Raw genomic sequence first — 55,579 nt, forward strand, 5'->3', positions numbered from 1 at the left:
GAGCGGCACGTGACCACCGACCAGATCGGTCAGCGCCTGCGAGGTGCCCTTGTACGGCACATGCACCAGCGGAAGGCCCGCCATCTCGCCCAGGTAGATGCCTGCCAGATGGTGCGGCGAGGCGGTCCCGGGCGAGGCATAGGCCAGCGGTTGCGCCCCCTTTGCGCGCCCGGCGGCGAGCAGCTCCTGCAGGGTCTTGGCAGGAATGCTCGGACCGGCAGCCAGCACGATGGGCACCGTCGCCAGCGTGGCCACGAACGTCAGGTCGGCCGAGGGATTGAACGCCAGCCTGTCGTACAGAAGGGGCAGCAGCGGGTCGCTGGTGCCGCCGACGCCGACGGTGTAGCCATCGGGGCGGGACCGCGCCAGCTCGCCCAGGCCGATGGTGGTGCCGGCGCCGGCCTTGTTGTCCACCACGAAGGGCTGCCCCATGAGCGTGGCGACACGCTCGAACACGGCGCGGGCGACGGTGTCGGTGCCACCACCGGGCGGATACGGCACGATCAGGCGCACGGGCTTCGACGGATAGTTGTCTGCCCGCACGGACGCTGCCGGTGCCAGCAGCGCGGCGGCGGCTGCCAACGTGAACTCTCTTCTTTTCATGTTGTCTCCTTTCCTTGTGAGGCCGGTGTCAGACCGATGCGCTGCTCAGGCTGCGCCCGCCGCACACGTACAACACCTGCCCCGTCACATAGCTGGACGCTGGCGAAGCGAAGAAGCGCACCGCGTTGGCGACATCCTCGGCCTGGCCGATGCGCTGCATGGGAACGGTGCGCTTGAGGTCTTCCTGGGCCTGGGCCGCGAGCGTGCCGAACAGCGGGGTTTCCACGATCCCCGGCGCAATGGCATTGGCCGTGACGCCGCTGCGCGCGAACTCCAGCGCCAGGCTGCGGGTCAGGCTGACGACACCGCCCTTCGACGCCGAGTAGCTGGCTTGGCCGCGGTTGCCCAGCCAGGCGCGCGAAGACAGATTGATGATTCGGCCGAACTTCTGCGCGACCATCGTCGGAAGCACCGCCTTGCAGCAGATGAATTGCGAGGTCAGGTTGGTCTCGATGACACGCTGCCAGAAGTCGAGCTCCATCTTCGTGACGAGCTTGTCGCCGCCGATGCCCGCGTTGTTGACAAGCACGTCGATGCGGCCATTGCGCTCCAGGAGCTCGGCGGTGGCGGCCTGGACATCTTCCGGCGACGTCACGCTCACGCGGCGCGCAGACACCTCGGCACCTTCCGCTCTGAGCGCTGCAGTCGCGGCATGGAGCGCGTCCGCGTCGATGTCCCAGAGGGCAATGCGGCATCCGACCTCGGCCAGGCTTCGGGCGATGCCCAGGCCGATGCCCCGGGCGCCGCCCGTCACGATGGCGGTCAGGCCGGCCAACTCGTTGGGGATGATGTGGTCTGTCATGACGGGCTCCTTCTTCACGCAGCGAGGATGTGAATGGAACACGCGGCATGGTCCACGCCCCAGATGCCGCCGCCCGTCACCTGGCTCAGGCCCAGGCGGGCGCCTTGCACCTGCCGCTTGCCGGCGCGCTGCTGCAGCTGCTCGCACAGCTCGACGATCTGCGCGACACCCGTGGCGCCCGGCGGATGCCCCTTGGCCAGCAAACCGCCGCTCGCGTTCACGGGAATGCGCCCGCCGAGCGCCGTGGCGCCGCTGGCCAGCAATCCCGGCCCTTCCCCAGGCTCACACAGGCCGAGTGCCTCGTAGTACAGCAGCTCGGAAATGGTGAAGGCATCGTGCAGCTCAATCAGGCTGAGATCGCCAGCGCCGACACCGGCCTGCTCGTACGCCAGCCGCGCCGCGCGCCGCGTGATTTCCGCCTCGGTCATGTCCACCTGGTTGATCTCGAACAGGCCCGACTGCACCACCGAGGCCAGCACGCGCACCGGCTTCGCCGTGCCTCGGGAAGGACGTGTGCTGAGCACCAGCGCGGCAGCGCCGTCCACCACACCCGGGCAGCACTGCAGCAGCGTCAGCGGATCGGCCACCATGCGTGAAGCCAACACCTCTTCGCGCGTCACGGGGCGGCAGAAGGTCGCGATGGGGTTGAGCATGCCGTGGCGTCGGTTCTTCACCGCCACATCCGCCAGCACCTCGGCCGGAACGCCGCGCTCGTGCATGTAGCGCTTCGCGCGCATCGCGTAGAGCGCGGGCATGATCATGCCGCGCCGGTTGTTCCAGTCGCGTTCGTTCATGGGCAGCGCGCCGCCGCCGAGACCGCTCAGGTGGTCCATGCCGAAGACCAGCACCGTCTCGTACTGCCCCGCGCGAAGCGCCTGCAACGCCAGGTGAAACGCGGTGGCCCCGCTCGAGCAGGCGTTGTCGATGTTGTAGACGGCTTCGCCGCCGGTGCCCAGCTCTCGCAGCGCGCGCTGGCCGGGCAGGTGGCCGCCGAGCGCGTTGCCGCAGTAAAAGGCCTGCACATCGCGCATGCCCACCCCTGCGTCCTTCAACGCGGACAGGATGGCGGCCTGCGCGAGCGCCTCTTCGTTGAGATGCGCAAAGCGGCCGAAGTCGGAGATGCCGACACCGGTGATCAACGGCTCGTTCATGCTGCGGCTCCCTTCAGCGGCGCAAAGGCGTAATCCGGCGTGCCGTCCGGGAGTTCGAACGCGACGGCATGCACCAGGTCACCGATGGCGGGCTCGCTGCCCTCGGGCCAGACCAGGCGGCCAAACACCCGCAGGCCGTTGTCGAAGTCGACCATGCCCAGCGCGTACGCGGCCGCCTTGGCGGGATGAACCGTGGTGAAGGTGTACAGACGCCCGCTGGCGCCCATGGAAACCGGCTCCGCGGCCTCTCCGGCCTGGAGAAACTCGGGGGGTGGGAAGCGCAACTCGCCGGTGTCGCGGTAGCGCGCCCCCAGCAGCGTCATGCCGTCCGCATCATTGCGGAAGTGCGGTTCAGGGTACTTGGTGATTTCCATGTCTTGCCTCGTCGTTTTAGATTGGCTAGATTTCAGTTTATGTAGCTGCCCATCCTCAAACAAGGCAGTTTTTCCCCCTGAACCTTTTAGAAGTACTAAATCAAATGAACCGTAGCCGCCTGCCCCTTCTCGGCCTGCGAGCCTTTGAAGCCACCGCGCGCCATCAAAGCGTCTCGAATGCTGCGGCGGAGTTGTGCGTCACACCCGGCGCGGTGAGCCAGCAAGTCAAACTGCTCGAGGAAGTCGTGGGCGTGCCGCTGCTGCGGCGCAAGGGCCGCTCGGTCGAACTGACGGACGCGGGCCAAGTGCTGCGGCCCGCGCTCACGCAGGCATTTCAGACGATCGAACTGACGCTGAACGCCATCGCGCGCGGACCGCGTCACGACACGCTCAAGCTGTGCCTGCTGCCCACGCTCGCAGAGAAGTGGCTGGTGCCCCGCCTGTCCCGTTTCCACGGGGCGCATCCCGAGCTGGACATCCAGCTCATGACGAGCTTTCGCGAAATCCGCTTTGAAGCCGAGGACGTGGACATGGCCTCCTTCATGGGAACCGATGTACCTCCAGGCCTTGACGGTCTGAGGTTGTTCGACGACGCCTTCCAACCCGTCTGCAGCCCCGCGTTCCTGCGCGACACATGCCCGCTCGCGACACCCGCCGACCTGTCGAAGGCGACGCTCCTGCATTCCGTGCGTCGCATGGACGACTGGCAACGCTGGCTCGACCACGCCGGGTTGGCGAAGCTCAAGCCCAAGCGCCGCTTGTCGTTCGAGAACTCCTCGCTCGCGATCCAGGGGGCTGTCGATGGGCTGGGCGTCGCCATCGTCCAGCGCGCCTACGCTGTGGAGTTGCTCAAGGTCGGCACACTCGTCGCCCCCTTCGACCTGGTCGCGCGCAGCGACAACGGCTACTACCTCGTGTGGTCCACCGCGCGCGCGGCAACACCGGCCTTCGGATCCTTTCTTCAATGGATCCGGCAGGAGGTGCGAAACAGCACCACCTGAGCGCTAGGGAGCGATCGTCCTGGTGATGGCGGCGAGCATCGCCTCGCGATGGCGATCCAGCAGCCGGTCGTGATTGGCGTTGAAGTTGCGCAGTGCGAGCGCGAGCAGCCGGGGCGCATCGGCGGCGGGGATTCCACAATCGTGCAAGTCAGTCCGCCACCCTTGCGCCTGGAAGTTGCGTGCCACTTGCGCCGCGACCTGCGCGGCCGTCTCGGTGCCGTTGCCGCTCGATGGCAGTTCCGTGCCCAGTGCCTCGCCCATCGCGTGCGCCACCTCGGGCACTGCCGCGCCCAGTTCACGGATCATGGCCGGTGCAAAGGCCGCATAGCCGCGCGATTGCGTCACCCCTTCGTAGTGGTTGAAGACGCCGACGGCGCACGCGTAGGCCGCGCGCGCCAGCAGCTGGCATGACCAGGGCCGCCCGCCATCTTCCTCGTCGCGGTTTTGCAGCAACGCAGCGGCGCACAGGTCGATCCGGGCAGCCGCATCGTCCGCTTCGCCCAGCTTCGGATAGGCGTGTCGTGCCAGTTCCCACGCGTGCCGTCGACTGGCCTGGACCAGCGGGTTGGCTGTGCGCACGGCCCCCATGCACATCAAGGCCCACCAGTAGACCTCGAAGCTCGTGGAGCGCGCGAGCGCCGCCGGCGCAGTGGCCAGCGCCCTCGTGTCCCAGAACACCGCGCGTGGCCGGGTCTTGGGATCGAAAAATTCCAGGTGATGCGCGGAACCGCGATAGCGCGCAGCCGAACCGCCACGATTTTGTGCCGAGGTTGGCGAAGTCAGCACATTGAAGATCGGCATCTTCGGCGCATTCAGACGCTGGCTCACCGGCGGCTCGTCATCGCGATGGACCGTTGCCATTTCCAGCAGGGAACGGTTCTCCCCGAGCAACATGGCAACGATGCGCACGCCCTTGATCACGCTGCCTGCACCGACAGCAATGAGCGCGTCGGCCTGCACCTCGCGCGCCTTCGCAGCAGCCTCCTCGAGGCACTCCGCAGGCGCGCCTTCGGAGATGCCCGAGAAGATGCCGACGATGCGGCCACCCGCCAAGGTCTCGATCACTTGCGTGAGCCCGGTGCGCTCACGGACGCTGCGCCCGCACAGGATCAGCGCACGGGAGGCGCCGGCGCGCTGGAGTTCCCGGGGGAGTTCGATCAGCGCATCCGTCCCCGAGTAAATTCTCAGCGGATAGGTTCGGGCGTGAAAGTCGTGAATGGCCGGTTCGTCAAAAGACATGTCGAAGCTTTGGGCGGTGGAGGATGTCGCCCAAGGTTAGAGATGGTCATGCCGGTCCACAATGCATATTCCATCGCTTGATCATTGAGTTCGCCTAAGGATTGCCTGTCGGACGACTGCCGTAGAAGCGAATTGAACCGGGGCTTCATCGTGCCGACTACGGGGCCCATCCGATGCAACGCACCAAGGCTTCGCTGATCTATCGGTGCACGAAGAATCCGTACGCGGTGCAGCTGCTGCTCGGGTATTCGACACTCGAGTCCACCGTGCGATATCTCGGCATTGAGGTCGACGACGCGTTGGAGATTTCAGAGCAGACCGAGATCTGAAGCGCACGGTCGCTGGCAGCCAACGAATGACTGCTTCCGAGGCAGGCAATCATTTGGACTCAAGATCTGAGCGGCTGCAATCAGTCTGGAGCGGCCGTACGCGAAGGACTGCCATGCAACGAATACCCACGTCGGACTTGCAGCCACCGACGTCAAGCTCGAGAGCCTGATTGCTTACTGGGAGCATCGCGCCGTCAGTCCCACGTCCGATTCCCTCCTCGCTGAAATTGCCGCCGGTACGCAGAAGGCGTCGCCCCCACGATCTGCCCGAAACGGCGCGCGAACTGCGTCGGCTCTCCGAAACCGGTGCTTTCGCCGATCTCCGCCGCAGAGGCGCCGGTAAAGACCAGCAGCGTCTTGGCGCGCTCGATCCGGCGTTCGGTCACCAGCGCCAGGAAGGTCTTGCCCGTTTCGCTCTTCAGCAGGTGGGCCAGATGCGTGGGCGACACATGGCTCGCATGCGCCGCGTCGCCCAACGTCAGCTCCTGCGCGAGGTTGCGGCTGATGTAGCGGATGCAGCGCAGCACCGCCGGCCGGTACGACTGCAGGGCCATCCCCTGCGCCTCGCAGTTGCGAAACTCCTCGCCGTAGCGCCGCCACACCATGCCGATCAGGTGAAGCAGATGGCTGCGAATCAGCAGGTGGCTGGCGGTGTCTTCGCCCGGCGGCCGCTGCGCTTCCTGCGCCATGTGTTCGCACAGCGCTTGGAGCTGGTGGGTCTCGGTTTCATCGAAGCGGAAATCCAGGCAATGCTGGAACCGGAAAGGCGCGAGCTCGGGCGCGCGTGACAACGGCACCTCCGACAGCTCGAACACGTCGAGGTCCAGCGACGGCAGCAGGTAATCCTTGCTGATATTGATCACATGGAACACGCCGTCGGCCGCGTTCGGGATGTAGTGAACCAGGAAGGGCAGCACGAAGCTCACCGTGCCGGCGCCGATGGCGCGCTGGTTGCCGCCGATGTAGTGCGTGGTCTCGCCCCGCGTGTTGACGTAGATCTGGAAGTACTCATGCCGGTGCGGCACCGGATTCGGCAGGCAGTTGCTCTGGTCGTGAATGCCGAAATAGGCGCGCTGTGCCCGCGCCGCCATCGTGTAGTTGCTGATGGCGGCACGCGCGGCACCGGCGCGGGGCGGCGGCACGAATTCGTCGGGGGAAGGCGTGGGTGGCATGAAGAGCTGATCTCAAGATCGCAAGGATTGCATATCTTTGCGCAAGCCTGCGCGTTGAGGTGAGAAGGCCTCGTTCCTAGACTCTAGCCACTCCTTTCCAAACCTTCCAGAGAGACAAACCCATGTCCCCCCACCCGACGGCCGAGCTCGCGCAAGCGACCGATGTCCCCGCAAATACCGACGCCCTGCAGGTCCCGCCCGTTTCCATCGACATCGTGGACAGCGACCAACGCTTTCCGGTGCGCCGCGTCTACTGCGTGGGCCGCAACTACCTGGCCCACATCCGGGAGATGAAGGAAGGCGACGAGCGCGATCCGCCGTTCTTCTTCCAGAAGCCGTCCGACTCGGTGGTGACCGACGGGCGCGTGCCCTACCCCACGCTGACGGACGACTTCCAGTTCGAGTTCGAACTCGTCGTGGCCATCGGCACTCATGCGTCGAACGTGACGCCGGAGGAGGCGCTGGATCACGTCTTTGGCTACGCTGCGGGCCTGGACATGACCCGACGTGACCGCCAGCGCGAATGCAACAAGCGCGGCCTGCCGTGGGAACAGGGCAAGTCTTTCGACCACTCGGCGCCCTGCGGCCCGATCCATCCGGTGGCGAAGGTCGGGCACATCCGCTCGGGAACACTCAATCTCTCGGTGAACGGCGCGGTGCGGCAAGACTCGGTGCTCGAAAAGATGATCTGGAACGTCCACGAGATCGTCAGCGAGCTGTCCAAGCAATACCGCCTGCTGCCCGGCGACCTGATCTTCACCGGCACGCCGGAAGGGGTCGGCCCGGTGCAGCGCGGCGACAAGCTCACCGGCCGCATCGACGGGCTCGCGCCCCTGCAGGTCGAGATCGTCTGAGCCCGCAACAGCACACGGAGACACCATGAAACCACTCGAACGCATCTCGTACTCGTCCATCGCGGATCGCCCCGCACTGAAGTTGCCCGGCGGCAAACGACTGGCAGTCTGGGTGATTGTCAACGTCGAGGAATGGAACATCGACGAGACCATGCCCCGCACCGTGCTCACACCACCGGCCGGCGGTTCGCCGATGCCCGACATCCCGAACTGGGCCTGGCACGAGTACGGCAACCGCGTCGGCTTCTGGCGCATGCTCGAAGTGATCGACGCACTCGGCATCAACGCCACGCTCGCCATCAACGGTTCGGCCATCGGCGCCTACGAGCCCATCGCCAAGGCGGCGAAGGAACGCCAGTGGGAGTTCATCGGCCACGGCTTCGGGCAGCGCAACATGCAAAAGGTCCCCGACGAGGTCGAGGACATCGCCAAGACCACCGAGGCCATTCGCGCCTACACCGGCAAGCGCCCGCGCGGCTGGCTCGGCCCGGGGCTCACCGAGACCTGGCACACGCCCGACATCCTGGCCGAGCAGGGCTACGAGTACGTGTGCGACTGGGTGCTCGACGATCAGCCGGTGCGGCTGAAGACGCGCGACGGCGGCACGATCGTGAACGTGCCCTACACGCAGGAATGCAACGACGTGGCAATGATGCTGATCCAGCACCACAAGGCCAGCGAGTACCGTGACCGCGCCATCGACCAGTTCGAACAGCTCTATGCCGACGCGAAAGACTCGGCCCGTGTCATGGCGCTGGTGGTGCACCCGTACATCATGGGCGCGCCGCACCGCCTGCGCTACTTCCGAGAAGCGCTGGCGCACATCCAGACGCATGACGGCGTGGCCTTCATGACCGGCGAGCAGATCCTCGACTGGTACGGCGCGGCAAGCCCCGCTGCGTGAACCCTCGCCGGCACAGCGCCGGCGACCCCGTGCAACGAACGAACAACAAACAGATTTCTCGCTCGGCGAGAAGGAGACAACACGTGCATTCCTCAACCTCCGTCATTTCACCGGCGGTCGGTGGCGCGCGCCGCGAGGCGCCCATCACCGCACTGGAGATCGGCATGTTCCTGGTGCTGCTCGCCTCGTATGCGCTCAACGCGATGGACCGACAGATCTTTCCACTCATCGCCGCGGACGTGCGCAAGGAGTTCGGCTTCAGTCTGGCAGACACCGGTTTGCTGTCCACCATCTTCACGCTGGGCATGGCCGTGGCCGGCGTCCCGACGGGCTACCTGCTGGCGCGGCTGTCGCGCAAGACGGTGTTGCAGATCGGCATTGCGATCTTCTCGCTGGGTACGCTGCTGGCGGCCTACTCGTACGGCTTCGCCGACATGATCGTCTACCGGGCCGTCACCGGCATCGGCGAAGCGATGCAACTGACGGTGGTGATCGCCATCGCCGCGAGCTACTTCGCGCGCTACCGGGCCACCGCCGTGGGCGCCATCAATTTCTCCTTCGGCATCGGCGCGATCCTGGGGCCGCTGCTCGGCGGCTACCTGATCGGCGTCGAGCGCGATTGGCGCCTGCCGCTCATCGTGTTCGGCGTCGCGGGCTTCGCAGCCATGGTGGTGATCGCGCTCACCGTGAGCAAGCGCATGACCGAGAACGTGGCGGCCACCGGCGGGCGCACTGACCAGCGCGGTGCCACAACCCTATGGAACCGCAACACAGCCCTGCTGACCGGCATGAGCGTCATCGGCGGGCTCTGCATCTACGGCTACCTGGGCATGTACCCGACCTTCCTGCGCGAGCACCTGCACTACACGCCGTCGGACACCGGCCGCGTGATGAGCACCTTCGGCTTCGGCGTGTTCGCGTCGATCTTCGGCGGCTGGCTCGGCGACCGCTTCCATCCCAAGCTCGTGCTCTCGGCGAGCTTCGTGGGCACCGGCCTGCTGGGCTTCCTGATGTTCTCGGGCCCCACCGACATCGTGGTGCAGTCGGCGCTGTCTTTCGCGTGGGGTTTCGTGGTGAGCGGCGTGCTGTACGTGAACCTGGCGGGGTATCACATCAAGGCGGTGCATGCCTCGCTCACGAGCCGCGCCACGGGCGTGTTCGTCACCACGCTGTACGGCGCGGGTGCAGTCGCGGGCTTCGTCATCGGCGGCATCGCCTCGCGCTTCGGCTGGAGCACGGCCGGGCTGGTGCAGATCACGCTGCTGGCGGCGGTCGGTGTGGTGCTCACGCTGCTGCTGCACACCGACCGCATGTCGCTGCCGGCGCGCAAGCCGTGATGCTGCTCGATTGGGCGCTGCTCGGCGGCGCCGCGGCCCTGGCCGGTGCGCTCAACGCCGTGGCGGGCGGCGGCAGCTTTCTGACCCTGCCGGCACTGGCGATGGTCGGCGTGCCGCTGGTGTCGGCCAACGCCACTGGGACCGCCGCGTTGCTGCCGGGCTACCTGGCCGGTGCCTGGGCCTTGCGTAAGGAACTGTCTGGGCCGATGTCGCCTTCGCTCCTGCGGTTGGGCGTGCTGTCGGTGCTCGGCGGCGCGGCCGGTGCGGCGCTGCTGCTGTCGACGTCGAACCATGCCTTTGCCCGCATCGTGCCGTGGCTTCTGCTGGCCGCGACGCTGCTCTTCGCGATCGGGCCCGGCCTGGTGCGCCGAAGGCTCGCCGCCGCCGACAACAACCACAAGCCACGAGGCCGGTGGCTCGCCGACCTGGGCATCGCCGCGGTCGCCGTCTATGGCGGCTACTTCAACGGTGGCCTCGGCATCCTGCTGCTCGCCGTGCTTGGTGCGCTGGGGCACACGGACATGGGCCGCATGAACGGCATCAAGAACTTCGTCTCCGCGATCCTGACGCTGATCGCCGTGGCGATCTACGCGGCCAGCGGCGCGATCGTCTGGACGCACGCGCTGTGGATGGCCCTCGGTGCCACGGTGGGGGGCTATGCCGGCGGCATGGCGGCACGGCGGCTGAAGCCCGAGGTGGTGCGCGGCTTCGTCGTGCTGACGGGGCTGGCGATGACGGCGGCCTTTCTTCTCAAGGCGTATTGAGCGGGCTTTCCTCTTTCTTCTTTCCGTCACTTCAATCACTCGGTCGACCCATGAAAACAACCAAGAGAGACTTCACCCGTTTTGTCGGCGCCTTGATGGTCGCAGCCACCGGTGCGCCGGCGCTCGTCGGCTCGGCATCGGTGTCGGCCCGCACAACGCGCGCGCCCGCATCGCCCGGCATCCGCCGCGGCAGCTACCTGATCCGCAACGGCGCGGTCATCACGGTCGACCGCGCCAAGGGCGTGCTGCCGCGTGCCGACGTGTGGGTCCGCAACGGCGTGATCGAGAAGATCGGGCGGGGCCTGAGCGCACCAGCCGGCGCGGAGATCATCGATGCGACCGACATGATCGTCATGCCGGGCTTCGTCAATTCGCACTATCACATGTGGAGCGCCATTGGCCGCAGCTTCACCGCGCGCGACGGCGGCTTCTCGTACTACCCCGCCAAGAACGCGACCTCGACCCTGTACACGCCCGACGATTTCTACAACAGCGTGATGCTGGGCTGCGCCGAGCTGGCGAACGGCGGCACGACCACCGTGCACAACTGGTCGCACAACACACGCTCCCCGGCCCATGCCGATGCCGAGCTGCGTGCGCACCAGCACGCGCTGCTGCGCGCCCGCTACGCCTACGGCCACGTCGACAAGATGCCCGCCGACGAACTCAACCGCTACGACGACCTGGCGCGCGTGCGGCGCGAGTGGTTCGGCGAGCGTTCGCCGTTCGACGGGCTGGTGCACCTGGGGCTGAACCTGCGCGGCCCGCAGCAGAGCACAGACGCCGTGTTCCACGAAGAGATGAAGGCCGCCAAGGCCAGCGGATTGCCCGTCGCAATTCACGCACCGCAGGAGGCACCGAACAACGTCGATGCGGTCGACTACGAACGGCGCGGCTACCTGGGCCCGGATTTCATGCTCGCGCACTACGTGCCCGCCAGCACGGCCGACCTCGCGGCCATGGCGCGCACGAAAACGCCGCTGTCCTTTGCCACGCACTCCGAACTGCGGCTCAGCGGTACCGGCGACGCGCGTGCCGCGCTCTTCGCGATGCGCAACGCGGGCCTGGCCATTACGTTGTCGAGCGACGCGACCTCCATCGCACCGCCGGACATGTTCGAGGCCATGCGCTTCACCTGGAACCTGGGCGTGCCGTGGGCCGGCACGCCCAGCGCGCAATCGAAGGCGGTCGGCGTGCCCGAGGCGATCGAGATGGCGACCCTCAACGGCGCCATCGCCATGGGGCTGGGCGACGTCACCGGCTCGATCACCGAAGGCAAGCGCGCCGACATCATCCTGGTGCGCACGCAAGACCTGAACATGGGCCCGGTCGGCAATGTCGAGACCGCCATCGTGCAAAGCGGCAGTGCTGCCAACGTCGACACCGTGATGGTCGACGGGCGGATCGTGAAGCGCAACGGCCGGCTGCTGGCCTACGACACACGCGGCATCATGCGGCGCGCGCGGCAATCGGCGGACCGGATTCGCGCCGCGGCGAGTGAAGCCCTGAAGTCCTGAAACTCTTGCTGCCATTCGCACGCGGCGTAAAAGCCGGTGGTCGAGCGGTTGGCCGGCCGACACCGGGAAAACCGAGTCACAGGGTCACAAAGGCCTGCAGCAGACGGCGACGCGCCCGCCGCAGGCACTCAATGCCCGGCGCCGAGCCTCAGCACCTGCCCGGTCAGAAACTGCGCGCGCGGGCCAGCCACGTAGTCGAGCAGCGGCAGGCAGGCCTGCGGCGCCAGGCCGTGCGTCAGCTCCAGCGCGTTGATCCGCAGCCCGTGCGCGCCCCATTCGGCGGCCAGCGTGGCCACCAGCATCCGGGCCGCGTCGGCGTCGCCGGCCAGTGACCAATCGAGCCCCGCTTCGGGCGCGGGCAGCAGCAGCGTGAGGCTGGCCCGCGCGGCGTGGCTCGAACGGAAGCTGCGCGCCGCATCGAGCACGGCATCGAGCCGCGTGCCGGGCGGCGCCTCCAGCGCGCGGGCGTCGATGACCGCCGAATAGCCCGCGCGGTCGAGATGACCTGCATGCGCACGCACCCACACGCCCAGCGCGGCATGCCAGGCCGGCTCGCGCACGGACTCGGCATGCGGACGCAAGGGCGCATCGAACGGAAGCAGCGGATGTGCGCAGGCCGGCAGCGGCTGGCTTCCTCCGCACACGGACGAGCCACCGTCGAGCACCAGCAGTTGTCCGGTGAGCACGCGCGCACCCGGGCTGACCAGGAAGCACAAGGCTTGCGCCATGTCTTCGGGCTCGGCCATCCGGCCCATGGGGATCTTCGACACCGCCTGCGCCGGGTTCAGCCGACCGCCCTCGATCAGGCGCTGCACGAGTTCGGTGCGCACGAAGCCCGGCGCCAGCGAGGTCACCGTCCAGTCGGGCCGGGCTTGCGCCAACGCGCGGCTCTGCGCGATCAGTCCGGCCTTGCTGGGGCTGTAGAGACCGCGCCACGGAATGGCGCGCAGGCCTGCACCAGACGCCACGTTGACGATGCGCGCCCCGGGCCGCAGGTGCGGCGCACAGGCCTGCACCATGCGCGCCGGCGCGGCCAGGTTGAGCGCAAGAAGGCGGGCCGCCGAGCCGTCGTCATGGCCCGACGTGGCCTCAGCGCCACCGACCGACAGGCCCGCGTTGTTGATCAATGCATCGAGCGGCGGAATCTCGTGCCCCAGGCGCTCGATCCGCGCCGCATCCGTCAGGTCGGCCACGAGGCTCATCGGTGGCGCGGCGTCGGCCGGCCACGCGGCTTCGAGGCGCTGCAGCGCCTGCGCATCGGCGTCGACCAGAACGCAGCGCCATCCTGCGCGCGCCAGGCCCAAGGCCGTGGCGCGGCCGATGCCCGCAGCGGCGCCGGTGAGCAAAACGGTGGGCATCAGGTGCCGCACACGTCCCGCAACAGCGCGTACACGGCGTCGTGCGGCGCTGCCCTGCCGACCGGCTGGCGCACGCCGAACAGGGCAGCGTCGTCCTGCGTCAGCTCGGGCCGTGTGCGCTCCTCGATCCAGTCGTAGACCACGGTCCGCGCGGCCACGCGCCACTCGCCGCCGCGACGTTCGAAACGGTCCACGTAGCGGCCGCAAAGAAAGGTCTCGCGATCGGGCTGCGTGGCCGTGGCCTGCAGCGCGAAGAAGCTGCTTTCCACTCCGGCAACGTCACCATGCAGCTCGATCAGCACGTTGGTGATCTGATGGACGCGGCGTCCGCCTTGCCGCAACCTGGGCAGCGCCTGCGCGATGAAGCCGGCGGCGCTGCCGTTCCACGCGCCGTGGCAGTCCGTGGCGTCCTCCCAGTAAGCCGAACGCAAGGCGGCCTCGTCGCACCGGTCGATGCCGCGGCAATAGCGCAGCAGGCAGTCGCGGATCGCCTCGCGGTCCAGCAGCGACTGCAAGGCCGCCGGCATCGGCTCGGGTGTACTCATGCAGCAGTGAGCGCGGCGCGCCGAAAGAGCTGCACCAGGTTGCCCTCGGGATCGCGCAGCGACAGCACGGCCCCGTGGTCGCCCATGTCGCGCAGGCCCAAGACCTGCCCGCCGGCGGCAACGATGCGCTCCTGCGCGCCCTCGAAGTCGTCCACCTCCAGCACCATCACCAGCCCGCCGGTCGCGGGTGCGGCCTCTTCAAGACAGGCCAGGGCCACGTTGGTGTTGCCCACGCCGTACTGGATCCAGCGGTCGCCATCGCGAAACTTCATCGGCAGGCCGAGCGCACCTTCGTAGAAGGCATGCAGGCTGGCGGGCTCCTTCGCCACGACGAACACGTTCTGCACGCGCTTGGGCGATGCGACGGCGCCGCTCACAGCGAGGTCTCCGAAGCGCCGCCGTCCAGGCGCAGCACGTCCGCATTGAAGAAGCGCGAGCCGTCGCCGGCCAGGAAGCAGATGGCATCGGCGATGTCCTCCACCGTGCCCAGACGGCCCAGCGGCGTGCGCCCGATGCGCCGGGCGTCGAGCTCGGCGTTGCGATGCTTGGCCGTGCCCTCGGTGGGCACGGCACCGGGCGCGACCGCGTTCACGCGAATGTTGCGTGCGCCCAGGTCGGCCGCCGATGCCCGGGTGATGCCCAGCACGCCGGCCTTGATGCCGCTGTAGACCACCGATCGCATCGGCGACTTGAAGGCCGCGATGGACGCCACGTTGATGATCGAGCCGCCGCGCTCCGGGTCCATGACTTCCGCCGCGGCCTGGATGCCCCAGATCACCGACTTGAAGCCGATCTCCACCATGCGGTCCATGACCTCGGGCGTGATCTCGGCGAGCGGCTGGTAGCGCACCCAGGCGGCGTTGTTGACCATGATGTCCAGCCGCCCTGCATCGCGCGTGAACTGCGCGACGGCCTCGCGCATGCCTTCGCGCGTCGACACATCGCAGGGCAGCCCGATGGCCTGGCCGCCGAGCGCGCGGATCTCGGCCACGGCCTCCTCCACGAATTCGGGCTTGAGGTCGTTGATGCCGACCGTCGCGCCCAGGCGCGCCATGGCGCGTGCGGTGGCGCGACCGATGCCGTGGCCGGCGCCGCTGATGAAGGCCGCTCGGCCTGAAAGAGACATCGTCATGGGTGAGCTTTCGTGAGGGGTGGCTCGGGCACCAGCAGGGCGTCCAGCGCATGCGCGCCGCGCCCCTGGTCCAGCACCATCAAGGGGTTGATATCGATCTCCGACACGCTGTCGGCATGGCGCACGGCAAATCGCGACAGCGCCACGATGGCCTTCGCCGCCGCCGGCACATCGGCCTTCGGCCGGCCGCGCGTGCCGTCGAGCAGCGGGAAGGCCTTGAGCGACTGCAGCATGGCGGCGGCCTGCGCCTCGTCGACAGGCGCCGGCTGCAGCGCCACGTCCTTGAAGATCTCGGCAAAGATGCCGCCCAGGCCGACCATCACCATCGGTCCGAACATCGGGTCCTTCTTGGTGCCGAGGATCAGCTCGACGCCGCCCTGCACCATCTGCGCGACGAGCACGCCGGCGATGCGGGCCGCGGGTGCCTTCTGCGCCACGCGCGCGAGCAGGTTTTCGTACTCCTCGAGCAGTTGCGCTTCGGAACGCACGCCGACGAACACGCCGCCGACCTCGGTCTTGTGGGCGATGTCGGGCGAGACAATCTTGAGCACCAGCGGAAAGCCCATTGCGCGCGCCGCGGCGAGCGCCTCGTCACGGTTGGCGGCAATCGCCTCCCGCGGCACGGGCAGGCCGGCTTCGGCCAGCACGGCCTTGGCGCTCGCCTCGGTGGCGAAGGCCTGCGCAGCCAACGGCACGCGCTCGATGGCCGGCGCTGCTGCCCGTGCGACGTCGCGCGCACCGAAGCGCAGCAGCGCAGCCACCGTCGCGCAGGCCGCATCGATGCCTTCGACCACGGGAAAGCCCATGGCGTTGAGCGTGGCCCGCACCTCCTGCGGCGCGCGGGCGCACAGGAGGATCAGGCGCGAAGGATGGTCCTTGCGCACCTGTTCCAGAGCAGCAAGAAACACATCGCGCAGCCGGGGCACATGGAAGGCGTTGGCCGACTGCAGGATCAACGCATCGCAGCTGGCATCGCGCGCCACCGCATCGAGCATCGCCGCCAGCACCTCGGGCCGGCTCGACACCTGCGCCGTCATGTCGACCGGGTTGGAGGGCGCGGCGAAGGGCACGACCGACAAGATGCGCTCCTGCGTCTGCGCCGCGAGCTTGGGCAGCGCCAGGCCTTGCGCGCTGGCCGCGTCGGCCAGCAGCACGCCGAAGCCGCCGGAAGCCGTGAGCACGGCCACGCGGTGGCCGCCGGGCACGCGCGCCGGACCGACGACGGACAGCGCATGGCCGACTTCGAGCAGTTGCTCGATGCTGGGCACGCGAATGGCGCCGCCGCTTCGCAGCACGGCGTCGAACACGGCGTCGGAACAGGCCAGCGCACCGGTGTGCGAGGCGGCGGCCTCGCTGCCGGCCTCCGAGACGCCGACCTTCAACACCACCAGCGGCTTGCCCGCCTCGCGGGTCATCGCCATGGCTTGCGTCAGCTTCGCGCCGTCGCGGCAGGTTTCCATGCAACAAAGGATCACGCGCGTGCCGGGGTCGGCCGCCAGCGAGGCGATGGCATCGGCGATGTCCACGTCGCATTCGTTGCCCGTGGTCAGCATGCGGCTGACGCCCAGGCCGCGCTCGCCCGCCAGGCGCAGGGTGAAGCTGCCCAGGTTGCCGCTCTGCGAGACGATGCCCACCGGGCCGGCGACGGGAAAGGACGACTCCAGCGCCACCGAGAAGGTGGCGATGCTCTTGTCGGGCACGCCGATCGCGCCCAGGCAGTTGGGGCCGACCACGCGCAGGCCGGTGGCGCGGGCGACGTCGCCGATCTGGGCCTGCAGGCGGCCGCCCTCCTCGCCCATTTCGGAAAAACCGGCCGACAGGATGACCGCGGCTTTCACACCGCGCCGGGCGCAGTCTTTCACCGCATCGAGCACGCCCGCAGGCGGCACGGCGACCACGGCCAGCTCGGGCACTTCGGGCACGTCGTCCAGGGTTGCGTAGGCCGGCAGCGACTGCACGAGGCCCGCCTTGCGGTTGATCGGATAGATGCCGCCCGCGTAGCCGTACTTCTGCAGGAACTGCAAGGGCCGGCCGCCGATCTTGGTGACGTCGTCCGACGCGCCGAAGATGGCGATCGAGCGCGGCTCGAACAGCGCGTCCATGCCGCGCCCCACTTCCACGACCGGCATCTCAGCGCCCCTTGTAGACGGGTTTGCGCTTCTCGAGGAAGGCCGTGCGGGCTTCCTGCGCGTCTTCGGTGCGGGCCAGCGCCATGGTGAAGTTCTGCTCGAAGCGGTAGCCGTCGCGCTGCGGCATCAGGTCCATCATGTTGGCGGCCTGCTTGGCATAGGCGATGGCCAGCGGTGCCTTGGAGGCGATCTCCTGCGCGATCTCCATCGCCAGCGGCATCAACTGCTCGGCGGGCACCACCTCGTCGATCACGCCGCGGCGGTACAGCTCGGCGGCAGGCACCTTCATGCCGGTGAAGAACATGCGGCGCGTGAACGAGCGCCCGACCATGGTCCGCAGCATCGAGACACCGCCCGCGAGCCCGACGTTGATCTCGGGCATGGCGAAGGTGGCGTCCTCGCTCGCCAGGAAGATGTCGCACGCGGCCATGAGGCCGAAGCCCGCGCCCAGCGCGGGGCCGTTGACGGCCGCGATAACGGGCTTGGCGCATTCGCGGATGGCATTGCCCGTCTCGCGCGTCCAGCGGTTGTGGTCGAGGAAGTCGCCGGCCTTGTCTGCATTGGGGCGGTCCTTCAGGTCGGCACCGGAGCAGAAGAACTTGCCCGTGCCCGTGAGAATCGCCACGCGCACGTCGGAGCGCTCGGAGACCTCATCGAAGATTTCGATCAGGCGGCGACGCGTGGCGCGGTCCAGCGCGTTGACCGGCGGCTTGTCGAGCCGGACGACGGCGATGTGGTCGGAAACTTCCAGATTGATGCTCATCGCACACTCCCGGTTTGGTTGGAAAAAGAAACGTGTGGTGCGCTCGCCTGTGGCGCCAGCGCCAACAGGTGGGCGACGTGCAACAGCCGGTCGCCGTAGCGGAACTCGGAGGCAATGAGGCGCTGCGCCGTGCGCGTGGCCAGCACCTCTTCGCTCACGCCCATGCCGCCGTGCATCTGGATCGCCGCTTCCGCGCAGGCGCGTGCCGACTCGGCCATCGACACCTTGGCCAGGCGCAAGGTGCGGCGCAGGTCGGGCGCGTCCTGCTCGTATTCGTTGAAGCAATGGATCACCAGGCCCTTGGCGCCCAGGTACTTCACGTACATGTCGGCCACGCGATGGCGCAGCACCTGGAAGCTCGAGAGCGCCACGCCGAACTGGCGCCGCTCCTTCAGGTGGGTGACGGTCTGGCGGATGAGGGTGGCCAGCGCGGCCACCGTGTCGGCGGCCGTGAGCAGCAAGGCGGCATCGGTCGCCTTGGCGCGCGCATCGCGTGCAGCAGCGCCGCGCGCGATGCACGCGCTCTCGGGCACGGCAAGCTGCTCCAACACGAAGTCCGCGCCCAGGCGGCCCTCCATCGTCCGGTATCGGGCCTTCGGTGCGCCGATGCGTTCGGCATCGACCAGGAAGATGGCGTCTTCGCCATCGACCTGCGCAGGCACGAGGTAACGCGTGGCAGGCAGCGTCGCATCGACGCCCTGCACGGTGCCGCTCAACTCGTAGCCGATGTCGAGGTGCCTCGCCGTCACGGCATGGACGTCGGGCGTGGCAGACAAGGCGGTCAAGGGTGCCATCTGCACGCTGCCCTCGGCCACGGCCTCCAGCCAGCGATGGGCCGTGTCGGCCCCCGCGGCCTGCAGCAACAGCGGCACCACGGCGCAGGTCTCGACCACCGGCAGTTGAAGGCCATGCGTGGCGAGCCCCTCCACGATGGACGCCAGATCGCTCAGGCTGCCGCCGACGCCACCGGTGTCCTCGGGCACGAGGGTGGCCGTCCAGCCCAGTTCGCGCACGGGGTCGCCCTGGACCTCGAGGGCGATGTGGTCCTCGGCATAGCGGCTCGCCGCGTCCAGCAGCATGCCGGGAAAGAGCGACGGGAAAGATGTGGACATGGCTCAGGCTCCCAGGAGTTCGTTGGCGACCACGTTGCGCTGCACCTCGGAGGTGCCGCCGGCGATGGTGCGGGCGCGCGTGAACATGTAGTTCTGGATCCAGGTGGCATCGGGCACGTCGTCCCCCGCCTCGGCAAGAAAACGATGCGCGGCATCGGGGCCGACCGCGTCGAGGGCGATGGTCGTCAGGCGCTGCGCGACGTCGGCGCAGGTCATCTTGATGACCGAGGGCTGCACGCCCAGCGGGCGCTGGTGGATCAGGTCGTCGGTGGCCTGCGCCATCATCACGCGCGCGCCCTTCACGTCGGCCTCGCACAGCAGCAGCTTGTGGTGCAGGCCGCTGAAGTCGCGCAGCCCCGCGGCGGCGCGGCTCGCCACGTCCACCAGCTGCGTGACCTGGCGGCGCATGAGCTCCAGCCGCGCCACGTTGGCCGGCGGAAGACGTTCACGCTCGAGCAGGAACTTGGCGCAGGTCCAGCCCTTGCCGACCTCGCCGACGAGGTTGTCGGCGCGCACGCGCACCTCGTCGAAGAACACCTCGTTCAGGTGGTGCCAACCATCGATGGTCTTGATGGGACGCACAGTGATGCCCGGGGTGTCCATGGGCACCAGCAGCAGCGAGATGCCTTCCTGCTTCTTCGCTTCCTTCGACGTGCGCACCAGCATGTAGATCATGCTGGCCTCGTGGGCATGCGAGGTCCAGATCTTCTGGCCGTTGACGACCCACTCGTCGCCGTCCAGGCGCGCACTGGTGGACAGCGAGGCCAGGTCGGAACCCGAGCCGGGCTCCGAATAGCCCTGGCACCACCAGTCCGAGCCGTCCAGGATGCGCGGCAGGAACCGCGCCTTCTGCTCGGGCGTGCCGAAGCGGATGATCACCGGCCCGATGTGGCCCAGCCCATGGTGATACAGGGGCGGACAGTCGTTCTCGGCCATCACCTCCTCGAAGATGAGGCGCTGGCGGATGTCCCAGCCCGTGCCGCCGGCTTCGCGCGGCCAGCTCGGCGCACCCCAGCCCTGGGCGTTGAGGATCTTCTGCCAGGCCTGGTATTCGCGCTTCGTGATCTTCTGGCCGGCCGCGACGACGGCGCGGATCTCTGGCGGGCAGGCGCTGCGCACGAACGATTCGAGTTCGCGCCGGAAGCCGGCGTAGTCGATGGACATCTTGTCTCCTGTGGAATTTCGGAAAGGCTCAACCCTTGCGCAGCTGCGTGATCAGCTCGTCCAGGGCGGCGGTGGCACCGGCGGCGTCGCGCCGGCGCAGGTTGTGCGCCACCTTGCGGCGCAACGGAAACAGGTCGGGACGCGGGCGCACCGACAGCACATGCGTCATGCGCTCGCGCAGCACGCTGGTCATGGTCTGCGCCATCAGCGTGAGCGCTTCGTTGTGGCCGGCCGCGGCGATCGAGGAGAAGAACGCACTGGCGGAGGCGATGCGCTCCTTGAGCGGCGCGTCGTCGGGGTGCGCCTCAATGGCACCGGCGGCTTCATGCACGGCGTCGAGCTCGGCCTCGGTGGCGCGTTCGCTGGCCAGGCGCAGCAACGTGCCATAGAGCGTGCGATAGGCCTCGTCGATGTCGGCGTCTCCCAGCCGCCCTTCCACGACCAGCTTGCGCAGCGACTCGGCCAGCTTCATGTAGGCGCCCTTGTAGAACACCAGCGCCTGGTCGGCCGCTCCGGCGCTCAGGTGCCGGACCTCGCCGATGAAGATGGTGTGGTCGCCGGCTTCGTGGGCCGCATGCACGCGGCATTCGAAACTCGCCAGGCAATCGTCGATCAGTGGCATGCCCAGCGCGCCGGCACGCCACGGCACGCCCTCGAACTTGTCCTCGATCTTGCTCGATGCGAACCGGCCCGACAGCGCATCCTGCTGCTCGGAGAGGATGTTGATGACAAAGCCGTCCGCCGCCTGAAACGTTCCCAGCAATCGGCTCGCATTGCGCAGGCTGAACAGCACCAGCGGCGGGTCCAGCGAGACCGAACTGAAGGAGTTGCAGGTCAGGCCGGCCGGCTGGCCGTCCGGCGTGCAGGTGGTGATGACCGCCACGCCGGTCGGAAAGCACCCGAGCAGCTGACGGAACTGGGCAGGCTCGATGGTGCCGCGGGTGCTTTCTTCAGCGACTTCGGACATGGCGTCTCCTGGCGCTCGGCCTCAGGCCGCAGCGAGTTCGCTCTGGACCACGGGCCGATGCGGCGGATCGTTGGCGATCTCCTGCTGCACCGTCGGAATGATGACCTTGCCCCAGACCTCGAGCTGGCGCAGCATCGTGGCGTGATCGAAATCGCCCATCTGCGTCTGGAAGCAGTAGTGCACCGGCTTGAGCGTGCGGATTTCGTTGACCACGCGCTCGATCACGGTGTCGATGTCGCCCACGGGCAGCAGCGCGCGCATCTCGTCCAGCGTGGGCTCGCCCTCGACGATGCCTTCCTCGACCTGGTAGTCGTCGGCGATCTGCGCGGTGCGGCGCTTCAAGCTGACGGCGATGCGACGCTGGTAGCGGGCGCACTCGAGGTAGCTCTCGACCTCGTCCTTGTTGTTGCTGGCATAGGCCGCGCGCAACAGGCCGACCTGCACGCCGGCCGGGTCCTTGCCCTCCGCCACAGCCACCTTGTCGATGAGGGCCCGAGTGCTGGCCAGTTTCTCCAGGCCGCCGTCGCCGCCGGAGACGAACACGTGGTGGTCGGACTTCACGGCGCGCGACAGGAAGGCCGGGTCGACGCTGGTGATCCACATCGGTGGCATGGGTCGCTGCACCGCGCGCTGGCTGATGGCGCTCATCGGCTGCTGGTAGTACGCGCCGTCGTAGCTGAACTTGGGCTCCTTCAGGCCCGCCTCGAGCATGTCGAGCATCTCGAAGGTGCGGCCCTTGGCGGATTCGAGCGACACGCCGAAGCGCTCGAACTCGAACTGCTGGTAGCCCGAGCCGATGCCCAGGTTCAGGCGGCCGTTCGACAACTGGTCGACCATCGCCACATCGGCGATCAGGCGGGCCGGCGTGTACAGCGGAGCGACGACAATGCCGGTTCCCAGCCGGATGTTGCGGGTGACCGCGGCGCAGTGCGCGATCATGGTCAGCGGCGACGAGCACATGCCGTAGTTGCTGAAGTGGTGCTCGGCGTACCACGCGGCCCCGAAACCCAATTCGTCCGCCAGTCGTGTCTGCTCGATGGCGTCGCGCAGGATCTGGTGGGAGGTCTTATGCTTGTTCCGCTGCTGCATCAAAATGAAGATTCCGAAATCCATCGCTGTTGCTCCTGGTTGGCTGGTGTTGATCGAGGTCCATCGTAGGAACTCAACGCCTGCGTGGATCACCAGCGAACGCACAGCTTCTTTGCGTCTTTCGAAATGAAGGCCCTCGACTCGCTGCGCATCTTTGTGGCCACCCAGCGCAAAGGCAGCCTCTCGGCCGCGGCCCGCAGCCTCAGCCTCTCGCCCGCGACCATCTCGCGGCGCATCAGCGCACTGGAAGAAGAACTGGGCGTGCAACTGGTGGACCGCACCAGCCGCAACCTCAAGGTGACGGAAGCAGGCCAGGCCTTCCTGGAGCGGGCCGAGGCGATGCTGGAACTCATGAGCGAGGCCGAGCAGGCCGTGCACAACGCGCGCCAGCGACCAGAAGGCCGCCTGCGCGTGCATTCGCGCACGCACATCGGCCTGCGCGTGCTGGCACCGCTGCTGCCGCGCTTCGCGGAGCTCTACCCCGACATCCGGGTCGAGCTCGAACTCTCCGAGCATCCGATCAACCTGGTGGAACACGACTTCGACGTCGACATCCGCACCGGAGAGTCCAACGATTCGGGCTTCGTCATCAAGCGGCTGCAGTCCAGCGACGAAGTGCTGGTGGCCAGCCCGGCCTTCGTGAAGACCTACTCGCGCATCCGGCATCCCAGCGACCTGCCGCAGGTGCGCTGCCTCACCTACCGGCGTGAGCGCGAGGTCATCACCTGGAAGTACATCGATCCGGCAGGTGAACAGCAGGAACTGGCCATCCAGGGCGTGCTCAGCGCCAACAACGGCGAACTGCTGCGGCTGGCTGCCATCGGCGGCATGGGCGTGGCGCTGCTGTCCGAGGCCACCGTGCGCGACGACCTGCGCGACGGCACCCTGGTGCGGCTGCTGCCCGAGTACCGCTTTGCCGTGCGGGCGTTTTCCAACGGCGTCTTCGCCGTCTTCCGGCAGAGCCGCGTGCTGCCGCTGAAGGTGCGTGCCTTCGTGGACTACGTGGCGGACGCACTCCGAAGCGAGACCCGCTAGACGTCGGCGAAGTGATGGGGCAGACGCCCCGTGGCGGGCAGGCCGGTGATCACGAACAGCCCGCCATCCTGCGCCTGGTTGCCCTCCAGCCGCGCGCTGCGTGAAATGCTGGTCAGGTACATGTGCTCCAGGCGGGGCCCGCCGAAGCAGATGCTCGTGGGATAGCTCACCGGCAACTCGACAAGGCGCTCCAGCGTGCCGTCCGGGGCATAGCGCGCCAGCTTGGCGGCGCGGGTCAGTACTGTCCAGAGGAACCCTTGTGTATCGACCGTCGCGCCATCAGGCCCGGAGTCGAAGGCGTGCGTCTTTGCAAACAGGCGCTTGTTGCGCAAGGGGCCATCCGGGTCGTAGTCATAAACCCAAATGGTTCGCTCCAGGCTGTCGGCCAGGTACAGCACGCGGCCGTCGGGGCTGAAGCAAGGCCCGTTGGCAAAACCGATGTCGTCGGCCAGGTGCTCCACGCGAAGGTCGGGGCGCAGCCGGTAGAGCCCGCCCTTCACCGCCTCGCCGGCCCGGCGATCGACGTGCATGGTGCCCGCCAGGAAGTTGCCCGCCGGATCGCACTTGCCATCGTTGAAGCGGACGTTCGGATGGTCCACGGGAATGCGGGCCAAGTGCGCCAGCGTGCGCGTGACGAAGTCATAGCGCGCAAAGGTGTGGCGCAGCGCCACCACGACAGCCTCGCTGCGGCACGGCGCGATCGACCCCACGGGCGCAGGCAACGGGTGCGGCTCGGGCAACCCGGCCTCGGGCTTCAAGCGCCACAGCGTGCCGGCCAGCGCGTCGATCCAGTTCAGCGCCTGTGCATCGGCATCCCAGCAGGGGCTCTCGCCCAGTTGATCTTTGGTCGTCCCGACCCGGGTGATCTTCACGGTCATCGGGCAAGTGTGCGGGCGCGCTGGCGCCCCTGTCGGCGCATCCCGCAAAGCTGCTTTTCATTCCTTGCAGATCACTGCTGGGAGCTGCGCCCTAGACTGAATCCAGCGTTCGATTCGAACCAGAACAGGAGACAAGAATGAGCTATCGAAAACTCGTCATGGGGTTGGCGCTGGGTGCCTGCGCCCTCGCCCCGGCCCTCGCCCTTGCCCAACAGGTGACCCGCCTCGTCGTGCCCTTTGCGGCCGGCGGTGGCACCGACCAGTACTGCCGCATCCTGGCCCAGGAACTCGGCAAGCAAGGGCTGAACGTCATCATCGAGAACAAGCCCGGCGCCAGCGGCATCCTGGCCGCCGACTACGTGGCGCGCGCCAAGCCGGACGGCCAGACCGTGCTCGTGTCGTCGCTGGGCACGCTCGCGAACAACAGCGTGCTCTACGAGAAGCTGCCCTACGACCCCGTGAAGGACTTCGCGCCGGTCACTCAGATCGCTTACCAGCCCGCCATCGTCGTGGGTCGCACCGACCTGCCCTACAAGAACATCAAGGAAATGGTGGCCTACGCCAAGCAGAACCCCGGCAAGATCAACCGCGGTTCGCCCGGCGCAGCCATCCTGACCAACCTGGCACCCATCGCTTTCGAAAAGGAACAGGGCATCAGCACATTGCACATTCCTTTCAACGGCGACGCCCCAGCGCTGCAGGCCCTGCTGGGCAACCAGATCGACATCCACGGCACGTCCATCACGGGATCGCTGCCCTACGTGAAATCGGGCAAGTTGCGCGTGCTCGGCGTGATGGATTCGCGGCGCCTGCCGCAGGTGCCCGACGCCCCCACGTTCAAGGAACAGGGCTTCGACATGGAAGCCACGCTCTGGTACTCCCTCTCGGTGCCTACCGGCACGCCCAAGCCGGCGATCGACCGGCTGAACCAGGCCGTGAACCAGGTGATCGCAGACCCCGACTTCGTGGCCCGCGCCCGCGCCATCGGCATGGAGCCCCGCGGCGGCACGCCCGAAGAGCTGGCCCGGTTCATCAAGGTCGAGGCGGACCGCTGGCTTCCGATCTTGCGCAGTTTGAATCTGCCGAAGCAATCGCACTGATCCTCGGGGCCCCATGCACAACGCCCCGGAACTCAAGCCTCAAAGGGCTTCGGGTTCCGGGGCGTTGTTGCGAGGGCGCCGGCACTCGAGGGTGCCAACCCAAAATCAGATCGAGATGTCCTTCTCCGACGCCACCTTGTTCCAGCGCTCGAACTCGCTGGCCATCCGGCGCTTCATGACTTCCGGCGGCTGGTAGGCACTGAGCGCGCCGATGGTTTCGAGCCCGCGCTTCGTGTCCGCTTCGGCCAGGATGCGGCGCAGTTCCGAGTCGAGCCGGGTCACCACGGCGGCGGGCGTGCCGTTGGGCACGATCAGGCCGCTCCAGCTGCTCACATTGAAGCCGGCGAAGCCTTGCTGCGCGATGGACGGCACCTCGGGCAGGAAGGCCCGGGCATCGGCAGAGCCGAGCGCCAGTGCCTTGAGCCGCCCGCTGCGGATGTGCGGCATGGCCGCAACCAGGTCCACGAACATGGCGCCGATCTGCCCACCCAGCAGATCGGTGATGGCCGGCGCACTGCCCTTGTAGCCCACGTGCTGCATGGGAAAGCCGCCCATGTCCTTGAGCTGCTCCATCGCCAGGTGGCCGATGCTGCCCGACCCCGCGGTGGAGTAGTTGACCGGCTGCGCCTTGGCGGCCGCGATGAAGCCCTTGAGATCGTTCACGCCCGGCAGCACCAGCGGGTTGATCATCAAGACCAGCGGCAGGTCGTAGACCGACGCCACGCAGGTGAAATCCTTGCGCACGTCGTACTGGTTGTTCCTGTAGACGATCGGTGCCACCAGCGCGGGCATGCCGAACATCGACACCGTGTAGCCGTCGGGCGCCGACTTGATCAGCGACGTGGTGCCGATGGACCCCGAGGCGCCGGGACGGTTGTCCACGATGACGGGCTGACCGAGCGCGCCGGTCAGCTTCTGCGCGACCAGCCGCGCGGTCGCATCGGTCGGGCCGCCGGCCGGAAAGGCCACGACCATGCGAACGGTTTTTTCGGGCCAGCGGCTCGCCGCGTTGGCGCCGCCGGACAGCGACGCCAGCCAGGGCGCCGCGCCGGCCGCGAGGCACGACTTCAGCAGGAGCCGGCGCGGGGCGGCGGGTTCGGTTTCTCGCATGCGATGCAATTTCATTTGATGACGCTTCTTTGGCTCAGGGATTCAAGTTGGCCGTCGCCCATGTCGAGCAGCTCACGCAGCACTTCGGCCGTGTGCTCCCCCAGGTGCGGCGGGTGGTGGCGCACGCCCGCGCGTGCGCCGTCGATGATGTAAGGCGGCGCGTGGACGGCCTGCGCCCCCGCCTGCGTGTCTTCGAAGCGGTGCCAGACCTGCGTCTGCGCCGTGCGGTCCGACTGCAGCGCGTCATAGAGGCCGAGCACCTCCCCGCAGGGAATGCCCGCCGTGTTCATGCGTTCGATGAGAACGGCGCGCGAGAACTGCCCGATCTTCGCGAGCAGCAGCGGCAGCAACTCGTGCCGGTGCTTCGAACGTGCGGTGTTGGTGGCGAACTTCGGATCGACCGGCAGCTCGGGGCAAAAAATCACCTCGTCGCAGAACTTCCTGAACTGGCCGTTGTTGCCGACGGCGATCACCACCGGGCCATCAGCAGCCTCGAACACGCCGTAGGGCACGATCGACGGGTGCGAGTTGCCGAACTTGGCGGGGTCGCCCTTGTTGAGCCACGCCGTGAGCCCGTAGTACGAGGTGATCATCATCCCGCTGTCGTACAGCGACATCTGGATGTGGCGGCCCTCGCCGGTGCGCGTGCGTTCGTAGAGCACGGCGAGGATGGCCTGGGCCGAATACATGCCGGTGAACATGTCGACCGCGGCAATGCCGAACTTCAGCGGGCCCTGGCCTTCTTCGCCGTTCATGGCCATCAGGCCCGTCTCGCCCTGGATCACGAGGTCGTAGCCCGGCCGCGCTTTTTCCTCGCTCAGCACCGAGTAGCCCGAGATCGAGCAGTAGATGAGCTTCGGGTTGAGCTTGCGCAGGTCGTCGTAGCCCAGGCCCATCTTCTGCGCGCCGCCGTACTTGAAGTTCTGGATGACCACGTCGCACTGCGCGGCGAGCTGGCGCACGATGTCCTGGCCCTCCTTGTCCTGCAGGTCCACGCAGATGGAGCGCTTGTTGCGGTTGCAGCTGTTGAAGTAGGACGTGTTGTGGCTGCCGATGCGCACGCCCCAGTCGCGCGTGTCATCGCCGCGCTCGGGATGTTCGACCTTGATCACGTCGGCGCCCAGGTCGGCCAGCGCCATGCCGCACAGAGGGCCTGCCATGACCCGCGACAGGTCCAGCACGCGCACGCCGGCAAGGGGTTGCATGAAAGTTGGGTTCATTCGATGGTTCTCGGGTCTTGTCTTCGATGCGGTTCGCCTGTTCGCCCAGGCGATCGCCGGACGACCGCGCACGGCGCAGCCGCGCGGCCTCCATCAGTTGGCGGTGTAGCCGCCGTCGACCGGCAGGATGGTTCCGGTGACGTAACGCGCCTGCTCCGAGGCCAGGAACACCACGGGGCCCGCGATGTCCTGCGGATCGCCCACGCGACGCAGGAACGTGCGGCGCACCATCCGCTCGTGACGCTCGGCGTCATCCGCGATGTGGGCGGTCATCGGCGTCATGACCAGTCCGGGGGCGACGGCATTCACGCGCACGCCGTGCGGACCGAAGTCGCGCGCCAGGAATTTCGTGAGCTGACCGACCGCCCCTTTTGAAGCGCCATAGGCCATGTGGGCCGAGGTCGCCACGAGCGAAGTGATGGACGCCACATTGACGATGGCACCGCGCGACTTGCGCAGGCCTTCGGTGCATGCCAGCGTCAGGTTGAGCACGCCCTTGACGTTCACCGCCATCACGTGGTCGATGTCATCCGAGAGCGACTGCGCCTCGAACGCCGCGCTGCGGCCGCCGACGCCCGCGTTGTTCACGAGCACACCCACGGGGCCCCAGGCTTGCTGCAGGTCGGCGACCACGGCCTCGCATTGCGCGGCGTCGCGCACGTCCAGCGCATAGGGCCGGACGCGGTCGGCGGCATGGCCCGTGCGGCCTGCGGCTTCATGGGTCCTGTCAGCATCGATGTCCGTCAACGCGACACGACAGCCCGCCTCCAGCAAACGGGTTGCAATGGCGAAGCCGATGCCCTGGCTCGCTCCGCTGACCAGGGCCACCGTGTCATTGAACAACCGATGCATTCAATGCCCCTGCTTGGGCAGGTCCAGGCGCTGGAGCAATGGAACCCAGCGCTCGGTCTCGGCCTTCACATAGGCGGCCAGCGCCTGCGGCGTTCCGCCTCGCGGCTCCATGCCGATCGCCTGGGAACGCGCGATGAAGTCCGGATCGACCAGCACCTGGTTGACGGCGCGATTGAGCTTGTCGATGGTGTCCGTGGGCGTGGCGGCTGGCGCGGACAGCGCGTACCACAGCAGTGCCTCGATGTCGTAGCCCTGCTCCTTGAACGTGGGCGCATCGGGCACCTGAGGCAGGCGCTTGGCGTCCATGACGCCCAGCACACGCATCTTGCCCGCCTTGACGTGCAGCAGCGGGCCGGTGATGGAGGTCCCCTGAATGTCGATCTGGCTGCCCAGCAGCGCCTGCAAGCCGGGCGAATCGCCATTGAACGGAATGTGCGTCGTGCGAATGCCGGCCATGCCCTCGAAGGCCAGCGGCGCCAGGTTGGTCAGGATGGACGCGCCCGGCGAACCGCGGTTGATCTTGTCCGGATGGGCCTTGGCATAGGCCACCATTTCCTTGATGTTCTTGTAGGGCAGGTCCGAACGCCCCACGATGATGGTCGGCTGGTAGGCGATCTGCGTGACGGGCGCGAAGCTCTTCACCGGGTCGTAGGGCAGCTTGTCGTACATCACGGTGTTGCTGGCCAGAATGCTCAGCGAGCTCATGAGCACGGTGGTGCCATCCGGCTTGGAACGCGCGACGTTGTCGGCGGCCACGATGCCGCTGGCGCCGGGCTTGTTGTCGACGATGGTCTGGATGCCGCGCTTGGTGAGTTCAGCGGCCAGCAGCCGCGCGTACTGGTCGGTGCCGCCGCCGGCCGCAAAGGGCACGACGATGCGAAGGGGTTGCTGGGCCTGCGCCGTGCCGACGGCGAGGACGAGGCCGAGCAGAAAGCCGCCGAGGCGCTTCCGGGATTGCATGGCGATGTCTCCTGAATGGGGTGCCGAGATGGCTTTCCTCAGTTTAGGAGCGCGGGCTCGGCGGCATGCATCAAGGGATGAAAAGGTGCTTTGTAGTTTCGGGAGGAACGTCCGAGAGGTGTCCACCTACAGTGAACCGCCCTCGGAGGAAGCCACCGGCGCTGCACGGGGAGGAAACGCAGCTTCATCTTCGCAAGATTTCACAACCTCACATCCATCAGAAGGAAAAGCGACATCGTGAACGTCCTGAAACCACTCCTGTGTGCAGCGGCAATCGGCATTCAAATGGCCACCGCTTGCGCGGCGACGCCGCAGCCCTTGCTTGTGCGCGCGCTCGCCTTGTCCGATGCAGCCGAGCCGGACGTCATCGCGTGGCGTCGTCATCTTCATCAGCATCCAGAACTTGCGTATGCCGAAGTCGAAACGGCCAAGTACATTGCTGCCGCGTTGGGCAAGATCCCAGGTGTCGAAGTCCAGACCGGCATCGCCAGGACCGGCATCAAGGCCGTACTGCGTGGCGGCAAGCCCGGCCCGGTGGTTGCGTTGCGCGCCGACATGGACGCCCTGCCTGTCGAGGAGCGCAACGACCTGCCGTTCCGTTCAACGGCCAAGGCTCTGTGGCGTGGCCAGGAAGTTTCGGTGTCGCATGTCTGCGGCCACGACGCACACGTAGCCATGTTGCTGGGCGCGGCTCAAGCCCTTTCGGCCATGCGAGAGGATCTGCCCGGCACGGTGGTCTTCCTATTCCAACCGGCCGAAGAGATCGGCCCCGGCGCCGAAAACCCCAGCGGCGCGCTGGCAATGGTCAAGGCCGGCGTTCTGGACAATCCCAAGGTCGATGTCGTATTGGGCCAGCACATCGGCGCACAAGCGCCCAAGGGCTCCATCTCCTATCGACCTGGTGCCATGCTGGCCAGCATCGACGTGTTCAACATCAAGCTCAACGGCGCTGGTGGGCACGGTGCCGCGCCATGGGCGGCCAACTCTCCCATGTTGGCGGCGGCGGAAATTGCCCTGGGCTTGCAGAACATCGTCAGCCACCGCACCAACCCGACGATCGATGGAGGTGCCACCGTGGTGACGGTAGGCATGCTGCAAAGTGGCAACCGCTTCAACATCCTGCCCGAGACCGCAGAACTCTCGGGCACGGTACGCGCGCTGTCGGCGCAGAACCAGAAGGTCGCCCACGAGCAGATTCGCATGAAAGCCGAGCACATCGCGGCCAGCTACGGCGTCAAGGCCAATGTGCGCATCGATACCGGCGAGGGCTACGGCGTGCTTGTCAACGATGCGCCGACCACGATGGCGCTCGTCGATGCATTGAAGGCTGCAGCAGGAAAAGACAAGGTCGCGGAGATCTTGCCGTCAATGGGATCGGAAGACTTTGGCGCCTTCGGCGGCACGGGCGTGCCGGTGGTGTTCTGGATTCTGAACGCCTCGCCGTACCCCGATCGGGCCGGCCCGACCAATCATTCGCCGTTGTTCACCGTCGATGAATCCGCGATGCGCATCGGGGTGAGAGCCTTGACCAGTGCGACCCTGGCGCAAATGACACGTGCAAGGACAGGCACGCCCTGATGAATCGGATGGTGCAAGCCGCGCGGCACATGCCCTTGGAACTTCGCCCACAACTCGCTGAAGGATTTGCGCATCCAGAAACGCGCCTTCACTGGATGCATAAAGAAAAAGCCGCCGCTCAAGTGAGCAGCGGCTTGATGTGTGTTTCTGTTGGCGCCACTCCGATTCGCCGAGCGAGCGCCGCTCGGCTCTTAGCCTGGCCCCAGTAGTTGGTCCATTTCCTTGGGGGAAATGTCTTCGCGGTCTGGCGGTCGTGCCAACATCTCGGCCAGATCGAAGCGTCGCAATTGAGGGCACCTCTAGGATACGGACACCCAAAATGACGAAGGGGTTAGCAACTATTACGTTGCTAACCCCTGTCAATTTTGTGTGAAAGGATTCGAACCTTCGACCCCTTGCACCCCATAAAATTATCCAGGAATCCGTAGCACATCCTATTGGACGACTAGGCTCCGCGATTTTCCATTAAAATCAATAACTTACAGAAAATTATTTGTCCAAATGGTGCCAGGAGTGTCCAGCAAAAGCCAGACCCTTGTTTACCCCTTTGTTTACCCCTTGGAGATTGCAATGACCCGGTATCCACGGTCCGGAAAAGGTCGCGAATGGACCGTAAAAGAGTTGGAATCGATCGGCACCGATTGGGCCGGGGACTCCCTGAGCGATGGCGGAGGACTGGTTGGAAGTGTCAGGATCAGCAAGGATGGTTCTGCTTCGGTGCGCTTCAAGTACGCGTTTCGATGGGCGGAGAAGGTCACCTGGTATCAATGCGGTACCTGGCCAAAGGTCCCGCTTAAAGAAATTCGTAAAGCTCGCGACGAGGCGCGGTCGTTGGTATCGCAAGGCGTCAATCCCATCGATAGTAAGCAAGCCAAAAAGATCACCAACCAGGCTGAAGTTGAAGCGGTAATAGAGAAAGCCAAGGAAGATCAGCTGAAGAACAGCGACTTCAATCGCATGTTCCGCTCGTGGCTGAAGGACGGCGTAGCGCGGAAAGACGGGAACGCTGAACTGCTGCGCGCCTTCGAAAAAGATGTTCTTCCAGCCATTGGCCCCCTCCCCGTCAAGAATCTCACAGAACATGAACTACGAGCGGTGCTAAGAGCTGTAGTTGCGCGCGGAGCCAATCGAATGTGTGTCAGGCTCTATAACGACATCGTGCAACTGTTCGCCTGGGCAGAAAAGCGGCAGCCCTGGCGAGCGCTCATGATTGAGGGCAACCCAGCAGAACTACTCGAAATCGAAAAAATCGTTGCGCCATCTTACGATCTCACGGAGATTCGTGAACGTGTACTTGACGCCTCCGAAATTCGCGAGCTCTGGCAGATTTTTTCGACGATGGAGGAAGACTATGCAAAAGCCGAAGATCGGCGCAAGGCCAGCCGGCCGCCGAAGCAAGAAACTCAGCTTGCTATGTGGATATGCCTTTCGACCATGTGCCGAATTGGCGAACTTCTTTCATCCGAATGGCAGCATGTGGACCTAGAAAAAGCGACGTGGCTCATTCCAAAGGAGAACACGAAAGGCACGCGAGGCAAGAAGCAAAATCACAAGATTTTTCTTTCAAATTTCGCACGTCAGCAATTTGAGGCGCTAAAGAGTATCTCTGGTGACTCTCAATGGTGCTTTCCCGCAAGGAATGCAGAGAGCGGCGACACACATTTGAATCTCAAGAGCATGAGCAAACAGATCGGCGATCGCCAGATGTGCTTCAAGGACCGCAAGCCACTAAAAAATCGGAAAAATGACGACTCGCTGGTTCTTGCGCGCGGCACCAAGGGAGAGTGGACTCCGCATGATCTTCGGCGAACCGGCTCAACGATGATGCAAGCCCTAGGAATCGACCTCAATACGATTGATCGATGTCAGAACCACGTACTTCCAGGTAGCAAGGTACGCCGACACTATCAGCACCACGACTACGAAGAGGAAAAGCGTCGAGCATGGGATCTGCTGGGTGAAAAATTGGAATCGATTCTCACCCCTGAACTTCCGGTTATCTCGCCGATGTCCTAGCACTCTGACCAGGCAAGCCAGATCGAAATGCACGCTGAAGGATCAAAGCGCTTTCATTAATGTGCAATCCATTTTTCAATCCTCCTTGCCCCTCACGACCTCACCGGCAGCGCGCTGAATCGACGCGGGGCTCAGCCTCGGTTGCAGCCGCTCACATGCCGCCAAGCCGTCGACGACCAGCACCCTTGCGGCCCCGTCGATTGCGGTCTCCGCCGACAGCCCCACCAATGCCTTCGCAGCGCCGTGCACGGCACACAGGTCCGCATCATCTCCATCAATGCAGGCGTCCTCGCATGCGGAGACCACCCCGTAGATGATTGCCCCGGCTTGTTGCACCAGAGCCTGAACATCGTCGCCGATCAGCGCATGAATGCTGGCCTTGACATGATCGGCCTGCCAGGCTCGACGAATTTCGGCTTTCTGAAACAGGTTCAATCCCGTTCCCGGTTTCCGACGTGTTCCCTTTCGCACTTTCTCCACTCCCCAAAAAGATTGCGTTCAATGAATAGAGCTTACTGCCGGGGAACAACGACGAAGCTCTTTCGCAAGAGGCGCGTCATCTCGCGTGCACTCCGTCCTCTTGCTACGCCCGACCGCACTACTCGCTGGCATGGACGCGCGACTCGTCATTCAATGCCTTCACACATGGCATGCGCCGATTCTGCGATGTGCGCCGGGCAAGCCCTCAAGTGACCGCTCTGGAGCAGCGCGAATGTCGCAAAGGGGCCCTAAGCCGAAGTTTGCTGTTCTCGAAAGCAGTCGTTTATCTGCTCACACCGGTGCTCACCAAAGGTCCAGTCGGTCAAACTGAAACCGGACAGTTTCGGCACCAGCCGGGACATCCTCGAAGTTGAAAACGAAGCCGCGCACCTGGACCAGTCCCTCAGCTTGATCGACTACTTCGCCGCAACCGCGATACCCGGAGCTCCCGTGACGCTCCAGCCGCTCTGCACCGGCGAGTGCTTTCTCGTCTGCCGGCCAGTCTTGTAGGTATGGAGACTGCAGTTCGCCAACCATGACCGGATGCAGCAGGTTGGGAACTGTTTGGCCAACCTTGTAAGAGCACTGAAAGCAGAAGGCCACCACCGTGGCCACATCGCTGGAAAGTGTGACATCAGCGTCCTCGCTATCTGAAAACCAGTTGATGCTCGAAATGGTGAGGTGACTCATCGAAGGCGCGATTCTTGGCTTAGTTGATAGCTTGTCTCGGACGACCGCTGCTGGCCGATTGCAGCATGTTTCATCCACCTAGCTTAGGGTTCTTATTTGCGGCTTGCATTTGACATGCCCCAGGGAACGTAGTCCTTGCTCATTACCGCCTTCAGTGCCTCCCTCTCCGACTCTGGCATGGGTTCAGCAGATTTGATGGTGATCTGGTCAGTGAGTTGAGCATTGCATGCCACTGCCACTTCGTCTCCAACAGCCGCTCCTGGTGGCCAAGGGCGGTTGAACACGTCCACCGCAACCAGCGTTACCAACTGCTTGGAAAGCTCCGAAACCTCCGGATTCGCCATTGCCTTATCGAGTCGCGACCGAAGCTCCTCCAAGCTCATGCCTGAATATCTCTTTTCATTGGAGGAGCCCGCGATACGCCCCATTTCAGTACAGAGGTTCCAACGGGACAGCATTGCCAAGGACAAGGCTGTTTCTGTTGCGAACAGACTGCGAAAATCTTGTGCCGCTACCTGCTGCAGGAAACCCGTGCATACGAGAAGCAAGGCGGATTGAGTGATTCTGCTATTCATTTTTTTGTAGCACGGCTGCGCGACGGAGGTCTGCTATTGCCGCCGCAGGCGGAAGTTGAGCGGGTTCACTCTGTGACACACGCACGCAGCCACCTGAAGGCAGGATGTTCGCCCGGCAGGGTAGCTTCCGCCGCCGCATCCATCAAGCGAAGGCCGCGGTTGCTGTTGGTCAACAGGACGACGGCTGACTGAGTTATTGGATTGCCCATTGCGAAGGCCCTGATGCCGTCCATCTTTCCCCACTGGAAGAATGTGCCGTCAGTTGCTTCAATTCCCCACCCGAGACCCCAACCGATGTCTCGTTCAGTCTCGGGGGGACTGTCCATTAGATGGATGGCGTCCCCTCGCGGCACCATCACAGCGGGCGTCAACCATCTTTGGTGTGTCATCTCTCTCAACGACGAGCCATTGAGAACAGCGACCATGAACTTTGCGTAGTCGCCAGCCGTCGTCTGAAGGGAATAGGAGGCATGAGCTGCAGCTGGGCGATGCTTTTCAAGCCGCTTGCCACCCTCATGAGGCATCGCAAAGTCCTCGCTGAAGCGGTCACGCCATTGGAAGCTGGACGATTGCATCCCCAGCGGGTCGAACACCAGGCGTTGTGCAAGCGCCTCCAACGGCTCGGTTGAGACGGCCTCGAGTGCCATTTGAAGGAAGGTAAAGCCGACGCTGGAATAGCTGAACCAGCTCCCTGGGGGAAAGTGGGTCCGCAGCGGCTCGTCGCCCCGAAGGTTCGGCAGGCCTGAGGTGTGCGTCAAAACATGGCGGGCTGTGATGGGTGACGAGGCGAGCTGCGGAGGAACGCCTTTCTCGACTATTCTGGACAGGGGTTCGTCGAGGTCGAGAGTACCGCCATCCACGAGCTGAAGCGCAATGTATGCGGCGACAGGCTTGCTCAACGAGGCGACATCGAAAACCGTCGTTTCGACGACTGGCCGCTCGACGTCAAGTTCTGCCACACCCATTGGCGTGACCTTAACCTTCCCATCCTCGACCGTGGCCAAGGCCACGCCCGGTATGGCCGCTGCGGCCATCAGATGGTGCATCGAGTTTTCGAAGGTTCGGCAATCGTTCATGTTGAGCATGGATGTCAGGGAACGGAGCACGTCGTCCGCTTACAAATGGCGCATGCTAGCGAAAGTCCGGTTCTGGCCGACGGTGATCTTACGCAAGGCGACCTCGCCCCTTTTTGCCTATCGCAAGTAAGAAATTGCCTGCTGAAGGGTGCCTGCGGGCGGTTGGCGCTCGAAGATTCGAAATTCCGCCGCCTGCGAAGCTGCGATACCCGCGACGATGCCCTCTGCAATCCCGGCGCCCAATCCGGCTGTGTTAGTGCCGATGCAATCTTGACCAGCTAAACCGCAAAGTGCCAATCCAATATTGACCAGGGTGTTCCACTGACCTGCTGAGAATTTCAGCAGGGATTCAAGGTGATCACCATGGACATGATTGGCAAGGTCAGGCGCATGAGGCTGCGCGACCAACTCTCTCTCAGTGAGATCGCAAAGCGCACGGGCCTGTCGCGCAACACGGTCAAGAAGTGGCTGCGGGCTCCCAGCGATGTTGTGCCGAAGTACGAGCGGGTGAAGCTCGAGGGCAAGCTCACGGCGTTCGAGCCGACCCTGCATCAGGCGCTCACAACCGACAGCCATCGCCCCAAGCAAGGGCGGCGTAGCGGCCGTGCACTGTTTGCCCAGATACAGGCGCAGGGCTACCGTGGCGGTTACAGCGCCGTCACCGACTACATCCGGCGCTGGCGGGTGGAGTCGGCAGCCAGTCCGGCCAAGGCGTTCGTTCCGATGAGCTTCGAACTGGGCGAGGCCTTCCAGTTCGACTGGAGCGTCGAAGCCATGGTCGTCGGTGGCGTGTTCTACAACGTGCAAGTGGCGCACCTGAAGCTATGCGCCAGTCGAGCCTTCTGGCTGGTGGCCTACCCCAGCCAGGGCCACGAGATGCTGTTCGACGCCCACACCCGCTCGTTCCAAGCACTCGGCGGCGTCACCCGGCGCGGCATCTACGACAACATGCGCACCGCCGTGGACAAGGTGCAGCGCGGCAAGCAGCGCACCGTCAACGCGCGCTTCGCTGCCATGTGCAGCCACTACCTGTTCGACCCCGACTTCTGCAACGTCGCCTCCGGCTGGGAGAAGGGTGTGGTCGAGAAGAACGTGCAGGACAGTCGCCGGCGCATCTGGATCGAAGCCGCAACCCGGCGCTTCGGCTCGTTCATCGAACTCAATGCCTGGCTGAGTGAGCGGTGTCGTTCGGTGTGGAGTGACACCACGCACCCGATCCACCGGCAGTTCACTGTGGCCGAGATGTGGGAGTTGGAGAAGCCTCACCTCATGTCCATGCCGGCCCCCTTCGACGGCTACGTTGAGCGGCTGGCCCGGGTCAGCAGCACCTGCCTGGTGGCCGCCGCGCGCAACCGTTACTCCGTACCGTGCGAGTGGGCCGGCCACATCGTCAGCACCCGCGTCTATCCCGAGAGAATCGATGTAGCGGCCGCGGACGCCGTCGTAGCCAGCCATGTCCGGCTGCCAGGCAGCGGCCAGACCAGCTACGACTGGCAGCACTACATCGAGCTGGTGCAGCGCAAGCCGGGCGCCTTGCGCAACGGCACGCCATTCCTGGACCTGCCGGCGCCGTTGCTGCGCTTGCGCCAGTCGCTGCTCAGGCACCCTGGAGGAGACCGGGTCATGGCACAGGTGCTGGCCGTGGTGCCGCAGGCCGGGCTGGAAGCGGTGCTGGTGGCCATCGAGCTGGTGCTCGAAGGCAGAGCGCCCAGCGGCAGCATCAGCGTTGAGCACGTGCGCAACGTACTGGCCCGCTTGAACAACCCGGCCACGCCAGACCAAGCGCAGACGTCCCTGCGACTCACCCAGGCGCCTAAGGCCGACACCGCGCGCTACGACCGGCTGCGCCCCACCCACCAGGATCATCTGGACGGACAGGAGGTTGGCCATGCGTGAGACCTCCATCGATGTACAGGCCCAACTGAAGGCGCTGAGGCTCAACGGCATGGCCACGGCCTGGGCCGATCTGACGGAGCAAGGCGGCGATACGACCCTGGCCGCATCACGCTGGCTGGTGGAGCACCTGCTGCAGGCCGAAGATGCTGACCGGGCAATGCGCTCCATTGCTCACCAGATGAAGTCGGCGCGCTTCCCCATGCACCGCGATCTGGCCGGGTTCGACTTCTCTGTCTCGCAGGTCGACCGCGCGTTGATCCAGAAACTGGCGGACCTGTCGTTCACGCAGGATGCGCAGAACGTGGTGTTGGTCGGTGGACCAGGCACTGGCAAGACCCACCTGGCCACGGCGCTGGGGATTGCCGGGCTCACCCGGCACGCCAAGCGAGTGCGGTTCTACTCCACGGTCGATCTGGTCAATGCCCTGGAGCATGAGAAGAGCCAGGGACGTGCCGGACGCATCGCCATGAGTCTGGTGCGCATGGACCTGGTCGTGCTCGACGAGTTGGGTTATCTGCCGTTCAGCCAGGCCGGTGGCGCCTTGTTGTTCCACCTGCTGTCCAAGCTGTACGAGCACACCAGCGTGATGATCACCACCAACCTGACGTTCGGGGAGTGGTCCAGTGTGTTCGGCGACGCCAAGATGACCACGGCGCTGCTGGATCGCTTGACCCATCACTGCCACATCATCGAGACGGGCAACGAGTCCTACCGCTTCCGCCACAGCACGCACGAAGCCAAGGGGCGCATCAAGACGCGCGAGCAGACCAGGAAGACAACTGCGGCTCAGGGGAGCGAGGTCGCGGAGGAAGGGGCCTCGCCTGACGGCTCGGGAATACCAACAATCGGTTCAAGAAAAGGAGGACCTACCGAGGCATCCAACCTATAGTTATCCACAGCTGGCTCCTACCGGAACCAGCTCCAGCCCCTGGTCAATGTTCGACTGGCACTGCTGATCTCGATTGCACTGGCGCTAACACAATGGCAAATGGCGGGCGACCTGTCTTGGCCCGAGGGCTGTGCGGCTCGACGATCTGCACCAGCGCGCTCCAGGGCACCACACGATCCATCTCATCGAGGAACTCGCGCTTGCGTGTCTTCTTCGTCGACAGGTTCAGGCCCAGCCCAAGTTGGCTGGGCGACGTTACGCGTTTGGCAATCATGGGGGCAGATCAAGCAAGGCTTGGGCCGGTTTTGCAGACAATCCTTAGGACTCAAGGCAATACTTCATAGGCTTGGGACTCGCCCGTGATGTTGCCATGCTCATCGACCCGTCGCTGCGGTCGTGCCAAATTCTTCGCCGACCTCAGAGGCCCGCTCCTGGTCAAACTGAGATTGCTACCAACTCTGTAGGCAGGCCTAGCGTGCAGGTATGCGCAAGTCAACCCCCGGTGGCGCGTCGCGCCGAGCGGCCGTGCTCAGCCCGATGGACTTACCTGCGGCGACCGCCGACGTAGTGACTACCCTTGCCGCTACGGCTTCCACCGACACGCCGACTACCGGATCGGTTCGCCGCCTCGAGAATCGGCGCCGATGAAGCGCCGGTAACGTTGAACACCAAGCCGCCCGGCATCGCCAGAGGCCCCGCATTGGAACTGCTGGCAGCGGCGGTAAGCAGGATAGCGAGCATTGCTGTTTTCATTAATTCTTGCCTCCTCATGCCGAGCTGGATCGGGCGCCCGGCTCTCCCCGTACTTGATGGACAGCGTATTCGCGATGCTCTCATGCTACGCATCAGTCCGCGACCCCATCGGGATACCTTATTCATGGGAGGAAGTCCTGGAGCAACTTTTCCTCAGTTCCTCGAAGATTTCCTGTTGGCCATCGAAAGCCTGACCGAGCGCCCACAGCCTTCTTTGAGGGAAAACCCGATTTCGATCAATTTCCGTCGCATTCACTCGGCGCCCGGATCAAGATGAGTGATCGCACTCCATGTGCAATCGCTCGGGCTCGGACAGCACGATGCGAAAGCCATGTCTGACATAGAAATGTTGGGCGGGATTGACCCGCAGAACGCGAAGTCGCATCGGAAAACCTTTGATGCTCGCGCAAGCCAGCAGGTCAACAAGAACAGCAGAGCCTAGACCCTTGCCCCTGAATTGCGGAAGCAGATATAGCTGTTCGAGTTGATGATGGTTCGACAAGACATCGACTCGAAGTGTCCCGGCATCCACCTCATCAAGTTGGATGATGCGCATGCGCCCAGCCGCGCAATCTGTCGCTTGCGCCAACCGTGCTTCCTCTTCAGGCCAGACTCCCCACGTCTGAAGCGCATAGGTCTTCATTGACTGCACCAGAACGTCGTAGCAAAACGGCGAATCGAGCGTGCCAGCAAGACGCAGACTGTATTTCGGCAGCATGTTCAGCTGTCCAATGGCCGAGGGGCGCGCTGGAGGGCGTCGGACGTTCTATTCCTCTTGAAGCTGCTGCGCTACGTCCCGCTTGCCCAAGCTCCGAACCGAAGCCAGAGATTCGAGCTGAGCGGCGCGTGGTCGAGCCTTGCCTTGCTCCCAGTGGTAGATCGTCTGACCCGAGACGCCCACCAGCTTGCCATAGGCCGCAGCAGACAGTCCGAGCTTGCTGCGGTGCGCGGCCAACCGACTGGCGCTGAAACGGCGTGCCGTCCCCTGCTCGACCGGCTCCGTCGTAGCCGGTGCGGACCGCGCTCGCGCTGAGCCCTTGTTGACCCGGCGCAGCTCTTTCTCCAAGCTGTCGATTTGACGGCGCAGCGCAGCAATCGAACTACGATGCTGTGCCGATGCCTTCTTGAGCGTTTCGATCTCGGTGCGAACCTCCTTGCGAGCTACGCGGGAGATTTCGGCTTTCAGAATGGTTGCGATATTTGGCATGCCCGCATTGTGCAGGCCAATACCTTAAGCGTCGAATTTCGCTTCCTCGGCAGCTTCAGTGACGGTTCGATCAACCAGCGAGACCTGGAACACCACGCCATAGATCGCCTTGGTCTTGGGCTCTTGGCGCGAATCCCCGATCCGTGTGTGAATGCACTTCACAATGACCTGCTGATGATCCGGCAGCTCTGCGCTCTTCGTGGATCGGATTGCCTCAATCTCCTCGGCAAGCTCTTTGACGATCCGCGCGACCTCCGTTTCTGAACGTCGAAGAATCGTCACCAAGTAGCCGTGACGCCAGCGCTTACGGCCAGAGTTCAGAGCCGCCATCGAGATGATGCGCTGCGCGTCACCGATGATCTTGGTGCCGCGCTTCACCTCGATGATGTAACGCGGAATCCCTGTCTGCTTGTTCAGCAACACGACATCAAAGCGAGCAGTGTCCTTGCCAATCGCGGTCCGAGCATCCACCGTCTGCCGAGCTGAGTTCTCATACATGGCCGCCGGATGCTCCAACCGGAATCTCAACGTCGGAAACGCTGCGACCAAGCCCTGTGCGAGATTGACGTTGATCAAGTATTCCGGCGCATCACGGAGATCGCTGTTCGGATCGCCCTGTTCGGCGTACATGCGCGCCGCACGCTCAAGCACTTCAAGAATTTCGAGCTGAATTGCAGAACGATGGGCAGTCTTGACAAGGGCATCAGGCATACGTTTTGACTTCAAGTGGTCGGTGTCGTTGGCGTTGCTTCTGGACGTATTCTCGCAACCTCTCAGACTTCACGCTGTCGCGCAGTCCGGTGCGGCTGACGCCCCCTCTGCTAGCGCGCATCGCCACGCCGTCTCGCGTCGGCGGTCACGATCTCCACTCAATCCCGTGCAGGCTGTCCAGCGTCACACCGCCTTCGGGTACGAACTGGCTGCCGAGCGTTAACGTTGCGCGCGATCCAATCCGCTTGTTGAACTCGGGTGGACGCTCTGCCCACTCGCTACAGATCGGAGCTTCAGTACAGAGCGCCGACTTCAACTCGCCTGCCGCCGTCTTGTACTGGAGATGGCACAAGTCCTCGCAGTTGAGCCAGATCAGCGTGGCATCTGCGACCGTCTTCGTTGGACCCGGTGTTGTTGGCGCAGGAGTCGATGGCGCAGCGGCACCAGGCGCCGATGGAGTCGACGGAGCAGGAGACGCTGCGCCAGTCGTGGCCGGCTGCTTCTGGGCGGGCATGTTAGCGATCGCTCGCTTGAACGCCGCATCACCGGTCATTACTCCGAGAGACAGCACGAGGTAGTCATGCCCCCGCATCTCGACCAGCAGATCCTTCCTGTCGTCGGTTTGTTGAATCGTGTACTCGACTGACGAGACTTCGGTGCCGCTCGGCACAATCATCTGGAGTTGAGCTGCGCAACTGCGCTTGCGGTGCTCCTCATCGGTTCCGGTCGTCCGGACCATTGCCAACTTGACCTCCGTCGCCCTCTCGACCTTTTCCAACCAACCGGGCTCACGAGTAGAAAGGTCCAATCCCCTCGCGACCGAGTTGACCAGAATCTTCTTGAGCAAATTCTGAGCTGTCGGGTCCGTGCAGGTAGGTAGAGAATCGTCAGCACAGCCAACGAGCATGGCCGTGCCTGCCAGTATCAATGGCGCGACGAAGCGCCTCCAGCTCTTGAGCGTGTTCATCGCTTGAACCCCATGACCAGCGAGATGACCAGCGTCATCAAGAAGCACAGGATCTGCTGCGTCGATCCGATCGGCGTCGTCAGCGTGTACAGGTAGTACACCGACGTGATGATGATGCCGGTCTTGAAATTCTTGGGGAACGTCTTCACGGATCCTTTGGCGTCGTAGTGCATCGAGCCGGTCAGCGCGATCAAGCCGGTGACAGCAGGGATCGTCAGAAACGACGTGATCAGGAACCAACGACGGCGGTACCACGGCACCTGGGAATAGGTGCTGGGGGCGCCGATCAATGGCGCGGCCACGGTCGCTCCGGTCGCGGCGGCCACGACTTGCGGAGCGCCGCATTTGGGGCACGTCGGTGCCGTTTCATGAATCTGTGCGCCACAGCCGCGGCAATGCACGAACGTTGTCATTGAAGTTCTCCTCTTCAGTTGTTAAAGATTGGCGAGACAGATCAGCAGACCGATGCCTGCTGTCACGAGACCAACCACGGCGGCAACGCGGCCGGGTTTCTGGTGATAGATGCTCAGAACGCCACAGACGATGGCGATGAGCGAAAGAAAGAAGCCACCGAGCAGTTCGTCGCGGTCGGCTGGACTTCCGTCGCTTAAGAGGCCCAACAGCGTCAGAACGCCGAGCACGCACGAGACGATGGCCAGAACCGGGCTGCCGGCCGGTTTCGAGGCAGCGCCGCCGGCGACGTTCGGCTGCGGAGCACCGCAGTGGGGACATGCCATGGCCAGGGCGTGCAGCGGCTCGCCACACGCGCGGCAGTAGACCGAAATCTCCATCCGTTCCTCCTTCTTTCTAAGACAGCGAAGGCGAAGTACAGGCATCCGCTCCCCTAGGTCAGCTTCACAACTGCATCAAATTGAGTCGTTTACAACACATTGATTCTGCCACTGTGTCGTTTAAGACGTTTCCCGTAGAAGCACATTCCGTGAACCTTGCCGGCTATGAAAACTGCCGTTGCGAGGAAAAAACAACGGAACGAGCACACGGTTGGCGCACTGCCAAACGCGGTGACGCTGGCCCTGGGGAACAATCTGAAGCGATTCCGAAAAGCTGCCGAAAAAACTCAAGTTGAGTTGGCGTTCGACGCCGAAGTGGAGCGTTCACGGATATCGAAGATCGAAGGTGGCCATGTAAATCCGTCGCTTCTGACGCTCGCGACGCTCTGTCATTGCCTTGGCATAACGCTTCCGGAGTTGTTCGCCGGAATCAACGAAACAATGGCTCCGTCATCAGAAGGCGGGAAGCTGCGAAGGAAGAACCAGGCGGTCTTGAATAAGGTGACGCGTGGTCCACAGCGGCGACGGACCGCATAGTCCTGCCAAACTAGCCTCCTTCACTGCGACCGCCGAGTACCCCATCAGCGCGCACTACTGAGATGGCAGACATCAGCCTCACCGGCTCGCTGTGACCGGCACTTTCGTAACGCCACTCCACCGACTTGCGCCGGCGCTTGAAGTCGATCGGTCTGTCGATCTTCAGCATCCCGTTGCAGCAAGAGAACGGCAGTGCGTCGGCTGACGGATCGAGCACCAGCAGCGAATCGACCGTGAATTTCTGGCCGAGCATGTGGCCGCCGCATCCAACGCCCAGCAAAAAGTGACGGTATCGGCCGTCCTTGAAACTCTCGTACGCAATCAGGGTCAGCTGTCCTTTCAAGAGCGACTCGACGGCGAACAGATCGACGCCGTGGTCGAAGCCGTCCGCTGACCGGACAGTGAGCGGCAACTCCATCGCTTCAAGCGCGTCCACGACGTCTTGCGCGTACGCCCCTTCAAGCCAGCTATCGCCCAGCACGGCAAAGAGGTCGGCCGCCACGCCGTACTTCCGGTGAGCCATGGAAAGCAGCGCGCTCCTCTTCGCTACGTCGAGAATCACGAATGCCATTGCGAGGCAGTGCAATGCACAAGCACTATCCATCTCACTCTGGCGTATGTGGACCGGCACAGGGTCCAGACGCCGGCTCTTGGTCGTCAACACGCTTCCGACAGTGAGCGCCGCGTGGTACCGCTGGACGCGAAATCCGCTCTTCGTCAACCGCGCCACGTCAGTACTCGTCGGGGCAGAGCAGCGTCGTGCTGGACCGGTCGGCTTCGGTGATGCACCACACGGTCGGCGTGCGCCGCCGTTCTTGCTCGGTCATGCGTTCCAGCGTCGCCGCATCGAGCAGCCGGTACACGGAGAAGATGCGGCCACCGTCGGCCAGTGCCAGCACGTTGCTCGCCGCATCGTCCGTGCAGACGTCGCCCCAATCGCCGCTCTGGTGCCGCACCAGCAAACACGCGGGACCGACTCCGTGTTTCTCCAGCAGTTCCAGAGCGCCTGGCGTTGCCAGTGTCCGGCCGAGCGCGAACAGCGGCTGCGCGTTCTGCGGTGCTGCTGGCGTGCAACGGTGCTTGCGAATGTTGGGGTCTAGGAGATTGCACATGATTTCCCTTTCGATGGCGGTGATGAAGTAATCGGAATGGGCGTGTGCCGGCCTTCAACCGGCAGACCAGGCGGACACGTCGAGACATAAAAAAGCGGCCTGAAAGACCGCTTGTTCGGAAAGCCAGATGGCGCGCTAGCTGGCAGCGGCATACAACGTCCGCATCAATGCCAGGACCGTCACGGGCTCGTTGCGTTGGCCGTGTTCGACGAAGCAGTGTTGGACCGCCCGCTCAATGACGTCCAACGGCAGATGGCCAGCCAGCGACTCGCACTGCGCATCCGGCACCTGCCAGCCGGTGAGCCACGTGATGACCGCCGAGATGTTGGCCGCGCTGAGTGGGCGTCCGCTCAAACTGGCGATGAACGCGTCTGCCACCGGCTGCTCGAGCCACTCGAGGAGCGCTGCATCCGGCACATCGTTTTGCAGCTGTGGCGACCAGTGCGACAGCCGCGGCTCCAGCAGGTCGAAGAGCAATGCATTCTTGGATCGGTGGACCGTCTCGAGCACTTCGACCAACGTGTCGCTGGGCTCCAAGCACTGGTGCAGGTTCGACGGCGCGCGCTGGGTCTCCGTCAGGATCAAGCGCATGGCCTGCAGCCGGCACGGCAAGACCAGAGATTCGGCAACCGCGATGACCGGCTCTTCCAGCAGGATCGACAGTGCTTCGATGACATCGGCCCAGTTCTCGCACGGCACGCATTCGAGCACCCGATTGAGCACGGCCGGGTGCTGCGTTTCGGCGCAGTACGCCCAAAGCAAGAGCTTGCGCTCGACCGGGGTCAGATGAAGCAGTTCCGTCAGCCAGGTGAGGTTTCGAGTCACGGCGCACTCACCATCGGGCTCCGGCACGGTCAAGGCCGCGATCTCGACGGTGAACGACACCGAGTCAATCAAGGGCTCGGCAGGATGGTCGGCAGACAGCAGGAAGCGCGGGATATCGAACGAGCAAGTACGGGCGTTGGCGATGCCACGCTCGGGGGCAAAGAAGTTCTGGACATGATGTGCCGCCCGCTGGAACTCATCTCCATCGATCAGGCGATGCAGATTCACGCCAAGGGTCTGAAGCATTCGGGCTGCTTGGGCTTGGCGAAACGCCACATTGCTGGGGTGCTCAGGCACGGTAAACGGCAATACAAGGGGCGCAGCAACCAATGCTTCAGGCACGGCTGCGCCACCAGACGAGGTGTCGGTCATAAAAGCTCCGGGAGTGAGTGAGAAACAGGGACGCCAGACGCGCTAGCGACCGGCCACGGCAAGGCAGCCGACGAAGCGGTCAAAAACGATCAGGGAGAGTGAAAAGCAACGGTAGAAAACCGCCAACGACCAGGCTTTCGTTACGAGCCGGCGGAGTTGGTCGCGGACTCGAAAACTGGTCAAAAACCATCAAAAACCGCTGAAAACACGCTGTTTTCAAGCCAAAAACGGTGGATTTTGAAAAAATCCGGCTATTTTCTCAATTTTACCATGAATTTCGATAAAATGGAATGAATTGAACATCCACCAAATCGACGCTAGATCGAATACTCAATTCATTTGATTTTGTCAAATCCTTCAATTGAAAATTACCAATCCATCCGGCATTACCAGCGGGCAAAAAAATACCCGCCGAAGCGGGTGAAAGTGATCCGTGAGCCAGGACCACTGGGAGTCATCGACGAAGATGACGTCAGAATTTAGCCACGAGCCTTGCTCTCAGAAGTGACAAGCGCCTCCAATTGAAGATCAAACGTGAACTATTGCCGCCTCAATTGGCCAGACTACTTTTGGTCTCCAGGGCTTTGAGACACGCGTTGGCTGCGCCGCTCAACGTCAGCTCGAAACAACGCGCCGCAGCGGCACGTGCTGCGGCATCCTGAGCACGGCGCTCCGTTGCTGTCGTGACTTGGTATTCCACGAGCCACTTCATGAGCAGCGCCATCACGATCAGAAGTGCAATGAGAGCGCCGAACAATGTCGCTCGCCAATTGCTGCTACGCACGCGCAACTTTGGCGCGATCGAACTGTTGCGGCCCTACTTTGCGGTCTGCTGCTGAATTCCATTGAACGTTTTCTCATCGAGTGGGTGCACGGACCACCACTGTCCTGCCCACGGGCTCGCATGGACCAGGAAAAGGGCGCCAAGAATCTTGAGCGCCTTTCGACGTGTCCTATTTAGGCCCGCGCAGCAGGCTCGGCATTGCTTGTAATTTTCTTGCTTGCAGGCATGTTGATTCCAAACAGCAAGAAGCTCAATCCGCCCACATACGTGAATATTGCAGACATCGGCCATCCGATCATCACGAACATGACGGTCAATATTCCGGTAGCGGCCATGACAAGAGCCATCAGGGCGGCGGGAAAGATTGACGTCCGGAATAACTCCGCGAACCGAGACGCGGGCATAAGCAGGAGCGCTTTTCCGCAGTCATAGGTCAAGCCTGCGCCCAAAATAATGAGTGAGTAGAGCATCAGTTTTAGAAATTCAGATTCCGTACGGTCATGTGCTTTCTGGGCCGCCCAGACGTACATTGATAGGAATCCGAATGCCAATACAGCAAAGGCAGCACGAAGAAGTACAGCCTTGATGCGGGAAGGAGCTACTTGATCGGCCATGTTTTTCAAGTTCAAAAACTAGCGTTGAGATTGAAGCCCAGCGTGGTCTTGGCCGTGCGGTAACCCTCGGGTTTGGCGATGGGCGCGCCGATGAAGAAGTCGTAGCTCAACTTGTTCCATTGACCCCGCACGCCGATCACGGCACCCGCCAGATGACGGCCCAACAGATCGGCCGTGGAGCGACCACCGACATGGCCGTAGTCCAGGCCTGCGTACAACTCCGCCCCACTCTGCCCCATGGCCCAGCCGACGTCGTTGCGGATCAACACGCCGCGCTCGCCCATCAGGCTGGTTTCGCCGTCGAAGCCACGCACGGTGTAGCGCCCGCCGATGGCGAAGCGATCTTGCGGCGTCAACGGCGTGCGGTTCCATTGCGCGCGGATCAGGCCGGAGTAGCGCAGCTTCTGTTCGCCGAGCTTGAACGGTGCGTTGAGGCTGATCTCGGCCGTGTAGAGCTTCAGTCGCGAAGTGCCTTCACCGAACTCTTCTTCAGGCGCTGCACGCGAGCCAAAGCCGCCCGTGCCGCGCTTGTAGGCCAGCGTGCCTTCGAGGGTGGCCTCGCCGATGAACTCCTTGTGGTTCAGGCTCAACTCCCAACCGCCCACCACGCGATGCTGCACGTCGACTTCGGTGTCATCGACGAAGTTGCGCGACTCGCGCCGCCAGCCCTTGATCGCCATCGTCGTCTTGCGGCTCTGGTCGCGGTAGAGCAGGCGCGAGAGCTTGACCTCGGCGTTGTTGGACTTGCCCGCGTAGATGTAGTCCTGGTTCAGGCCGGCGATGCTCTGGTGGTACTGGCTGTTGGAGGCCGTAAGGCCCAACAGCCAATGGCCGTACGGCACTGAGTAGTGCAGCGTCTGGCCTTCGGTGCCGTAGCTGGGCTCGGACAGGAAATGGCTGTTGATGCTGTGGTTGACGCTGACGTAGAACAGGTCATTCAGGCCCAGAGGGCTGTCCACCGACACCGTGACACCGGCCTGGTTGCGGCCCGTGGCCTTGGTGCCGCTGTCGTCCAGGCTCAACGCGACGCGCCACTTCTTGGACTGCGCGTACTTAACGACGAGATCGCTGTCGCCGGGCTTCGCATCGGGCGCGGTGGAGGGCTCAATCTGGATATCGGCTTCTGCAGTCGGGGCGCGCTTGAGGTTTTCGAGGCCCTGCTCGATGTCACGCAGGTTCAGCAGATCGCCGGGGCGTGCGGGGATGGCTGAGGTCAGTAGCGCCGAACTTCCGAGCAACGCGGGCGACGAGTCCGGCGTCAATCGAATGGCGGCGATGCGGCCGGGCACGAGCGACAAGGTCAAGGTGCCCGTCGAGAGATCCTGCGGCGCAGCCAGCACCCGGGTGGTCACGTAACCGCGCGCGATGACTGCCTGCTGGGTGCGTGCGAGGACGACGTTGACACCGGCAGTGCCAAGGCAGCGGCCGATGGGGGAATCGTTGTGCTCGGGGCCAGACAGGTCAGCTACGGCCCATTGGAAGGACTCGGACTGCTCGCCGACCAGCAATACGCGGTCGATGCGAAAGCACGGGGACTCGGATTCGGGAATGCGCTGGGTCGGTGCTGGAGGCGCGGCTTGCGGGCGCTGGTCGACGGTGCGTTCGTTCTGCTCGCGCAGGGCACGTTCGCGCTCTTGCTGGCGTTGTTGTTCGATGACGGGTTGCGGGCTGGTCGGCGTCTGCTGGGCCAACGCCAGCAGCGGACTGACTGCCATTGCGGCCGCCAACAGGTTACGTTTCAAATCAGACTCCCTCTTTCTTATTTTTCGCCAAAGTCCAGACGCACCGATTGCTTCAGCGAGATGGTGCGGGGCACCCTGCAATAGCCTGCGTGGGAACAGGCACAGGGGAATCTCGGTCGGTGGCATCCATGATGTTCAAACTGCAAGCCGGCTTGCTACCCCATACGTATTCGACGATGTAGGCGTGTCCGTCCTGTGGCGAGAACTGCGCTGTGATCGGGCCGCAATGGCCGGTGCGATAGCCAGAGCCTGTGCCATCCGCCCACGAGCCGTAGCCGCGTATCTGGATCAACTCTCCGGGCCTTGCTTCATGAACAAGGTAGGGCTCAGTCCTGCGGCCGCGTTGCACTGCATTGGCGATCCACGGATACACGATGCCGCGACCGGCGTAAGCCACATTCCCCAGGGAAGCGAAGCCCTGACAGGCTTGCGGCGAGGCGCTTGCGGAGAAGTGCGCGGAATAGCCCGACCCGGCGGAGCGCAAGATGAGCTTGGCAGTTCCGGGCTCAACTTCGGTCAACTCGTTGTAGCCGCTATTAGCGCGGATGTCTGCGAGCGCGGCGCTCGGATTGATCTCGCTATAGGTGCAAGCACAGAGCATGACGTTAGATATGGCTATAAAAAGAACCCCGGAGTGCCTCACTCTTGCGGTCGTTATAGCTGTTGAAGTCATCTAGGATCATTCCAAAACCACTCAAAACCACGCTCGCGATCTCTAATTGCACGCACATCTTCATACTGAAAGGAAAGCACAAAAAGCATGCCCGTTCTCTCCGTCAAATGCGTCAGGACAGTCTTGATGATTGAGACAGCCTCGTCGTACGTGGAGTTATTGATGCGAAACGAAATTTCCGCATTGACGAGGAACGAACAACGGTGATCACCTTCGGCAATGATTTCGTTAGTTCGGCGCGATGATCGCCTCCACTGAGCTTCACAAAATACTTCGCCGTTACCAAGCGTGTACCAAACTGCATCGGGCCGATGCTCCGGAAGAGATACCATTCCCGCCTCGTAAAGGATCTCCTTTGTAGACTCCCAATCCTTGAGGTCGCCATTCATCTCAAGGTACATATCGAGCGCCATAGTCACCACCCTCCATTCAAATTCGTAACTCGCCCATCCTTGACTATGATCAGGTTGCGCAATCCGCCAATCGGATTTCTCTGCACATATTGCGCGACCTCGGATGCAGTCAGCGGAGAATCTGCCAAGTTCACGACTACATTATTTGCTTGGAATGTATTGACCTCCGCTGGATTGGATTTCTTGTTGATTACATCCCATATACTTTGGACATTGCCAGACCTCGGTGAATAGACATCTGCGAGTTCACCATTGATCTTCAGATCGGGTTGCTTTTGCTTTGTGGCTCCTTGATTATTCGGGAGTCGCTCTACGTCCAGCCCTCGCTCTGACAGAGTTTCCGCAGCTTCATTCTGACGTGTGATGCTGCGAATATCTTCTGCCGATGCGTTGGCGCGAGGCGCCTCAGGTTGTCCTCGCAAGGTACCTTGTTTCGGGGGCAACTCGTTCTCACGGAACAGCGCTCTCGCGTCGTCAACGGTAAGGCTTGCACCGTCATATGCGCCAGTACGGACCGGAGATCGTGACGTGAGAACTGTAGAAGAGCGCTCTAACACCCCCGCCACCGCATCAATCGCACGCCCACCGATCATTCCGCCCAGAACTACTTCCTCTAAGGTGTAGTCGCGCGGCGCCCCTCCGTTAATTGCACCGAGATAGTTAAGTGTGGCTTGACGCTGATTTGCCATCTGTTGACGCTCGACTTCAGCGGTCGGGGTGTTCAAAAGATAGCTATTGGCTCGCTGCTCTTGAGTAGCGTTAAATGCAATGAGATCGCTCCCCCCAACCCTGATAGGCTCACCATATATGTTCAAAATGGGCTGATTCTGGCTCGCCAAATTTCCGACCATGCGATCCGCGGTGGCAGCATCTGCGATGACTTGGGAAGATGAAAAATACCCTTGATACGGCAACTGACTCATTCCTGCAGCGGCCGCAAGGAATGCATCGCGTTTGCCCATTCCATCGTTGTCCACTCGCGCAAGTGTGGCTTGAGTCAACTGGTCGTACCAATACTTCTCGACCTTGGCCTGCTGTTCAGGCGTCAGCTGCTCGAATCCCTGGGTTTGTTCGCGAGCCGCCCGCTTCGCCTCTTGCGCTAGTCGTTGGCGCTCGTACGAATGCAACTGCCGGTTGTTGATGTCTATGCTGAACGCACTGGTCGCTCCCGAAGTGCCCCCAACAACTCCTCCGATGGCGGCAGCGGTCGCAGCCCCGACCGCCTGAGCCACCGGTGAGGGCAACCCCATGTCGACAATGGCGTCGCCAATCCGTGGCATTAGCGCGGAACTCACGCCAGCGCCCAACGCGCCGCCTACTCCACCACTTAGTCCACCAACGGCGGCATGGGCCAGGACACGATAGGTACCACCTTCCTTCCAATTCGTATCCAGATCGTCTGCCCGAGCGATCAATGCTGCTTTCTTGTCCGGATCGGTCTCGTTCGCGGCGTCTGCGCGTAGCTTTTTCGCATCGTTGAGTTTCTCAGCGGCATAGTCCCCGACCGCCTTGGCGGCCTTCTGCTTGAACTCTTGCGATATCTGCGCCTGAGCCTGTACGTCCTTGACGATCGTCTGCGTGTTCCAGTCTCTCACCAGCGCACCTGTGCTGCTGCTGTCCCCGGTTCTCACAGTCTGGTCGCCTGCGATCCCGCTGATGCCGGACTTGGTCACGCTGGTCTGGTTGTTGCCGCTGTAGCTCCCGTCACCCGCAGAGCCGCCAGGTCGCTGCATGGCGGCAATTTGCTGATCGGTCATCCCCTGCGAACGCAAAGCATCTTGGTGCGCCTGCGAATCGCCAGCAAAAAACGCAACGCTTTCGCTGACGCTGTAACTGCTGCCGCTCGACTGGCTCACGTTCTGCAAATCACTCATCGTGAGTGTGCCGCCCGTGCTGAAGCTGTTCTTCTTACCGTCAATCGCTGCCTGCGTGCTCTCGATCACCGCGCCCCGAAGGTTGGTGTTGCCCGCCACCTTGACGTCGAAGCCACCGTCGCCGGCCTTGATGCCCGCTTGCTCCTTCGGACTGACGAAGACGCCATCAGCCTTTGCCCCGGCTGCGCTCACGCCTGCAGAACTGATGCCGTAACAGATCGGCGGAATGCACAAACTCACATTAAAGCCCGAACTGCTCTGGCGCGACTGGCCCACGCTCACGTCCTGCATGGACTCAATGTTTAGGTTGCCGCCGACATCGGCCATGACGCGGTTGGCTTCGATGATGCCGCCGCGCATGTTGAGATCGCCACCACTGGTCACGTTTACGGCTTTGCCGCCACTTACCTTGGTGGCGTTGTAGCTGACGTCGTTCTGGTTGTCGCGGCCTTTTCCGTTGCTCACGCCGAGTTGGATGCTGAAGCCGTTCTGCGACCCTGCGCCGAAGGTGACGCCCACGTTCGCACCATGGCTGGAGTTTCGACCGGCCGACACGCTGGCGTTGCGGCTGGCTTCCAGCGAGATATTGTTGTCCGCGGACAGATTCGCGGTATTGCCTGCAGCGATGGTGGAACCGATGGCGCTAATGTTGGAGCCCTTGCCGCCACCCGTGGCCACGATGTTGACGTTGTTCGAGCCCACCACGCTGGAGCCCACAGCTTCGCTGCTATTGCTGAAGCTGGCCGCCTGGCTGGTGTTGCGACTGACGCTCACGCTCACGCCATAGCTCAAGGGCCCTCCGCTGCCAATCGCCTGGACGGCGTCGTAGGCCTGCTTGCCGCTCATGGCGAGGTTGATCGCACCCAACGCTTTCGCGCGGCCGTCGTTCGTGTTCCCCATCGCCTTGACGGTGTTGACGGTCCCTTGAATCATGTCCGTGCTCACGCCCATGAAGCTGGCGCTGCCGCCCAACTTGGTGCTGGAGCTGCGCTGCAGGTCCACGGTCTGCTCGGTGTTGTAGGCCTCGTTGATGACGACGTTCTTCGCGAGGATGTTGACATCGCCACCGGCCAGCGGGCCAGCTTGCCCCGCAGCCAACACACTGCTGGCGGTTTGGCGGTATTCGTTGCCTGCCACCAGTGTCACGCTGCCCGTGAGGCTGGCCACCTGGCTGGCCTGCTGGGTGGTACGGCTGGTCGCATGAGCTCCGAAATCCTTGATGTGGCCCAATCCAGGTGACGACCAGGAACCGATGAAGCCGCTCTTGGCATTGGCCGAGGAGCTGCTGCTGAGTTCGGTGTTCTGGGCGCTCTCGATAGTGAGATTGCGCCCGGCCATCATGGTGATGTCCCTGTCCGCGACGACCGTGGCCGCTTGCAAGGTGGTGTCGCGCCCGCTGACGGTCTGTAGGCTGCCGGCCGAGATGGTGGTACCGACGGCCTGCGTGCTGATGTCCGCGCTGACGCTGTTGCCTGAATTCTTACGATTGCCGTAGCCGCCGACCGGACCTCCGGCATCGGAGGCAACGGCCCAGGCTCTGGACAAAGCTGTGCTGCTGGTGCGCTGCTGACTGGCGTGCAGTTCAGTACGGCTGCTGGTCGCCGTTGTGAGATTGAGGTCGCGGCCCGCTGACAGGCTCATCCCAGCGTCGGAATGAAGTTGTGCGGCCTGGAGGTTGATGTCGTTGCCGGCCACCAGCGCCACGCTCTTGCCGCTGAGGCTGCTGGAGAGCACGTCCGTGGTGGTAGTGCTGTCGAAAGTGCTGGAGCTGCTCTTCTTAAACAGGCCTTTAGAAGACTTTTGCGTGGCCGTCGAGACGCTGGTCGTAGCTTGGCCTGCTGTGACATTGATGTCGTTCCTGGCTGTGGCGATCAAGGCCCCGTCCACGCTGGCGACCGCGCCTGCTCTGATGTTCAGGTCGTTGCCGGCCGAGAGGCGCACATTGTCTTGCCCCTGAATGACGCTGCCGACTTCGTGGCTTTCGGAAGCGATGCCCGCACCGCCCTTGCCCACGGCCACGATGGTGTAGCCCTCCTTGACCGTGTCGAGATTGATGTTGCGTGCGGCCCCCACGGACGAACTGCCGGCGCTCGCCAGAACAGCGCCGATCAGATTGACATCACGGCCGGCGGAAGCGATCAACACGCCGCCTGGATTGGTCACGTAGACACCGGCAATGCGATCAATGGCGGTATTGCCGTTGCTGGCACTCTGCGTGGTCGTTTGAATGTTGATGTCGCGCCCAGCAGTCAGAACCGCCGCATCTTGCGCGGAAATTGTCCCGCCAATGTTGCTCAGATCATTGCGGGCGTTGATGCCGACGTTGCCACCGGCGATCCGACCTCCCAGATTGCTGACGTTCTCGGCATCGATCTTGACCAGACTGCGCCCGGCAATCGTGCCCGTATTCACGACATCGCCTGAACTCTTAATGATCGTGGTGTCTGCACTCAACAGTGCACCTGCGCCGTCAATATCGCCCGGTCGCACGCGCACGTAGACCTGCGGCACCAGAACGCGCTGTGTCGTGCCATCGGGCAACGTCACCGTCTGCTCGACCAGCCAGACGATGTCACTGGTGAGCTGCGCCATCTGGGCTGGAGTCAACGCAATGCCTGGGCGCAGCCCGTACTGCTTGGCGAAGGTCACTCCCGCATTCATCAGCGCCGTGTACTGTTCGTCGTCGTTGCTGAAGCCATCCAGGTAGCGGTAGCCCGTCAACTGCGCGACCTGTTCCCGGATGAGCTTTTGCTCATAGAACCCGTCGCCCAGGCGCTTGAGAATGTTGTTCGGATCGAGCCCAAGGTTGTTCAGCAGGTAGTCGCTGCTGAGCCAGTTGCGGTAGTTCGCAAACCGTGGGTCGGTCTCGATGAGGTAGCTGCCCGGCCCCGCCTGAACATTGAAGAGGCTCGCGTTGGGAACACGCACGCTGGGCGTGCTGGTGCGAACGACCATCGGGATGGTCTGGGTCGCGCCGCCCTGGACCGATGAAGCAGCCGCACCTTCCGATCCATTGGTGCTCACGGTCGCTGGGCCCTCGCCCAACGGTGCGCCGATCTGGGCGCCGGTGCCGCCAGCGGTTCCGGCTAGATTGCCTGCGCTCTGGCCGTCGGTCTTGACCACGGCACCGACATTGGCAGGCACCTCCACGACTACGGTTTGTCCCTGTCCGCTGCCCACACTGCCGGCTTTTCCTGCGCCGCCCCCCGCACCGCCGACAGGCGCGACGCCTGCGTCATGGCCGACGGTTCCATTGATGTTCTCCTGGTACTTGTAGCTGCCAAGTGCGAACGTCTGCGGCGGCAGAGTGAGTTGCACATTTGTCGCCTGGACCTCGCCCTTGTTGTTGATCGCGGAGGCAAGGCCTGTGATTGTCCGGGTGCCCTGCAACCCGGAAGACTCGTAGCTCGTCGCCGTGATCTTCCCCCCAGCCAACACTTGGCTGTTTCCATTGGAAAGGTGCCCATTGATATCCATGTTGCCGCCGGCAACGAGGCGAGCAGGGTCGGCATTGATCGCGGTGTCTTCGGTAGTCGTGAGCAA

At 63.9% G+C, this 55,579-nt stretch carries 55 protein-coding genes and 2 pseudogenes (2 of these 57 only partly in view); 16 read left to right on the forward strand and 41 right to left on the reverse strand.

The annotated features are described in order from the left end of the window. The 4 genes in view from ACAM42_RS21790 to ACAM42_RS21805 are tightly spaced (at most 28 nt apart) and all read right to left on the reverse strand, a layout consistent with a single transcriptional unit that may run on beyond the window. Positions 1–603, reverse strand: the 5' portion of a protein-coding gene (locus tag ACAM42_RS21790; RefSeq protein WP_082818344.1) for a tripartite tricarboxylate transporter substrate binding protein. The gene continues 369 nt to the left of window position 1, outside the view; 603 of the gene's 972 nt are visible here — the first part of the coding sequence; its start codon is at positions 601–603; its stop codon lies off the left edge, out of view. A gap of 28 nt (positions 604–631) precedes the next feature. After that, on the reverse strand, positions 632–1,405 hold the full coding sequence (locus ACAM42_RS21795) for an SDR family NAD(P)-dependent oxidoreductase (protein WP_062482472.1): 774 nt from the start codon (positions 1,403–1,405) through the stop codon (positions 632–634). 14 nt (positions 1,406–1,419) lie between these two features. Beyond that, positions 1,420–2,556 carry a thiolase family protein gene (locus ACAM42_RS21800; RefSeq protein WP_159276178.1) on the reverse strand — a complete coding sequence of 379 codons (1,137 nt, stop codon included), beginning with the start codon at positions 2,554–2,556 and terminating at the stop codon, positions 1,420–1,422. Continuing rightward, positions 2,553–2,930 carry a Zn-ribbon domain-containing OB-fold protein gene (locus tag ACAM42_RS21805; protein ID WP_369629371.1) on the reverse strand — a complete coding sequence of 126 codons (378 nt, stop codon included), beginning with the start codon at positions 2,928–2,930 and terminating at the stop codon, positions 2,553–2,555. Before ACAM42_RS21805 ends, ACAM42_RS21800 begins: the two co-directional genes overlap by 4 nt. 104 nt (positions 2,931–3,034) lie before the next feature. On the opposite strand from ACAM42_RS21805, the gene gcvA reads away from it, so the two are divergent. Then, a complete protein-coding gene (gcvA, locus tag ACAM42_RS21810) occupies positions 3,035–3,931 on the forward strand; it encodes a transcriptional regulator GcvA (protein WP_082818057.1) in 897 nt (298 codons plus the stop codon). Between the two features lie 3 nt (positions 3,932–3,934). On the opposite strand, the gene ACAM42_RS21815 is transcribed toward gcvA, so the two are convergent. Next, positions 3,935–5,170 carry an iron-containing alcohol dehydrogenase gene (locus ACAM42_RS21815; RefSeq protein ID WP_062473398.1) on the reverse strand — a complete coding sequence of 412 codons (1,236 nt, stop codon included), beginning with the start codon at positions 5,168–5,170 and terminating at the stop codon, positions 3,935–3,937. A 134-nt stretch (positions 5,171–5,304) separates the two neighbouring features. Here ACAM42_RS21815 and ACAM42_RS21820 point away from each other — a divergent pair. Beyond that, positions 5,305–5,499: pseudogene (locus ACAM42_RS21820) on the forward strand (integrase); the annotation flags it as partial. Between the two features lie 194 nt (positions 5,500–5,693). On the opposite strand, the gene ACAM42_RS21825 reads toward ACAM42_RS21820, so the two are convergent. Then, positions 5,694–6,671 carry a helix-turn-helix domain-containing protein gene (locus ACAM42_RS21825; protein ID WP_369629372.1) on the reverse strand — a complete coding sequence of 326 codons (978 nt, stop codon included), beginning with the start codon at positions 6,669–6,671 and terminating at the stop codon, positions 5,694–5,696. Positions 6,672–6,793: 122 nt separating this feature from the next. On the opposite strand from ACAM42_RS21825, the gene ACAM42_RS21830 reads away from it, so the two are divergent. The 5 genes from ACAM42_RS21830 (at position 6,794) to ACAM42_RS21850 (ending at position 12,047) form a co-directional block, all read left to right on the forward strand. Beyond that, positions 6,794–7,525: a fumarylacetoacetate hydrolase family protein gene (locus ACAM42_RS21830; RefSeq protein ID WP_082818058.1), complete on the forward strand. Its 732-nt coding sequence runs from the start codon at positions 6,794–6,796 to the stop codon at positions 7,523–7,525. A gap of 25 nt (positions 7,526–7,550) precedes the next feature. After that, entirely contained in the window at positions 7,551–8,429 is an 879-nt protein-coding gene (locus ACAM42_RS21835; protein WP_062473400.1) for a polysaccharide deacetylase family protein, read from the forward strand. A gap of 83 nt (positions 8,430–8,512) precedes the next feature. After that, a complete protein-coding gene (locus ACAM42_RS21840; protein ID WP_369629373.1) occupies positions 8,513–9,766 on the forward strand; it encodes an MFS transporter in 1,254 nt (417 codons plus the stop codon). Positions 9,767–9,768: 2 nt separating this feature from the next. Further along, positions 9,769–10,530, forward strand: a complete 762-nt coding sequence (locus tag ACAM42_RS21845) for a sulfite exporter TauE/SafE family protein (protein WP_369632794.1) — start codon at positions 9,769–9,771, stop codon at positions 10,528–10,530. A gap of 50 nt (positions 10,531–10,580) precedes the next feature. After that, positions 10,581–12,047 (forward strand): amidohydrolase family protein, encoded by a 1,467-nt coding sequence (locus tag ACAM42_RS21850; protein WP_369629374.1) that lies wholly within the window; start codon positions 10,581–10,583, stop codon positions 12,045–12,047. A 128-nt stretch (positions 12,048–12,175) separates the two neighbouring features. On the opposite strand, the gene ACAM42_RS21855 is transcribed toward ACAM42_RS21850, so the two are convergent. The 10 genes from ACAM42_RS21855 to ACAM42_RS21900 are packed head-to-tail and all read right to left on the reverse strand — an operon-like array spanning position 12,176 to position 22,330. After that, complete coding sequence (locus ACAM42_RS21855; RefSeq protein WP_369629375.1) at positions 12,176–13,405, reverse strand: SDR family NAD(P)-dependent oxidoreductase; 1,230 nt, start codon at positions 13,403–13,405, stop codon at positions 12,176–12,178. Further along, positions 13,405–13,950, reverse strand: coding sequence for a nuclear transport factor 2 family protein (locus ACAM42_RS21860; RefSeq protein ID WP_369629376.1), 546 nt, complete (start codon positions 13,948–13,950; stop codon positions 13,405–13,407). Before ACAM42_RS21860 ends, ACAM42_RS21855 begins: the two co-directional genes overlap by 1 nt. Further along, positions 13,947–14,327 carry a VOC family protein gene (locus tag ACAM42_RS21865; protein ID WP_369629377.1) on the reverse strand — a complete coding sequence of 127 codons (381 nt, stop codon included), beginning with the start codon at positions 14,325–14,327 and terminating at the stop codon, positions 13,947–13,949. The genes ACAM42_RS21860 and ACAM42_RS21865 overlap by 4 nt, the downstream gene beginning before the upstream one ends. After that, complete coding sequence (locus tag ACAM42_RS21870) at positions 14,324–15,082, reverse strand: SDR family NAD(P)-dependent oxidoreductase (protein ID WP_369629378.1); 759 nt, start codon at positions 15,080–15,082, stop codon at positions 14,324–14,326. Before ACAM42_RS21870 ends, ACAM42_RS21865 begins: the two co-directional genes overlap by 4 nt. Then, complete coding sequence (locus tag ACAM42_RS21875; RefSeq protein WP_369629379.1) at positions 15,079–17,211, reverse strand: acetate--CoA ligase family protein; 2,133 nt, start codon at positions 17,209–17,211, stop codon at positions 15,079–15,081. Before ACAM42_RS21875 ends, ACAM42_RS21870 begins: the two co-directional genes overlap by 4 nt. Before the next feature lies 1 nt (position 17,212). Continuing rightward, the gene (locus tag ACAM42_RS21880) at positions 17,213–17,974 is read right to left on the reverse strand and encodes an enoyl-CoA hydratase/isomerase family protein (protein WP_369629380.1); all 762 of its coding nucleotides are present in this window, start codon (positions 17,972–17,974) and stop codon (positions 17,213–17,215) included. Continuing rightward, positions 17,971–19,086, reverse strand: a complete 1,116-nt coding sequence (locus ACAM42_RS21885; RefSeq protein ID WP_369629381.1) for an acyl-CoA dehydrogenase family protein — start codon at positions 19,084–19,086, stop codon at positions 17,971–17,973. Before ACAM42_RS21885 ends, ACAM42_RS21880 begins: the two co-directional genes overlap by 4 nt. 3 nt (positions 19,087–19,089) lie before the next feature. Then, complete coding sequence (locus tag ACAM42_RS21890; protein WP_369629382.1) at positions 19,090–20,250, reverse strand: acyl-CoA dehydrogenase family protein; 1,161 nt, start codon at positions 20,248–20,250, stop codon at positions 19,090–19,092. A gap of 28 nt (positions 20,251–20,278) precedes the next feature. Continuing rightward, a complete protein-coding gene (locus ACAM42_RS21895; protein WP_369629383.1) occupies positions 20,279–21,217 on the reverse strand; it encodes a flavin reductase in 939 nt (312 codons plus the stop codon). A gap of 21 nt (positions 21,218–21,238) precedes the next feature. After that, positions 21,239–22,330, reverse strand: coding sequence for an LLM class flavin-dependent oxidoreductase (locus tag ACAM42_RS21900; protein ID WP_369629384.1), 1,092 nt, complete (start codon positions 22,328–22,330; stop codon positions 21,239–21,241). A gap of 102 nt (positions 22,331–22,432) precedes the next feature. Between ACAM42_RS21900 and ACAM42_RS21905 the strand changes: the two genes are divergently transcribed. Next, positions 22,433–23,341, forward strand: a complete 909-nt coding sequence (locus ACAM42_RS21905; protein ID WP_369629385.1) for a LysR family transcriptional regulator — start codon at positions 22,433–22,435, stop codon at positions 23,339–23,341. Here ACAM42_RS21905 and ACAM42_RS21910 read toward each other — a convergent pair. Beyond that, on the reverse strand, positions 23,338–24,219 hold the full coding sequence (locus tag ACAM42_RS21910; protein WP_369629386.1) for an SMP-30/gluconolactonase/LRE family protein: 882 nt from the start codon (positions 24,217–24,219) through the stop codon (positions 23,338–23,340). The two genes, ACAM42_RS21905 and ACAM42_RS21910, sit on opposite strands and share 4 nt — an antisense overlap. A gap of 137 nt (positions 24,220–24,356) precedes the next feature. Here ACAM42_RS21910 and ACAM42_RS21915 point away from each other — a divergent pair, with 137 nt between their 5' ends. Continuing rightward, complete coding sequence (locus ACAM42_RS21915) at positions 24,357–25,319, forward strand: Bug family tripartite tricarboxylate transporter substrate binding protein (RefSeq protein WP_369629387.1); 963 nt, start codon at positions 24,357–24,359, stop codon at positions 25,317–25,319. Between the two features lie 105 nt (positions 25,320–25,424). Here the strand turns inward: ACAM42_RS21915 and ACAM42_RS21920 are convergent, their stop codons facing one another. The 4 genes from ACAM42_RS21920 to ACAM42_RS21935 all read right to left on the reverse strand — a co-directional run bounded on the left by ACAM42_RS21920 (position 25,425) and on the right by ACAM42_RS21935 (position 29,461). Next, on the reverse strand, positions 25,425–26,429 hold the full coding sequence (locus ACAM42_RS21920) for a Bug family tripartite tricarboxylate transporter substrate binding protein (protein ID WP_369629388.1): 1,005 nt from the start codon (positions 26,427–26,429) through the stop codon (positions 25,425–25,427). A gap of 11 nt (positions 26,430–26,440) precedes the next feature. Then, complete coding sequence (locus tag ACAM42_RS21925) at positions 26,441–27,649, reverse strand: CaiB/BaiF CoA transferase family protein (protein ID WP_369629389.1); 1,209 nt, start codon at positions 27,647–27,649, stop codon at positions 26,441–26,443. A gap of 93 nt (positions 27,650–27,742) precedes the next feature. Beyond that, positions 27,743–28,501 carry an SDR family NAD(P)-dependent oxidoreductase gene (locus ACAM42_RS21930; protein ID WP_369629390.1) on the reverse strand — a complete coding sequence of 253 codons (759 nt, stop codon included), beginning with the start codon at positions 28,499–28,501 and terminating at the stop codon, positions 27,743–27,745. Continuing rightward, a complete protein-coding gene (locus tag ACAM42_RS21935) occupies positions 28,502–29,461 on the reverse strand; it encodes a Bug family tripartite tricarboxylate transporter substrate binding protein (RefSeq protein ID WP_369629391.1) in 960 nt (319 codons plus the stop codon). Positions 29,462–29,698: 237 nt separating this feature from the next. Here ACAM42_RS21935 and ACAM42_RS21940 point away from each other — a divergent pair, with 237 nt between their 5' ends. Next, positions 29,699–31,039 (forward strand): M20 family metallopeptidase, encoded by a 1,341-nt coding sequence (locus tag ACAM42_RS21940; protein ID WP_369629392.1) that lies wholly within the window; start codon positions 29,699–29,701, stop codon positions 31,037–31,039. A 513-nt stretch (positions 31,040–31,552) separates the two neighbouring features. Next, positions 31,553–33,055 carry a tyrosine-type recombinase/integrase gene (locus ACAM42_RS21945; protein ID WP_369629393.1) on the forward strand — a complete coding sequence of 501 codons (1,503 nt, stop codon included), beginning with the start codon at positions 31,553–31,555 and terminating at the stop codon, positions 33,053–33,055. A gap of 75 nt (positions 33,056–33,130) precedes the next feature. Here ACAM42_RS21945 and ACAM42_RS21950 read toward each other — a convergent pair whose 3' ends face one another. The 4 genes from ACAM42_RS21950 to ACAM42_RS21965 all read right to left on the reverse strand — a co-directional run bounded on the left by ACAM42_RS21950 (position 33,131) and on the right by ACAM42_RS21965 (position 35,885). Further along, the gene (locus tag ACAM42_RS21950) at positions 33,131–33,490 is read right to left on the reverse strand and encodes a hypothetical protein (RefSeq protein WP_369629394.1); all 360 of its coding nucleotides are present in this window, start codon (positions 33,488–33,490) and stop codon (positions 33,131–33,133) included. Between the two features lie 348 nt (positions 33,491–33,838). Then, entirely contained in the window at positions 33,839–34,225 is a 387-nt protein-coding gene (locus tag ACAM42_RS21955; RefSeq protein ID WP_369629395.1) for a hypothetical protein, read from the reverse strand. A gap of 92 nt (positions 34,226–34,317) precedes the next feature. Beyond that, positions 34,318–34,800, reverse strand: a complete 483-nt coding sequence (locus ACAM42_RS21960) for a hypothetical protein (RefSeq protein WP_369629396.1) — start codon at positions 34,798–34,800, stop codon at positions 34,318–34,320. A 65-nt stretch (positions 34,801–34,865) separates the two neighbouring features. Further along, positions 34,866–35,885, reverse strand: a complete 1,020-nt coding sequence (locus ACAM42_RS21965) for a serine hydrolase domain-containing protein (RefSeq protein WP_369629397.1) — start codon at positions 35,883–35,885, stop codon at positions 34,866–34,868. A 354-nt stretch (positions 35,886–36,239) separates the two neighbouring features. Here ACAM42_RS21965 and istA point away from each other — a divergent pair, with 354 nt between their 5' ends. Both istA and istB read left to right on the forward strand, forming a co-directional pair. Beyond that, positions 36,240–37,772 carry an IS21 family transposase gene (gene istA / locus ACAM42_RS21970; protein ID WP_369632795.1) on the forward strand — a complete coding sequence of 511 codons (1,533 nt, stop codon included), beginning with the start codon at positions 36,240–36,242 and terminating at the stop codon, positions 37,770–37,772. Further along, positions 37,765–38,661, forward strand: coding sequence for an IS21-like element helper ATPase IstB (gene istB, locus ACAM42_RS21975; RefSeq protein WP_369629398.1), 897 nt, complete (start codon positions 37,765–37,767; stop codon positions 38,659–38,661). The genes istA and istB overlap by 8 nt, the downstream gene beginning before the upstream one ends. A gap of 97 nt (positions 38,662–38,758) precedes the next feature. Here the strand turns inward: istB and ACAM42_RS21980 are convergent. Further along, a pseudogene (locus ACAM42_RS21980) lies at positions 38,759–38,935 on the reverse strand (IS5/IS1182 family transposase); the annotation flags it as partial. A 387-nt stretch (positions 38,936–39,322) separates the two neighbouring features. Here ACAM42_RS21980 and ACAM42_RS21985 point away from each other — a divergent pair. After that, positions 39,323–39,691, forward strand: coding sequence for a hypothetical protein (locus tag ACAM42_RS21985; protein WP_369629399.1), 369 nt, complete (start codon positions 39,323–39,325; stop codon positions 39,689–39,691). Here ACAM42_RS21985 and ACAM42_RS21990 read toward each other — a convergent pair. The 6 genes from ACAM42_RS21990 to ACAM42_RS22015 form a co-directional block, all read right to left on the reverse strand. Beyond that, positions 39,683–40,132: a GNAT family N-acetyltransferase gene (locus ACAM42_RS21990; protein WP_369629400.1), complete on the reverse strand. Its 450-nt coding sequence runs from the start codon at positions 40,130–40,132 to the stop codon at positions 39,683–39,685. The genes ACAM42_RS21985 and ACAM42_RS21990 overlap by 9 nt on opposite strands. Before the next feature lie 48 nt (positions 40,133–40,180). After that, complete coding sequence (locus ACAM42_RS21995) at positions 40,181–40,621, reverse strand: helix-turn-helix domain-containing protein (RefSeq protein WP_369629401.1); 441 nt, start codon at positions 40,619–40,621, stop codon at positions 40,181–40,183. A 24-nt stretch (positions 40,622–40,645) separates the two neighbouring features. Beyond that, positions 40,646–41,332, reverse strand: a complete 687-nt coding sequence (locus ACAM42_RS22000; RefSeq protein ID WP_369629402.1) for a hypothetical protein — start codon at positions 41,330–41,332, stop codon at positions 40,646–40,648. Between the two features lie 145 nt (positions 41,333–41,477). Further along, entirely contained in the window at positions 41,478–42,299 is an 822-nt protein-coding gene (locus ACAM42_RS22005; protein WP_369629403.1) for a hypothetical protein, read from the reverse strand. Further along, complete coding sequence (locus ACAM42_RS22010) at positions 42,296–42,712, reverse strand: hypothetical protein (RefSeq protein WP_369629404.1); 417 nt, start codon at positions 42,710–42,712, stop codon at positions 42,296–42,298. Before ACAM42_RS22010 ends, ACAM42_RS22005 begins: the two co-directional genes overlap by 4 nt. Before the next feature lie 21 nt (positions 42,713–42,733). Further along, positions 42,734–43,090, reverse strand: a complete 357-nt coding sequence (locus tag ACAM42_RS22015) for a hypothetical protein (protein WP_369629405.1) — start codon at positions 43,088–43,090, stop codon at positions 42,734–42,736. A 165-nt stretch (positions 43,091–43,255) separates the two neighbouring features. On the opposite strand from ACAM42_RS22015, the gene ACAM42_RS22020 reads away from it, so the two are divergent. Then, positions 43,256–43,627, forward strand: a complete 372-nt coding sequence (locus ACAM42_RS22020) for a helix-turn-helix domain-containing protein (RefSeq protein ID WP_369629406.1) — start codon at positions 43,256–43,258, stop codon at positions 43,625–43,627. A 10-nt stretch (positions 43,628–43,637) separates the two neighbouring features. On the opposite strand, the gene ACAM42_RS22025 is transcribed toward ACAM42_RS22020, so the two are convergent. The 4 genes from ACAM42_RS22025 to ACAM42_RS22040 form a co-directional block, all read right to left on the reverse strand. Continuing rightward, a complete protein-coding gene (locus ACAM42_RS22025; RefSeq protein ID WP_369629407.1) occupies positions 43,638–44,198 on the reverse strand; it encodes a hypothetical protein in 561 nt (186 codons plus the stop codon). 160 nt (positions 44,199–44,358) lie between these two features. Next, on the reverse strand, positions 44,359–44,739 hold the full coding sequence (locus ACAM42_RS22030) for a type I restriction endonuclease subunit M (RefSeq protein WP_369629408.1): 381 nt from the start codon (positions 44,737–44,739) through the stop codon (positions 44,359–44,361). A 135-nt stretch (positions 44,740–44,874) separates the two neighbouring features. Next, positions 44,875–45,936: a hypothetical protein gene (locus ACAM42_RS22035; RefSeq protein ID WP_369629409.1), complete on the reverse strand. Its 1,062-nt coding sequence runs from the start codon at positions 45,934–45,936 to the stop codon at positions 44,875–44,877. A gap of 550 nt (positions 45,937–46,486) precedes the next feature. Next, entirely contained in the window at positions 46,487–46,648 is a 162-nt protein-coding gene (locus ACAM42_RS22040) for a hypothetical protein (RefSeq protein ID WP_369629410.1), read from the reverse strand. Here ACAM42_RS22040 and ACAM42_RS22045 point away from each other — a divergent pair. Continuing rightward, positions 46,647–46,775 (forward strand): hypothetical protein, encoded by a 129-nt coding sequence (locus ACAM42_RS22045; RefSeq protein WP_369629411.1) that lies wholly within the window; start codon positions 46,647–46,649, stop codon positions 46,773–46,775. The two genes, ACAM42_RS22040 and ACAM42_RS22045, sit on opposite strands and share 2 nt — an antisense overlap. Before the next feature lie 118 nt (positions 46,776–46,893). Here ACAM42_RS22045 and ACAM42_RS22050 read toward each other — a convergent pair whose 3' ends face one another. The 5 genes from ACAM42_RS22050 to ACAM42_RS22070 all read right to left on the reverse strand — a co-directional run. Beyond that, positions 46,894–47,343 carry a hypothetical protein gene (locus ACAM42_RS22050; RefSeq protein ID WP_369629412.1) on the reverse strand — a complete coding sequence of 150 codons (450 nt, stop codon included), beginning with the start codon at positions 47,341–47,343 and terminating at the stop codon, positions 46,894–46,896. 2 nt (positions 47,344–47,345) lie between these two features. Beyond that, a complete protein-coding gene (locus ACAM42_RS22055) occupies positions 47,346–49,049 on the reverse strand; it encodes a ShlB/FhaC/HecB family hemolysin secretion/activation protein (RefSeq protein WP_369632796.1) in 1,704 nt (567 codons plus the stop codon). A gap of 79 nt (positions 49,050–49,128) precedes the next feature. Next, positions 49,129–49,749: a hypothetical protein gene (locus ACAM42_RS22060; protein WP_369629413.1), complete on the reverse strand. Its 621-nt coding sequence runs from the start codon at positions 49,747–49,749 to the stop codon at positions 49,129–49,131. After that, positions 49,746–50,162, reverse strand: coding sequence for a hypothetical protein (locus ACAM42_RS22065; RefSeq protein ID WP_369629414.1), 417 nt, complete (start codon positions 50,160–50,162; stop codon positions 49,746–49,748). The genes ACAM42_RS22060 and ACAM42_RS22065 overlap by 4 nt, the downstream gene beginning before the upstream one ends. Positions 50,163–50,164: 2 nt before the next feature. Further along, positions 50,165–55,579, reverse strand: partial view of a hemagglutinin repeat-containing protein gene (locus tag ACAM42_RS22070; RefSeq protein ID WP_369629415.1) — the end only. The gene runs 6,075 nt beyond the window's last position; only the last 5,415 of its 11,490 coding nucleotides appear in the window; its start codon lies beyond the right edge, outside the window; it ends in the stop codon at positions 50,165–50,167.

The sequence above is a fragment of the Variovorax sp. V35 genome, from assembly GCF_041154465.1.
Classification (GTDB): domain Bacteria; phylum Pseudomonadota; class Gammaproteobacteria; order Burkholderiales; family Burkholderiaceae_C; genus Variovorax; species Variovorax boronicumulans.

Bases quoted from the DNA above. Each gene is read 5' to 3' on its own strand.
- ACAM42_RS21795 (WP_062482472.1), bottom strand. From the start codon at position 1,405: ATGACAGACCACATCATCCCCAACGAGTTGGCCGGCCTGACCGCCATC.
- ACAM42_RS21800 (WP_159276178.1), bottom strand. From the start codon at position 2,556: ATGAACGAGCCGTTGATCACCGGTGTCGGCATCTCCGACTTCGGCCGC.
- ACAM42_RS21805 (WP_369629371.1), bottom strand. From the start codon at position 2,930: ATGGAAATCACCAAGTACCCTGAACCGCACTTCCGCAATGATGCGGAC.
- gcvA (WP_082818057.1), top strand. From the start codon at position 3,035: ATGAACCGTAGCCGCCTGCCCCTTCTCGGCCTGCGAGCCTTTGAAGCC.
- ACAM42_RS21815 (WP_062473398.1), bottom strand. From the start codon at position 5,170: ATGTCTTTTGACGAACCGGCCATTCACGACTTTCACGCCCGAACCTAT.
- ACAM42_RS21825 (WP_369629372.1), bottom strand. From the start codon at position 6,671: ATGCCACCCACGCCTTCCCCCGACGAATTCGTGCCGCCGCCCCGCGCC.
- ACAM42_RS21830 (WP_082818058.1), top strand. From the start codon at position 6,794: ATGTCCCCCCACCCGACGGCCGAGCTCGCGCAAGCGACCGATGTCCCC.
- ACAM42_RS21835 (WP_062473400.1), top strand. From the start codon at position 7,551: ATGAAACCACTCGAACGCATCTCGTACTCGTCCATCGCGGATCGCCCC.
- ACAM42_RS21850 (WP_369629374.1), top strand. From the start codon at position 10,581: ATGAAAACAACCAAGAGAGACTTCACCCGTTTTGTCGGCGCCTTGATG.
- ACAM42_RS21855 (WP_369629375.1), bottom strand. From the start codon at position 13,405: ATGCCCACCGTTTTGCTCACCGGCGCCGCTGCGGGCATCGGCCGCGCC.
- ACAM42_RS21860 (WP_369629376.1), bottom strand. From the start codon at position 13,950: ATGAGTACACCCGAGCCGATGCCGGCGGCCTTGCAGTCGCTGCTGGAC.
- ACAM42_RS21870 (WP_369629378.1), bottom strand. From the start codon at position 15,082: ATGACGATGTCTCTTTCAGGCCGAGCGGCCTTCATCAGCGGCGCCGGC.
- ACAM42_RS21875 (WP_369629379.1), bottom strand. From the start codon at position 17,211: ATGCCGGTCGTGGAAGTGGGGCGCGGCATGGACGCGCTGTTCGAGCCG.
- ACAM42_RS21880 (WP_369629380.1), bottom strand. From the start codon at position 17,974: ATGAGCATCAATCTGGAAGTTTCCGACCACATCGCCGTCGTCCGGCTC.
- ACAM42_RS21885 (WP_369629381.1), bottom strand. From the start codon at position 19,086: ATGTCCACATCTTTCCCGTCGCTCTTTCCCGGCATGCTGCTGGACGCG.
- ACAM42_RS21890 (WP_369629382.1), bottom strand. From the start codon at position 20,250: ATGTCCATCGACTACGCCGGCTTCCGGCGCGAACTCGAATCGTTCGTG.
- ACAM42_RS21895 (WP_369629383.1), bottom strand. From the start codon at position 21,217: ATGTCCGAAGTCGCTGAAGAAAGCACCCGCGGCACCATCGAGCCTGCC.
- ACAM42_RS21900 (WP_369629384.1), bottom strand. From the start codon at position 22,330: ATGGATTTCGGAATCTTCATTTTGATGCAGCAGCGGAACAAGCATAAG.
- ACAM42_RS21905 (WP_369629385.1), top strand. From the start codon at position 22,433: ATGAAGGCCCTCGACTCGCTGCGCATCTTTGTGGCCACCCAGCGCAAA.
- ACAM42_RS21910 (WP_369629386.1), bottom strand. From the start codon at position 24,219: ATGACCGTGAAGATCACCCGGGTCGGGACGACCAAAGATCAACTGGGC.
- ACAM42_RS21915 (WP_369629387.1), top strand. From the start codon at position 24,357: ATGAGCTATCGAAAACTCGTCATGGGGTTGGCGCTGGGTGCCTGCGCC.
- ACAM42_RS21920 (WP_369629388.1), bottom strand. From the start codon at position 26,429: ATGCGAGAAACCGAACCCGCCGCCCCGCGCCGGCTCCTGCTGAAGTCG.
- ACAM42_RS21925 (WP_369629389.1), bottom strand. From the start codon at position 27,649: ATGAACCCAACTTTCATGCAACCCCTTGCCGGCGTGCGCGTGCTGGAC.
- ACAM42_RS21930 (WP_369629390.1), bottom strand. From the start codon at position 28,501: ATGCATCGGTTGTTCAATGACACGGTGGCCCTGGTCAGCGGAGCGAGC.
- ACAM42_RS21935 (WP_369629391.1), bottom strand. From the start codon at position 29,461: ATGCAATCCCGGAAGCGCCTCGGCGGCTTTCTGCTCGGCCTCGTCCTC.
- ACAM42_RS21955 (WP_369629395.1), bottom strand. From the start codon at position 34,225: ATGAGTCACCTCACCATTTCGAGCATCAACTGGTTTTCAGATAGCGAG.
- ACAM42_RS21960 (WP_369629396.1), bottom strand. From the start codon at position 34,800: ATGAATAGCAGAATCACTCAATCCGCCTTGCTTCTCGTATGCACGGGT.
- ACAM42_RS21965 (WP_369629397.1), bottom strand. From the start codon at position 35,885: ATGCTCAACATGAACGATTGCCGAACCTTCGAAAACTCGATGCACCAT.
- istA (WP_369632795.1), top strand. From the start codon at position 36,240: ATGGACATGATTGGCAAGGTCAGGCGCATGAGGCTGCGCGACCAACTC.
- istB (WP_369629398.1), top strand. From the start codon at position 37,765: ATGCGTGAGACCTCCATCGATGTACAGGCCCAACTGAAGGCGCTGAGG.
- ACAM42_RS21990 (WP_369629400.1), bottom strand. From the start codon at position 40,132: ATGCTGCCGAAATACAGTCTGCGTCTTGCTGGCACGCTCGATTCGCCG.
- ACAM42_RS21995 (WP_369629401.1), bottom strand. From the start codon at position 40,621: ATGCCAAATATCGCAACCATTCTGAAAGCCGAAATCTCCCGCGTAGCT.
- ACAM42_RS22000 (WP_369629402.1), bottom strand. From the start codon at position 41,332: ATGCCTGATGCCCTTGTCAAGACTGCCCATCGTTCTGCAATTCAGCTC.
- ACAM42_RS22005 (WP_369629403.1), bottom strand. From the start codon at position 42,299: ATGAACACGCTCAAGAGCTGGAGGCGCTTCGTCGCGCCATTGATACTG.
- ACAM42_RS22010 (WP_369629404.1), bottom strand. From the start codon at position 42,712: ATGACAACGTTCGTGCATTGCCGCGGCTGTGGCGCACAGATTCATGAA.
- ACAM42_RS22015 (WP_369629405.1), bottom strand. From the start codon at position 43,090: ATGGAGATTTCGGTCTACTGCCGCGCGTGTGGCGAGCCGCTGCACGCC.
- ACAM42_RS22020 (WP_369629406.1), top strand. From the start codon at position 43,256: ATGAAAACTGCCGTTGCGAGGAAAAAACAACGGAACGAGCACACGGTT.
- ACAM42_RS22025 (WP_369629407.1), bottom strand. From the start codon at position 44,198: ATGGCATTCGTGATTCTCGACGTAGCGAAGAGGAGCGCGCTGCTTTCC.
- ACAM42_RS22030 (WP_369629408.1), bottom strand. From the start codon at position 44,739: ATGTGCAATCTCCTAGACCCCAACATTCGCAAGCACCGTTGCACGCCA.
- ACAM42_RS22035 (WP_369629409.1), bottom strand. From the start codon at position 45,936: ATGACCGACACCTCGTCTGGTGGCGCAGCCGTGCCTGAAGCATTGGTT.
- ACAM42_RS22045 (WP_369629411.1), top strand. From the start codon at position 46,647: ATGAGCAGCGCCATCACGATCAGAAGTGCAATGAGAGCGCCGAACAAT.
- ACAM42_RS22040 (WP_369629410.1), bottom strand. From the start codon at position 46,648: ATGAAGTGGCTCGTGGAATACCAAGTCACGACAGCAACGGAGCGCCGT.
- ACAM42_RS22055 (WP_369632796.1), bottom strand. From the start codon at position 49,049: ATGGCAGTCAGTCCGCTGCTGGCGTTGGCCCAGCAGACGCCGACCAGC.
- ACAM42_RS22060 (WP_369629413.1), bottom strand. From the start codon at position 49,749: ATGACTTCAACAGCTATAACGACCGCAAGAGTGAGGCACTCCGGGGTT.
- ACAM42_RS22065 (WP_369629414.1), bottom strand. From the start codon at position 50,162: ATGGCGCTCGATATGTACCTTGAGATGAATGGCGACCTCAAGGATTGG.